We start from the raw sequence: 54,678 nt of genomic DNA on the forward strand, positions 1-54,678 counted from the left end.
TTCCTGGATGCCGGCGTCGATGTCCTGGTCGGCGTCGAGTCCGAAGGTGTGCGCCGGGTTCCAGTGCAGGACGACCTCGGCGCCGGCCACGAGCCGGTCGTCGCGGTCGATGTTCTGGGCGTAGACCTCGAACTCGGGGCAGACGGGGCTGTCGATGACGTACTGCGTGGAGACGCCGATGAAGGAGGAGTCGGCGATCCTTCCGGTGATCCGGTTGCGGCCTTCCGGGATCTCCCCGGCCTGGTCGGCGTGGGTGAGGGAGATCTTCTCCGGCCGGACACCGACCAGCACCTTGCCGCCGGTCGTGGCCGGTCCGGCGTACCGCGCCTCGGGCAGCACCAGCTTGCCGCCGCCCGCCTTCAGGACGATCTCGCCGCCGCTCGTGGCGTCGACCTCGGCCTCGATGAGGTTGGAGGTGCCGAGGAAGTTGGCGACGAAGGTGGTGTTCGGGTTCTCGTACAGGTCGGTCGGCGAGCCGAGCTGCTCGACGCGGCCCGCGTTCATCACGGCGACCGTGTCGGCCATGGTCATGGCCTCCTCCTGGTCGTGCGTGACGTGCACGAAGGTGATGCCGACCTCGGTCTGGATCCGCTTGAGCTCCAGCTGCATCTGGCGGCGCAGCTTGAGGTCGAGCGCGCCGAGCGGCTCGTCGAGGAGCAGCACCTTGGGGGTGTTGATCAGCGCACGCGCCACCGCCACGCGCTGCTGCTGGCCACCGGAGAGCTGGTGCGGCTTCTTCCGCGCCTGCTCTCCCAGCTGTACGAGCTCCAGCATGTCCTCGACCTGCTTCTTCACCGACTTGATGCCACGGCGGCGCAGACCGAAGGCGACGTTCTCGAAGATGTCCAGGTGCGGGAAGAGCGCGTACGACTGGAAGACGGTGTTCACCGGCCGCTTGTAGGGCGGCAGCCGGGTGACCTCCTGGTCGCCGAGGTGCACGGTGCCCGTGGTGGGCTCCTCGAGACCGGCGATCATGCGCAGGGTGGTGGTCTTGCCGCAGCCGGAGGCGCCGAGCAGGGCGAAGAAGGAGCCCTGGGGCACGGTCAGGTCGAGCGGCTGCACGGCGGTGAAGCCGTTGTCGTACGTCTTGCTGATGCCGGAGAGGCGGACGTCTCCGCTGTTGTCTGTGCTCTTGTTCGTCACGGTGATCACGCCCCAGTCAGCTTCGCGAACTTCTCTTCAAAGGCCGTCTCTTCCTTCGAGCTCAGGGAGCGGAAGGCGTGGGACTTCGCGGCCATGGCCTTGTCGGGGATGATCAGCGGGTTGTTCGCCGCATCCGGGTCGAGCTTGGCCAGCTCGGGCTTCACACCGTCGACGGGAGACACGTAGTTGATGTACGCGGCGAGTTCGGCGGCGGGCCCCGGCTGGTAGTAGAAGTCGATGAGCCGCTCGGCGTTCGTCTTGTGACGCGCCTTGTTGGGGATCAGCATGTTGTCGGTCGACGTCATGTATCCGCTGTCCGGGATGATGAAGTCGATGTCCGGGCTGTCCGCCTTCAGCTGGACGACGTCCCCGGCCCAGGCGACGCAGGCCGCGAAGTCGCCGCTGGTGAGGTCGGAGGTGTAGTCGTTGCCGGTGAAGCGGCGGATCTGCCCCTTGTCGACGGCCTTCTGGAGCCGTGCGATGGCCGCGTCGTAGTCGTCGGCGGTGAAGTTCGCCGGGTCCTTGCCCATGTCGAGCAGGGTCATGCCGATGCTGTCGCGCATCTCCGAGAGGAAGCCGACCCGGCCCTTGAGCTTGGTGTTGTCGAGCAGGTCGGAGATCGACTTGACCTCCTGGCCGTCGAGGGCCTTCTTGTTGTAGGCGATGACGGTCGAGATGCCTTGCCACACATAGGAGTACGCCCGTCCCGGATCCCAGTCGGGGTCACGGAACTGCGCGGACAGGTTGGCGTACGCGTGGGGCAGGTTGGAGGCGTCCAGTTTCTGGACCCACCCGAGCCGGATGAGCCGGGCGGCGAGCCAGTCCGTGAGCACGATGATGTCGCGCCCGGTGTCCTGCCCCGCCGCCAACTGGGGCTTGATCTTCCCGAAGAACTCGACGTTGTCGTTGATGTCCTCGGTGTACTTGACCGAGATGCCGGTCTGCTTCTTGAACTGGTCGAGCGTGGGGTGGTGCTTCTCGCTCTCGTCCACGTCGATGTACTCGGTCCAGTTGGAGAAGTTGACGGTCTTCTCCTTGGCCGAGTGGTCCTCCGCGGAGACGCCGCCCTGGGTGTTGCCGGCCGCGGGGATGCCACAGGCGCTCAGCGCCCCGAGGCCGCCGACCGCGAGGGCGCCGCCCGTGGAGGCACGCAACAGGGACCGCCGGGTCATGGCGGCCCGGCCGCCTCGGAAGCTGCGCCGCATGGCGGCCACTTGGGCCGGCGACAGGCGGTCGGGCTCGTACTGCTCCATGCGCTGGTGCCCTTTCGGGAAAGTGGGCGGCCGCGGGTCGGGCGGCCTGAATACGTCACCCGGCGGTAGCCGGAAATCGGTTACAGCCGGTCCCCGAAGATCGTGCGGTGCCAGTCCTTCCTGACGACCGCCTTATTGTCGAACATAACGTGCTTGATCTGGGTGTACTCCTCGAACGAGTACGAGGACATGTCCTTGCCGAAGCCGGACGCCTTGTATCCGCCGTGCGGCATCTCGCTGATGATCGGGATGTGGTCGTTGACCCACACGCACCCGGCCTTGATCTCCCGCGTGGCCCGGTTCGCCCGGTAGACGTCCCGGCTCCAGGCGGAGGCGGCGAGCCCGTAAGGGGTGTCGTTGGCGAGCCGGATGCCCTCGTCGTCGCTGTCGAAGGGCAGGATGACCAGAACCGGTCCGAAGATCTCCGACTGCACGATCTCGCTGTCCTGTGCGGCGTCGGCGACGAGAGTGGGCTTGTAGTACGCCCCCTTCGCGAGTCCCCCGCCCGGCGCCTCGCCGCCCGCCACCACGCGCGCGTAGGCACGCGCACGGTCGACGAACCCGGCGACCCGGTCTCGCTGGGCATGCGAGATGAGCGGCCCGAGATCGGTGCCGGCGGCGAACGGGTCACCGAGCCGGACGGTCTCCATCAGGGCCGCGGTCTTCTCTACGAACGCCTCGTACAGCGGCCGCTGTACGTACGCGCGCGTGGCGGCCGTGCAGTCCTGCCCGGAGTTGATGAGCGCGCCCGCGACGGCCCCGTTGACGGCAGCCTCCAGGTCGGCGTCGTCGAAGACGAGGAAGGGGGCCTTGCCGCCGAGCTCCAGATGCAGCCGCTTGACGGTGGCGGTGGCGATCTCCGCGACACGCTTGCCGACGGCCGTCGACCCGGTGAACGAGGTCATGGCCACGTCGGGATGCCCGACCAGACGCTCTCCCGCCTCCTTGCCGGTCCCGGTGACGATGTTGACGACACCGTCGGGAATCCCGGCGTCGGTGGCGGCCTGGGCGAAGAGAAGGGAGGTGAGCGGGGTGATCTCGGCGGGCTTCAGAACGATGGTGTTGCCGGCCGCGATCGCAGGGAGGATCTTCCAGGCGGCCATCTGCAGCGGATAGTTCCAGGGCGCGATGGACCCGACGACACCGATGGGCTCGCGCCGCACGTAGGACGTGTGATCCCCGGAGTACTCACCGGCGGACTGCCCCTGAAGGTGCCGGGCGGCACCGGCGAAGAAGGCGGTGTTGTCGATCGTCCCCGGGACGTCGAACTCCCGGGTCAGCTTCAGCGGCTTCCCGCACTGGAGCGACTCCGCGCGGGCGAAGTCCTCGGCACGGTCGGCGAGCACGGCGGCGAACCGGTGCAGGGCGTCGGACCGCTCACCGGGAGTGGTGGCCGCCCAGCCCGGAAAGGCCGCGCGAGCCGCGGCGACCGCGGCATCGACGTCCTCGACGCCCGCGAGCTCATAGGTGAAGACCTCCTCACCACTCGCGGGATCCACGACCGCGTGCGTACGGCCGGAGGTCCCCTTGGTGAGACGCCCTCCGATGAACTGCGCGCCTTCGGCGAACCGCTCCTGCGCCGCGAACCGGTCCGGGATGGCAGTGCCCGGGTTGTGCATGTCGCTCTCCTCCGCCGTCATCCCGCGGGTACCGCGGGTGGGTGGCGTAGCTCCAGCTCGATTTGAGTGCCGATCCTGACAGAGCAATGACGCTCCTACAAGTGATTCCGTTGTTGCCTTTCGGTTACGCGACGGAATCTGTCGACCAGGTGTCGAGCCGCCCCCGAAAAGGAAGGACGGACTGTCAGTGGTTCCTGTCAGACTCGCGTGCATGGGGAAGATCACGGGGAAGATCGATTCACAGGATGCCCTGGTCAAGCAGGTCCGGGCCGGAGCGAAGATCAAGTATCTGCATTTCTGGGGCCACCGCCCACGTGCGGACGGCCGGGTCGGCGCGAGCTGTCTGAGCCAGTGGTGGCCCTCACCGTTCGTCGTGGACGGGGTCGGCTATGCGACCGCCGAGCACTGGATGATGGCGGGCAAGGCGCGGCTCTTCGAAGATCAGGAGGCGGAGCGCCGGATCCTGGCGGCCGGATCTCCGGCGCAGGCCAAGAACATGGGGCGGCTGGTCAGAGGCTTCGACGAGCAGATCTGGCGTCGTGAGCGCTTCGGGATCGTCGTGGAGGGCAGCGTCCACAAGTTCGCGGCCCACGAGGACCTGCGGCTGTTCCTCCTGAACACCGGCGACCGGGTGCTGGTCGAGGCCAGCCCGGTGGACCGGGTGTGGGGCATCGGCCTCGCCGCGGACGACGAAACGGCGGGCGACCCGGAGCGCTGGCGAGGCCCGAACCTCCTGGGCTTCGCGCTGATGGAGGCGAGGGACCGCCTCACAAACGCGTGAAGGGGACCACCGGATCCGGTGGTCCCCTTGTGTCCGCCGCGAACTACCCCACCTGGGCGGCCGCCACGACGGCGAGGGAGCCGTCGTAGTAGTCGGAGTCGTCCTCCGAGTTGATGGCGGCGGTGATGCCGATGGCGAGCAGGACGATCACGGCGATGCCGAGGATCGTCCCGATGATCCCCATGATGAACCCGGCCTGCGCCTGCCCGTGGTTGGTGGCCTCCCCCCGCTCGGCCCGCTTGCGCCCCTTGATCCCGAACACGATGGCGAGGACCCCGAGCACCAGCGAGAGGATGCCGTACATGCAGAACAGGGCGCAGGACAGGATGCCCAGCACCATCGCGGCGACACCCATGCCGTTCTGCGGGGGCATGGGCGGGGCCCAGCCGCCGTATCCCTGCGGGCTCTGCGGATAACCGGGGTAGCCGTAGCCGACGGGAGCGCCGGGGCCCTCGGGTCCGATGGGCGGAGGCGGCACGGGGGCGGGCCCACCGGGTGTGCCGGGTCCGGGTCCACCGACGGGCACACCCTGCTCCGGGGCGGGGTAGCCGTAACCCGGGGTGGGCGCGGCTCCGGGAGGCGGGAAGCCGTAACCAGGGGTGGGCGCGGACGTCACGGTGTCCTGATCATGCACGGAGGGCGACGGCGGCTGACCGGCACCGGGCGACGGGCTCTTCTCCAACGAAGGCCCACTCTCCGGTGGCGCCCACGGATCCCGGTCCCCGTTCGACTGCGTTCCGTCCGTCATGCTCACGTCCCCCTAGATCGTACGTGCGGGCCATGCTACGGGAGCCGTTGGCTGCGCTGGGCTTGGGCCGGGTGCCCATGGGGGTGCCGATCAGGTGGTAGGGCGGGCGCGGGATCGTGGGAGCTGATCGCGCAGTTCCTCGCGCCCCCGGGGAGTTGGACCGTCCACCATCCTCGCGCACCACGGCGGACCGTGCAGGGAGCCGAGGCCGCCGCAGGCATTCGGGGGCGCGGGGAACTGCGCACGACGCCCGCCCCCACCGGCCCGCAGACACCCCACAACCCCGCCCGCCTAACATGTTCCGCATCGATCAGCCGATCACCGCGCCGCACGGCAGGCACCGCACCGCACTACCGTGCCAGGCGCCCAGCAAGGGGAGGCCCCCATGACGACGCCCGACCACCTGCACGCCTTCATCGCCGAGCTGCCCAAGGCCGAACTCCACGTCCACCACGTCGGCTCGGCCTCCCCACGCATCGTCTCCGAACTGGCCGCCCGCCACCCCGACTCCAAGGTCCCCACGGACCCCGAGGCACTCGTCGACTACTTCACCTTCACGGACTTCGCCCACTTCATCGACGTCTACCTCAGCGTCGTGGACCTGATCCGCACCCCGGAGGACGTGCGGCTGCTCACCTACGAGGTCGCACGGGACCTCGCCCGCCAGCAGGTCCGCTACGCCGAACTCACCATCACCCCGTTCTCCTCGACCCGCCGCGGCATCGACGAGCGCGCGTTCATGGAGGCGATCGAGGACGCCCGCAAGGCGGCGGAGTCGGAGTTCGGCACGGTGCTGCGCTGGTGCTTCGACATCCCGGGCGAGGCCGGCCTGGAAGCCGCCGAGGAGACGACCCGCCTCGCCACCGACGACCGCCTCCGCCCGGAGGGCCTTGTCAGTTTCGGTCTCGGCGGTCCCGAGATCGGCGTCCCCCGCCCCCAGTTCAAGCCGTACTTCGACAGGGCGATCGCCGCCGGCCTGCACTCGGTGCCGCACGCCGGCGAGACGACCGGTCCGGAGACGGTGTGGGACGCCCTCACCCACCTGCGCGCCGAACGCATCGGCCATGGCACGAGCTCCTTCCGGGATCCGGCGCTCCTGACCCACCTCGCCGAGCACCGCATCCCGCTGGAGGTGTGCCCCACCTCCAACATCGCCACCCGAGCCGTCCGCACCCTCGACGAGCACCCGCTCAAGAAGTTCGTGCAGGCGGGGATCGTCGTCACGATCAACTCCGACGACCCCCCGATGTTCGGCACGGACCTGAACAGCGAGTACGCGGTGGCGGCGAGGCTCCTGAACCTCGACGAACAGGGCCTGGCCGAACTCGCGAAGAACGCGGTCGACGCGTCGTTCCTCGACGAACCCGGCAAGAACAGGATCAAGGACGAGATCGACACCCGCACCACCACGTGGCTCGCCCCGTGACCCCGCCACAACCGGCTCGGTGAGCCCACCACAATGGGCGCATGCAGAAGCTGACGGCCGTGGCACACCGCGGCGACCCCTATCGCGTCCGTGAGAATACGATCGACTCCCTGCGTGCCGCGCTCGACCGGGGCGCGGACGCGGTGGAGATCGACGTACGGCTCACCAGGGACGGCGTACCGGTGCTGCTCCACGACGAGACGCTGAAGCGGTTGTGGGAGCACGACCGCCCCCTGCTGTCCCTGTCGGCGGACGAGGTGCGGGGTCTGACGGACGGCGAGGTGCCGACGCTCGCGGAGGCGCTCGAAGCCACCGACGGCCACCGCATGATGCTCGATCTGCCCGGCACGAGAGAGGTACGAGTCGCCCGTCGCGTGGTCGACGTGGTGCGCGAGTGCGGTGCCCAGGACCGCGTCTACTACTGCGCCGGCGCCACCGCCATGCTCGCCGTCCGCGAGGCCGACCCGTCCGCGGAGATCGCCCTCACCTGGACGAGCCTCGCGCCCCCGCGCCCCGCTCTCCTGAACGCGGTGAAGCCCCGCTGGCTCAACTACCGTTTCGGCCTGATGGACCGGGACCTCGCCGAGCGCATCCACACCGACGGCTACCTGATCTCCGTCTGGACTCCCGACACCCACCGCTCGATGCGCCGCCTCGCCGCCCTGGGCGTCGACTCGATCACGACGAACCGGGTGGACGTGCTCTGCGCACTGCGCGCGGCCGGCGACGCGGGCTAGACCCGGCCGGCCACCCGGTTCGGCGTGACAGCGCTACAGCCGGGACTCCTGGGCAACGGTCGCCGGGTCGGCGGGAGTCGACCGGGTGACGTACTGCGGTACGGGGGTGTCGTCCCGGCCGGTGTCGCGGACCAGGCCGTAGCGCTTGGCCCCCTGGGCTGGGCCGGTGGTGATGTCCTTCTTGACGGCGTCCCAGGTGGAGGGGAAGACGCTGAGGCCGTAGTCGGCGCCGCGTTCGTTGACCGTGAGGGTGACACTGCCGTCGAGGTAGAAGTACTCGTTCTGCCACATCTGCTGGGTGCCGGCGGGCAGGACGGCGTAGCCGACGGTGGAGTTGCCCATGCCGGTGGCGGCGGTGTCCGTGGCGCTGACGGGGTCGTCCATACGGCGGCCGCCGCCCGAGGCGACGTGGAAGAGCTCGCCCTTGAGGCCGGTCCAGGCCGGCATGACCAGGCTGCCGGCCCGGTACTGGGGCGAGAGCTGCCAGCGGACCAGGACATAGCCCTCGCCGGTGAGCGTGACGCTGTCCCCGCGGTGGTTCATGACGGCGTGCGCGCCGCCGGTGCTGGTGACGCCGGTCTCGGGCCGGTGCGGCAGGGCGCCGGGCCGGGTGTCGGGGTCCGGCGCCCGGTCGACGGCGTCGACGACACTGCCGTAGAGGACGGTCTTCGTCGGTGTCGCCGACGGGGACGGGGACGGCGAGGACGACGGTGTGTTCCGCGCGGAGGGCGCCCGGTACGTGCTCGCCGCCGTGGGCGAGACCGCCACCCGCGGCGCCGGGGCGTCCGGGGTCTGCGTGACGACGTACGCGCCGCCCGCGACGATCGTGGCCCCCGCGGTGGCCGCGACGACGGGCTGGGTGAGCGCGCTCAGCACCTTGGCGGACCAGCTCACGGAGGCGACCGTGGCGGTGGCGGCCGCGGCCGTCTTGCCGCCGAGGGCCAGCGAGAGGGTGAACCCGACCGGGACCGGCACCAGCGCGATCCCGACGAGCAGCCGCTCCGCCGGTACGACCGCCTCGCGGGTGTCTCCGCAGTAGCCGCAGCGGCGGATGTGCCGGGCCAGCCGCTTGCGCCAGACCGAGTCGGGGCGGCCGTTGAAGCGGGCGGTCAGTTCGCGCAGGTCGGGGCAGGCGCCGTCGAGGGCGCGGACGATGCCGCGGGAGGTCTCCAGGCGCTCCTTCATCCGCTGGACGCGCACGGCGGCGTGCTGCCGGCTGATGCCGACAGCGGCGGCCAGCTCACGCCGGGTGAGTTCGCCCGCGACCTCCAGCCACCACAGCGACAGCAGTTGCCGGTCCTCGTCGTCGAGCCAGCGCACGGCCTCCGCGACCTCGCGTCGCTGCCCCTCCAACTGGAGTCGCAGGACGGTGAGTTCGGCGAAGTCGGCGGCCTCGCGCGCGGCCGACTCGTCCAGCGGGGCCGGGGTCCTGCGGCGGGCCCGGTCGCGGATCTGGCGCATGGCGATGGCGACCAGCCAGGACCGGAAGCTGTCCGGATCGCGGAGGCTGCCGAGGTTGTCGACGGCCCGCAGCATGGTCTCCTGGACGACGTCGTCGACGTCGGCGTGGCCGTTCAGGGCGCGGCCCACGATGTTGTACACCAGCGGCAGCCAGCCCGCGACGAGCTCGTCCAGCGCGCGCCGGTCGCCGTCCTGCGCCGCCGCGATGGTGTCGCGCCACTGCCGCGTGTCCACATCGTCCTTTCCGGCCGGTGCCCCCTGCGTGCATGGTCGTGCGTGGAGACGGAGTGAAGGGCTCCGCGATAACACTTTTTCGCCCCCTAGGGGACCTCCCCCACAACTCGCCTCAAGGAAGCCGGAGTTGCTCAGGGTTCCACCAGGGGCCGGGCCCTTCTCGGCGACGATCCCGCCGCCTCGACAGCCCCGCAGGATGATCACACACATCCCACATCCTCAGGAGCCGACTCATGCGTGACATTCGTCGCAGAAGCATCCTCGCCGGCGCCCTCGCCGTGCCCCTGACCGCCGGCTTGCCGACCTCCTCCGCGTCCGCGACCCCGGCCGTGCACAGCACCTCCGCACCGGACGTCAAGGCGTTACGCGCCGCGATCGCCGGGCTCCCCGACGCGAGCGCCACCGCGGCCCTGGTCCGGGTCGGCGGCACCGGCGGCCGTTGGCACGGCAGCTCGGGCGTGCGCGATCTGGAGAGCGGACGGCCCGCCGATCCGGACGCGCGGTTCCGGGCCGGTTCGACGACGAAGGTGGTCACGGCGGCGGCCGTACTGCGACTGGCGCACGAGGGGCGGATCGGCCTGGACACGCCGGTCCAGCACTACCTGCCCGGCCTCCTCGGCAGGCGGTTCCGGCCGGTCGCCGTGCGGCAACTGCTCGACCACACCAGCGGTATCCCGGCGGGCGACGGTCTCGGCACCACCTTCGAGGAGGTGTACGCCCACCGCTTCGACACGCTCAGCCCCCAGCGGGTCGCCGCGTCCGCGGGTGCGAAGGAGCCGGAGTTCTGCCCGGGCAGGCAGCAGCACTACCTCAACATCAACTACACGTTCCTCGGCCTGCTGATCGAGCGGGTGACCGGGCGGTCGTACGCCTCCGAGGTCAGCCGGCTGGTGCTCCGGCCGGCCGGGATGCGGGACACGTACTTCCCGGGCACCGATCCGCGCATCCTCGGCCCGCACAACCGCGGCTACCAGGTGGTGAAGAGGCCCGACGGGACGACGGAGTTCCTGGACGTCACGGACTGGAACCAGGCGGACCGGTTCGCGGCCGGGGACATGATCTCCACGACCGCGGACCTGGAGCGACTGCTCACCGGCCTCCTGCGGGGCCGGATCGTCCCGCGGCCGCAGCTGAAGGAAGTGTTCCGGGTTCCGCCGGGCATCACCGGCGCGAGTTACAGCGCGGGCGGCCTCCAGCGTTTCGAGTCCGACGGGAAGGTCTACTGGGTCAAGTCCGGCGGCCGGTACGGCTACAACTCGGCGATCGCCGCCACCCGGAACCTGAGCCGCACGGTCGTGTACTCGGTGAACTCCACCGACGCTAAGAGCGAGGACGCGAACCCGGTCGTCGGCCGGATCATCACGGCGGCGCTCAAGTAACGGGCACGACAGGGGCGCTGGTCCCGGAGTCGTACGGGGTGAGCGCCTCCAGCCGCTTGATCTTCCGCCGTACGACGTACAGCGGGAGCACTCCGAACACCCCGAACGCCATGTCGATCACGCTCCACCAGAACGGGATGCCCCGGATCGGTCCGCAGATCAGGGCGAGCGGGATGATCCCGGCACAGGCGATCATGGCGAACTCGACGACCCAGATGTTGCGGACCGGGTCGCGGTAGGGGCCGTAGAAGGCGACCGCGATGACCAGGTGGGCGAAGGCCAGCCAGTCCGTGCCGTAGAGGAGGAAGGGGTAGTCGGAGTCGGCGGTGTCGAGCCCGCGCCGGACGCGCGCGATCCAGTCGGTCAGGGCGTCCGGCGCGGGAAGGTGCCGCAACACGTCCTCGGTCCAGCGCAGTTCGTGGACCAGCGGGAAGGCCGTGGCCCCGCTGAGCACCAGGCAGACGACGAAGAAGACCAGCCATGCGCGGATGCCCTTGAGTTGGGCGGCTCTGTCGCTCATGGCAGCAGCGTACGCCTGTAATTGAACACGTTCAAAAGTGATGTCCGTACGAGGTCAGGACGCCGCCGCCGTCTCGGCCAGTTTCTGGAACTCGCCGAGGTCGTAGTTGGCGAGTGTCGAGTCCAGGTTGGTCAGCGCGCCGAGGTGCTCCAGGAACCCCTGCGGGTCGTACTCGATCTGCAGCGTCACCCGGCTCGTGGTCTCACCGAGCCGGTGGAAGGTGACCACGCCCGCGTGGTGCACCCCCTCCACCGTGCGCCAGGCGATGCGGTCCTCGGGGACGACCTCGGTGAGTTCGGCGACGAAGTTCTTGTCGGCGCCGGGCAGTTGGAGCTGCCAGGCGAAACGGCGCTCGTCCAGCCGTTCCACCAGGCGTACGTGGCTCAGAAAGGTCGGCCACCGGGTCACATCGCTCCACAGTGCCCAGGCGACAGCGACGGGAGCCTCGATATCGACCGTTTCCACGAGGGACGCGGACATGCGGTACCTCTCCTTCCGGTTGGCCGGGGCCGGCCCGGCGGTTGCGGTGCGGAGCGGATACCCCCGTCGGGACGGCACACGCTCATCTCCTCCTGCGGGACATTCCGTACGCCGCGAGCGCGACAAGGACGATCACGAGGACATCCGCACCCAGCCGGGGAGCGGTGGACCCGACGCACCGCGGGCTTCCATGAGGCCTACCGCCCGTCGCCCCTGCGGGCCTTGACCCGCATCGCCACGAGAACGAAGCCGGTGTAGAGCACGGCCAACCCGACGCAGATCCAGCCCTTCGGGATGCCCTTGCCGATCATCATGATCCCGGCGATCAGCATCACGGCCGAGAGCCCGTAGGTCAGCAGCCCGTTCCTGCGCATCGCGGAATCCGAACCGTAGGCCGTCCTTGCGAACCTGCTCATCGTCACGTCCTCCGCGTTGCCGCACAGGTCGGACCGGTGTGAAGCCGACGTGCCCGAGGGTTCACGGATGAAACCGGCGCCGGACGCGGGGCCGAGGGCTCGCTTTCCCGCCGGCGTTCACCACCCCACGATCACGTTCCACCGCTTCGCGTACTCCCCCCGCTCACCGGACGTGATGTCCCGCGCGATCACCAGCCGCTCGCGCATCTGCGCGTCCGGGAAGATCAGGGGGTTCTCGGCGAGGGCGGCGGTGTCCTCGTCCTTCGACGCGGCCAGGACGTCCTGGGCGGCGGGGACGGGGCAGACGTAGTTGACCCAGGCGGCGAGTTCCGCGGCGACGTCGGGGCGTAGTAGTAGCCGACGAGGCGCTCCGCGTTGATCTTGTGCAGGGCGCGGTCGGGAATCATCAGGGAGTCCGACCAGAACGCCGCGCCCTCCTCGGGGACGAGGAAGCGGATGTCGGGGTGGTCGGCCTGGAGCTGGATCACGCAGGGCGGGGTACGGCGGACACCCTGTCGAGCGGACACCGCCGCCGCTCACCGATCCGACGGGAACAGCGACGCCGCCACAACTCCCCCAGGGGCGCGGGGAACTGCGCGACCAGCCCCCACGCGCCCGCGGCCGGAGAACCCCGCACCCCCGCGGCCGAAGAACCTACGCGTCCAACGACGTCATCACGTGCTTGATCCGCGTGTAGTCCTCGAACCCGTAGCCCGAAAGGTCCTTGCCGTATCCCGACTTCTTGAAGCCGCCGTGCGGCATCTCGGCGACCAGCGGAATGTGCGTGTTGATCCACACGCACCCGAAGTCCAGCTTCTTGGACATCCGCATCGCACGGCCGTGGTCCTTGGTCCACACCGAGGACGCCAGCGCGTACTCGACGCCGTTGGCCCACGACACGGCCTGCTCCTCGTCCGTGAAGGACTGGACGGTGATGACCGGCCCGAAGACCTCCTTCTGGATGATCTCGTCGTCCTGCTTCAGCCCGGACACGACCGTCGGCGCGTAGAAGTACCCCTTCTCACCGACCTGGTGACCGCCGGCCTCGACCTTGGCGTGCGCGGGCAGCCGCTCGATGAACCCGGAGACCTGCTTGAGCTGGTTCGGGTTGTTCAAGGGACCGAACAGCACGTCCTCGTCGTCCGGCTGCCCGGTCTTCGTGTCGGCGGCGGCCTTCGCCAGCGCCGCGACGAACTCGTCGTGGATGGAGGACTGCACCAGCACGCGCGTGGCCGCCGTACAGTCCTGCCCGGCGTTGAAGAAGCCCGCCACCGAGATGTCCTCGACGGCCTTGGCGATGTCGGTGTCCTCGAAGACGACGACCGGGGCCTTGCCGCCCAGCTCCAGGTGCACCCGCTTCAGGTCCCTCGACGCGGACTCGGCGACCGACATACCGGCCCGCACCGAGCCGGTGATCGACGCCATCGCCGGCGTCGGGTGCTCGACCATCAGCCGGCCGGTGTCACGGTCACCGGTGATGACGTTGAAGACGCCCTTGGGCAGGATCCCGCCGATGATCTCCGCGATCAGCACGGTCGACGCCGGGGTCGTGTCCGACGGCTTCAGCACCACCGTGTTGCCGGCCGCGATCGCCGGCGCGAACTTCCATACGGCCATCATCATCGGGTAGTTCCACGGCGCGACCTGCGCGCAGACCCCGACCGGCTCGCGCCGCACGATGGAGGTCAGGCCCTCCATGTACTCACCGGCGGAGCGCCCCTCCAGCATCCGCGCCGCACCGGCGAAGAAGCGGATCTGGTCGACCATCGGCGGGATCTCCTCGGACCGGGTGAGCCCGATCGGCTTGCCGGTGTTCTCCACCTCCGCCGCGATGAGCTCCTCGGCGCGCTCCTCGAAGGCGTCCGCGATCTTCAGCAGGGCCTTCTGCCGCTCGGCGGGGGTGACGTCACGCCAGCCCGGGAAGGCCGCTGCGGCGGCGGCCATCGCCGCGTCCACGTCGGCCTGTCCGGACAGCGGGGCGGTCGCGTACGCCTCACCGGTCGCGGGGTTGACCACGTCCGTGGTCCGCCCGTCGGCGGCGTCCCGGAACTCACCGTCGATGTAGTTGCGCAGACGACGCAGCTCGGTGCTCACTGCCGACCTCCTGAGGGGGGTTGAAACTGTCCACTGACTGAGACACCCACCCTAATCGTCAGGCCCACGTTTTCAACACCCCCGATCCGGCCAAGACTGCGAAATCCGCAGGTCTCCGTCACGTAAACAACGAATTTCATCGCCCCGACCTTGCGAAACCGACGAGACGTCGTGCACAGTGAGCCCGTGGCCAGTCGAAGCGCAGACCCCAGGGACTCCCGCGAGTCCAGGAGCGAGTACAGGAACGGCAGCAGCCCCAACCTGGACGCCGTCTCCCTCGCCATCATCGAGCAGCTCCAGGAGGACGGCCGCCGTCCGTACGCCGCGATCGGCAAGGCCGTCGGCCTGTCCGAGGCGGCCGTACGCCAGCGCGTCCAGAAGCTGCTCGACCAGGGCGTGATGCAGATCGTCGCCGTCACGGACCCGCTCACCGTGGGCTTCCGGCGCCAGGCGATGGTCGGCATTCATGTCGAGGGCGATGTCGAGTCCGTGGCCGACGCGCTGACCGCCATGTCCGAGTGCGAGTACGTGGTGATGACGGCCGGCTCCTTCGACCTGATGGTGGAGATCGTCTGCGAGGACGACGACCACCTCCTGGAGGTCATCAACCGCCGCATCCGGGCCATCCCCGGAGTGCGCTCCACCGAGAGCTTCGTCTATCTGAAGCTCAAGAAGCAGACCTACATGTGGGGAACCCGATAACCGTGAGGACCCGATAACCGTGAGCTCCAAGGACCTCAGCCGCACCGCGTACGACCACCTGTGGATGCACTTCACCCGCATGTCCTCGTACGAGAACTCCCCGGTCCCGACCATCGTCCGGGGCGAGGGCACCTACATCTACGACGACAAGGGCAAGCGCTACCTGGACGGCCTCGCGGGCCTGTTCGTGGTCCAGGCCGGCCACGGGCGCGTGGAGCTCGCCGAAGCGGCCTTCAAGCAGGCGCAGGAGCTGGCGTTCTTCCCGGTGTGGTCCTACGCCCACCCGAAGGCCGTCGAACTCGCGGAGCGCCTCGCGCAGCACGCGCCCGGCGACCTGAACAAGGTCTTCTTCACCACCGGTGGCGGCGAGGCGGTCGAGACCGCCTGGAAGCTCGCCAAGCAGTACTTCAAGCTCACCGGCAAGCCCACCAAGTACAAGGTCATCTCCCGCGCGGTCGCCTACCACGGCACCCCGCAGGGCGCCCTGTCCATCACCGGCCTGCCGGCCCTGAAGGCCCCCTTCGAACCGCTGGTCCCGGGCGCGCACAAGGTCCCGAACACCAACATCTACCGCGCCCCGATCCACGGCGACGACCCCGAGGCCTACGGCCGCTGGGCCGCCGACCAGATCGAGCAGGAGATCCTCTTCGAGGGCCCGGACACGGTCGCCGCGGTCTTCCTGGAGCCCGTGCAGAACGCGGGCGGCTGCTTCCCGCCCCCGCCCGGCTACTTCCAGCGCGTCCGCGAGATCTGCGACCAGTACGACGTACTCCTGGTCTCCGACGAGGTCATCTGCGCCTTCGGCCGCCTGGGCACCATGTTCGCCTGCGACAAGTTCGACTACGTCCCGGACATGATCACCTGCGCCAAGGGCATGACCTCGGGCTACTCCCCGATCGGCGCCTGCATCATCTCGGACCGCCTGGCCGAGCCGTTCTACAAGGGCGACAACACCTTCCTGCACGGCTACACCTTCGGCGGCCACCCGGTGTCCGCGGCCGTGGGCCTCGCCAACCTCGACCTGTTCGAGCGCGAGAACCTCAACCAGCACGTCCTCGACAACGAGGGCGCCTTCCGCTCGACGCTGGAGAAGCTGCACGACCTGCCGATCGTCGGCGACGTCCGCGGCAACGGCTTCTTCTACGGCATCGAGCTGGTCAAGGACAAGACGACGAAGGAGTCCTTCAACGACGAGGAGACCGAGCGCGTCCTGTACGGCTTCCTCTCCAAGGCCCTCTTCGACAACGGCCTGTACTGCCGTGCCGACGACCGCGGCGACCCGGTCGTCCAGCTCGCCCCGCCGCTGATCTCGAACCAGGAGACCTTCGACGAGATCGAGCAGATCCTGCGCGCGACCCTCACCGAGGCCTGGACCAAGCTCTAGAAGCCCCCGCATCCGGCGACTCAGCGGCTCATACGGCCCGGAGTGCACCCGTCCGAGTGACAGGCGTGCACCCCGGGCCGTGTGCTGTACGGCGTCCCGCCCCCGCCTCCTTAGCGTGCCTGGTAACCGATCGGCCCTGCTTTCGTTCCCCCGCTCGGGGGATTGCAAGGCACAACGGACCAGAACGAGGTGTACGCCCATGGAGGCCCCGCCGGACAACGATGTGCTCTGGGCACGCTCCCTGCACTTCACCCACCACGACGGCTCGCCCGCGCTCCAGGGTGTCTCCCTCGGAGTGCGCGAAGGAGAGATCCTCGCCGTCAGCGGGCCCCGCGGCAGCGGCAAGACCGCACTGCTCAGATGCCTGTCGGGACTCACCCCGGCCCAGCGCGGCGAGGTCTGGTTCAACAGCGTGCCCGTGCACACCATGGGCCCGCTGACCCGCGAGCGCCTGCGCCGGGACCGTTTCGGCTGGATCGACCCGGCCCCGGTGCTCGTCCCCGAGCTCAACGCCTGGGAGAACGCCGCCCTCCCCCTCATGCTGCGCGGCACCGGTCGCCGACGCGCCAGGACGACCGCCCTGGAGTGGCTGGAGCGCCTCGACATCGGGGACCGGACCCGCAGCCGCCCGCACGAGCTGACCCAGTCCGAACGCCAGCGCGTCTGCGTCGCCCGCGCCCTCGCCCCGGCCCCGTCGGTCCTGTTCGCGGACGAACCGACGGCTCCCCTGCACCGGGCGGAACGCGCGCACGTCCTGCGCACGCTCACCACGGCCGCCCGCTCCCACGGCATCACCGTGGTCCTGGCCACGCACGACCCCGACACCGCAGCCCTGGCGGACCGCACGGTCACCCTCCTGGACGGGCGCCGGGTGAACACCGTGCACCTGCCCCCGATGGCCGACTCGGAAGGCCGTACCGCGTGCTCGCTCTCCGTCTGACCCGGGGCGCCCGTCCCGCCGTACAGCTGCGCCGCCTCCTGGTGGCGCTCGCCTCGGCGGGCACGGGCTTCCTCCTCCTGTGCAGTCTCGGCCACGCGATCAGCCACCCCGAGGACGCGTCGGGCGCGGTCCTGCGCCTGGCGTGGTGCCTGACCCCGCTGGCTGCGACGGTCCACTTCGCCCTGGCGGTCGCCCGTACCGACCCCGGCACCCGTCCCCGCCCCGGTCTCGCGGCGATCGGCCTCGGCCCGGCCCGCCTGATGGCCGTCACGGCCACGACGACGGCCCTGTCCTGCACGCTCGGTTCGATGCTGGCGCTGCTGGTCTTCCTCCACCTGCGGGGCGACCTGACGGGCATGCCCTTCGACGGGGCGGCGGCGGACTTCCTGGCGGCGGACGTCCCCCTCCCGTTGCCGGCGGCCCTGACCCTGCTGGGCCTGGTGCCGGCGATCGCGTCGGTGACGGTGGCACTCGTCCTGCGGCCACCGGACGACAGACCGGCCTCGGCGAGGAGGGAGGCACGGTCGTACGGCCGCTTCGGGGCGTCCGGCAGGACGACGACCAGGGAGCCCTTCGGGGCGTACGGCCGCTTCCGCGCGCGCCGGAACCCGGGTGAGCCGGCCGCCGACCGGGCGGCGGGCAGTCGCACCGCCGAGGCGGTTCCCGACCCGAAGCCGGACGGCACCCCGCCGGCACAGGCGGGCGACGACATCCCCACCGAGGACAACCGGAGCGGGGACCCCGGCCCGGCAGTCCTGCCCGCCCCCCGAGAAGCACCCAAGGGCCTCCCCTGGGGCATCGCGGTCCTCGCCGCGGGCCTGGCCGTGGAGGCCTACGCCAACCGTCAGGGCACCGTCCCCGCCACCCCGCTCCCCGGCGGCCTCGCAGGCACCCCCTCCGTCCTCGTCGGCTGGCTCCTGACCGCCGTCGGCCTGGCGATCGCCGGACCCGGTCTCACCCACCTCTGCGGCCGTCTCCTGCAGTCCACCCGGCCCGGCGCCCTCCGTCTCCTCGCCGGAAGAGTCCTCATGGCGGAAGCCGGCCGGATCGGGCGCCCCTTGGGCATCGTCTGCGCGGTGGCCTCCGGCGCCTACGCCATGACCACCCTGTACGACCCCACGGGCCCCCAAGTGGGTCCCCTCACCACCCTGGGCCTGCTCCTCGTGACGAGCTGCACGATCGCCACACTCCTCACCGCCGCGGTGGAGGCGAAGCACGCGAGGTCGGACACCACGGCCGCACTGGTCCGCCTCGGCGCCCCCGCGACGATGCTGCGCAGCGCGGCGGCCCTCCGCGCCGGCGCCCTGCTGGCCCTCTTCGGCCCGCTCACCCTGGTCGTGGCCGAGTTGGCGGCCCTGCCCCTGACCTCCTGAGCTCCGTACGGGAACCCGTACGAAAAAAAATCACGGCCCGCCGATGAGTTCCGCCGAGCCCGCCCGTCTACCCACCGAACAGCACGCACCCGATGGGAGAGACTCCGATGACCTCGCCGACCTACCAGCAGATGATCTTCGTGAACCTGGCCGTGAACGACCTCGACGCCTCCAAGAAGTTCTTCACGGAGCTCGGCTACTCGATCAACCCGCAGTTCAGCGACGACAACGCCGCGTCCGTGGTGATCAGCGACACCATCGTCGCGATGCTGATGACGAAGGCGTTCTACTCGACCTTCACCAAGAAGGAGATCGCGGACGCGACCAGGACCAGCGAGGTCCTGATCGCGCTGAGCGCCGAGAGCCGCGCGCAGGTCGACGAGTTGGTCGACAAGGCACTCGCCGCGGGCGGCACCCTGTCCGGCGAGACCCAGGACCACGGCTTCATGTACGGCCGCTCCTTCGACGACCTCGACGGCCACAGCTGGGAGGTCGTCTGGATGGACCCGGCGACGATCCAGGGCTGACCCACGGGCCTCGATCCGGCGTGCGAGCATGGGCGGGTGCAGACGAGCCCCGCCCACGCGGCACACCATGACGACCGTGAGATCGAGACGCTGGAGGAGTTCGACGCGGTCGTACCGGCCCGCGGCACCCTCGGCGGTTACCGGGTCCAGTCCGTCGATCTGACGGACCGGACAAGGGAGTTGCTCGCCACCGACACCGCGGGCGCCGTCTTCCTCGGCTGCCCGATGCGGGAGAGCGCCGCGGAGAAGCTCCGCGCGGACGGTGCCCTCGTCTTCCCGCCCGTCCCGAACCTGCCGTTCGACCCGTACCGCGGACTGCTCTACTCCCCCGACGAGTTGTTCGACGGACTGGAGAAGGGGTACGAGCAGACCCCCGACGCCCTCGCCTACGCCTGGTTCCAGCGCACCAAGGCCGACGGTGACATATACGCGTCGATGCTGCGCTCCGTCCACGACGACGCCGTCTCCGACGCCCTCGACGAACTCCTGCGCGGCGCACGGGTCGTGGGGGTGATGGGCGGCCACGCGATGGCCCGCGGCACCGAGGAGTACGCCGGTGCGGCCCGTCTCGGCCGTGAACTGACCCGAGCCGGGTTCACCGTGGCCACCGGTGGCGGCCCGGGCGCGATGGAGGCGGCCAACCTCGGCGCCTACGCGGCCCCCTTCGAGGACACCATGCTCGACGAGGCCTGCGAACTCCTCGCCAAGGCACCGTCGTTCACGCCCTCGATCACCGACTGGGCGCGCGTCGCCTTCGAGATCCGTGCCCGCCGGCCCCGGGGCGGCCACTCCGTCGGCATCCCGACCTGGTTCTACGGGCACGAGCCGCCGAACGCCTTCGCCTCGCACATCGCCAAGTACTTCGCCAACGCCACCCGCGAGGACGGCCTGCTGGCCCGCTCCACCGCGGGCGTGGTCTTCCTTCCGGGCGCCGCCGGCACCGTGCAGGAGATCTTCGACAACGCGACGCCCAACTACTACGAGTCGCGCGGCGAACCCACGCCGATGGTGCTCGTGAACCGCGCCCACTGGACGGAGAGGCTGCCCACCTGGCCGCTGCTCCAGGCGCTGGCGCGGGAGCGGTCAATGGAGGCCCGAATCGCCCTTGTTGACCGGATCGAGGAGGCTCCGGCGGCACTGAAACGTCTCACACGGTAATAAGAACGCAAAGTCAACGGTTGTAGGGGGCCTACACGTTGACACTGCTTATGCAGCGCTTATAGACCTGTGAGACTCGTGGGGATGGTGATGACACATCACCCTCCCTTCAACCCCCCGCATTTGCGCACCCCGTGAAGGACGAACGTGGCATTTACGCCCATATCCCGCCGCACCTCCCGCGCCGCGCGCTTCCTCGGCGTCGCCGCCGCCACGACCGCGATCGTGCTCGGCGCCTCCGGCAACGCCCTTGCCTGCAACATCAAGGAGTTCTCCGCCGAAGCCAAGTGTGACGGCACTCAGGGCGTCATCACCGTCACCGACGTGGACAAGTCCGGCGTCGAGGCGACCGTCTCCGTGTACCTGCAGAGCAACGGTGCCGACGAGAAGAAGGTCGGCGAGCAGACGGTGAAGGGCTCCAAGGAGGGCACCACCATCACCTTCAAGGAGGACTGGGCGCCCAACGCCGAGTACCGCATCCACGTCGAAGCCCTGCCCTACATCAAGGGCGAGGACATCACGCCCAACCTGACCACCCCGGCGACCGCCTGCAAGACCGAGGACACGCCGACCCCGACGCCCACGCCCACGCCGTCGGACTCCGCCAGCACCCCGGCAGAGGAGTCCCCGACCCCGACCTCGACCCCGTCGGCCTCCGAGGGCACCACCGCTCCGGCGCCCGCCGAGAGCAACGCCCCGTCGCCCGCGGCCGGCGACTCCAACCTCGCCGAGACCGGTGCGAACTCCAACACCGGCCTGATCGCCGGCATCGCGATCGCCCTGGTCGCCCTCGGCGGCGGCGCGGTGTTCTTCGGCCTGCGCCGTCGTGGCGCCGGCAGCCGCTGACGCCGTACCTGAACGACCGTTGTGGCCCGTCCCCGGTGTGGGGGCGGGCCACAGCCACGACATCACCCGAACGTGGTCCGCTCCAGCCAGAACTCCAGCAGCTCCCGCTCCCCGAGCACCTGCAACTCCGGGCTGTCCAGGGGCAGTCGACGGTAGAAGGCGAGCAGGACGGCGGTCAGCGGGCCGCGCAGCGCGACGGTCGCCTTCTCGTGTCCGCGACGCCAGACGATGACGTCCTCGGTGAGCTCGACCACCCAGTCGGCACTGAGCTCGGCAGTCACGTCGGTGGCGTGCAGATGGATGCTGCGCCCCGGCCCCCGCAACTGCGTCGCCTCGTCGTGGGGCATGGTCCGCTGCACGAACTCCACGATCCGCGGCCACTCGTCGATCGCGTCGGCGGCGATCTCCGGTGCGACCTCGTACGGCTGCCCGGCGGCGAGCGCGGCGTCGGCGCGGTGGATCGTGAGTTCGTGGGCCATACGGCGAGCCCAGAAGCCCGAGGTGGGGATCCCGGCCCAGGACCACACCTGGGCGTCCGGGCCGGCCTCCCGGAGCGTGGCCACGAGCAGGTCGCCGGTCTCGGCGAGCCACGCGTCGAGATCAGCGGCGTTCCCGGGCCCCTCCCCCAAGGGCACCCGCTTCTCGGGCACTGCTTCCCGCGCCCGGGTCCGCACCATCGCCTCGGCCCAGCGCAGGGCGCCCCCGGTGTGCCGCACCAGCCGCTCCAGCGACCAGTCCGGGCAGGTCGGCACTGTCGCGGACAGATCAGCCCCGGAGGTCACCACGGTCCTCAGCAGGCCGACTTGGTGGGCGATCTCGTCGCAATAACGGTCGTGTGAGAGCGGGTACATGCCCCGCACCTCAGGTCCGCCCCGTCAGCCCAGCACCACAATTTCGGCCGCGTCGAACTCCACCCCGACCACGTCTCCGACCTCCGGCGCCGCACGCAGCGCACACGCGGCCTCCAACCGCGGCCCGTCACCTTCCGAAGGGTGCAGATGTACGGCGACATGCGTGCCCCTGAAGGTGCGCGCGGCGACCGTGCAGCGCAGTCCCTCCTCGGCGATCACGAGTCGCACTCCCGCGGGCCGCACCAGCACGCTCCGGGCTCCCTGGGCCGCTCCCGGAGGCACCGGCACCTTGCCCCACGCGGTGTCCGCCGCCTCCCCCGTCACCGTCCCCTCGACCACGTTCTCGAAGCCGAGGAAACGGGCCACGAACTCGTCGGCCGGCCGCTGCCACACCTCCAGCGGCGTACCGGACTGGGCGATCCGCCCGTCCCGCATCACCACGACCCGGTCGGCGAGCGCGAAGGCCTCGCCCTGGTCGTGGGTGACCGCGAGCACGGTGGTGCCCAACCGACCGAACAGCTCCCGCAGTTCGACGACCAGCCGCTCCCGCAGTGACCGGTCCAGCTGCCCGAGCGGCTCGTCGAGCATCAGCAGCCGGGGCCGGGGGGCGAGCGCCCGGGCCAGCGCGACCCGCTGCTGCTCACCGCCGGAGAGCCCGGCGACAGCCCTGCGCGCGGCGCCCGGAAGCCCGACAAGGTCGAGCAACTCCCTTACCCGCTCGTGCTGTTGCGCCTTGCCAGCCCCGTGCATGCGCAGCCCGAAGGCCACGTTGGCACCCGCGTCCCGCTGCGGGAACAGCTGATGGTCCTGGAACATCAGCCCGACCCCGCGCTTGTGCGCGGGCACGGCGTCCTGGTCGCGTCCGTCGAGCAACACCCGCCCGTCGTCCAGCGGTTGGAGCCCGGCCACCGCCCGCAGCAGTGTCGACTTGCCGCTCCCACTGGGGCCGAGCACGCATACGATCTCGTGCTCGGCGACATCGAGGCCCACCCCGTCGAGCACGGCTCGCCCACCGAACCGCACGGTCGCGTCCTGAAGGCTCAGCAGCATCTAGAACTCCCCGGTCCGGTCGGTCCGCAGCCGTTCAAGGACCAGCAGCGCCACCGCGCACACCACCATCAGGATCGTCGAAAGGGCCATCGCCTGGCCGTAGTTGAGGTCCCCGGCCCGCCCGAGCAGCCGGGCCACGGCGACCGGCAGCGTCGGGTTGTCGGGCCGTGCGATGAACACGGTCGCCCCGAACTCGCCCAGCGACACGGCAAAGGCGAAGCCCGCCGCGATCAGCAACGCCCGCCGCACCATGGGCAGATCGACCTCCCGCCACACCCGCCACGGCGAGGCCCCGAGCACGGCCGCGGCCTCCCGCAGCCGGTGGTCCACGGCCCGCAGCACGGGCAGCATGGTCCGGACGACGAACGGCACCCCGACCAGCGCCTGCGCGAGCGGCACCAAAATCCAGGACTGCCTGAGGTCCAGCGGCGGCTCGTCGAGGGAGATCAGGAAGCCGAAGCCCACGGTCACCGCGGACACCCCGAGCGGCAGCATCAGCAGCGCGTCGAAGCCCCGTACGAACCGCCCCGCGTCCCGCCGCGTCAACGCGGCCGCCGCGAGACCCCCGACCAGCACCGCGATGACGGTCGCGGCGAGGGCGTACTCCAGCGAGTTCCCGACCGCCTCGATGGGCGCGACCAGGAAGACCCCGCCGTCGCTGTGGGTCAGTGCCCGGTAGTAGCCGAAGTCGGGGGTGTCGAGCGACCGTTGGACGAGGACGGCGAGCGGCAGCACAAGGAGTACGGCGATGGTGCCCACGACGCCGGCCAGCAGTCCCCACTCTCCCGCGCCGCGCGGCCGCCGGGCGCTGACGGACTCGGCCACGAGCCGCAGCGCGGTCTCCCGGCGCCGTACGGTCCACGCGTGCAGGGCGAGGACCGCGCCCACCGCGACGAACTGGATCAGCGTCAGCACGGCGGCCGTGGACAGGTCGAAGATCTCGGAGGTCTGCCGGTAGATCTCCACTTCGAGGGTCGAGAACGTCGGCCCGCCGAGGATCTGCACCACGCCGAAGGAGGTGAAGGTGAAGAGGAAGACCATCAGCGCGGCGGCTGCCACGGCGGGCGCGAGCGCGGGGAGCGTGACCGTCCGCCAGGCCCGGAGCCGGGACGCGCCCAGCATCCGCGCGGCCTCCTCCTGACGCGGGTCCAGCTGGGCCCAGAGTCCGCCGACGGTCCGTACGACGACCGCGTAGTTGAAGAAGACGTGCGCGAGCAGGATCGCCCACACGGTGGTGTCCAGCCGGACGCCCCACACGTCGTCCGTGAGGCCGCCGCTTCCGACGAGCGCCAGGAAGGCCGTACCGACGACGACGGTCGGCAGCACGAAGGGGACGGTGACCACGGCCCGCAGGACCTGCTTGCCGGGGAAGTCGAAGCGCGCGAAGACGTACGCGCCGGGGAGCGCGATCAGGAGCGTGAGCGCGGTGGAGGTGAGCGCCTGCCAGGTGGTGAACCACAGGACGTGCCGGATGTCCGGCTGGGCCAGGACGTCGGCGATCCGGCCGAACTGCCAGGCACCATCGACCTTGAGCCCGCGCCTGACAATGGCGCCGACGGGATAGACGAAGAAGACGGCGAAGAACGCGACGGGCACGGCCATGAGCCCGAGCCGCGCCGCCGCGTTGCCGTAAGGCTTGCGGGGCCTTACTTCAGTACGAGCGAGGTCCATGACTTGACCCAGTCGTCACGGTTGTCGGCGATCTTCGCCGGGTCCATGGTCTCGGGATCCTTGGCCTGCGGACCGTACTGGGTGAACTCGGCCGGCACCCGGGCGCCCTCGACGACCGGGTACACGAACATGTTGAGCGGCATGTCCTGCTGGAACTCCTTGGTGAGCAGGAAGTCCAGGAACGCCTTGCCCCCCTTGGTGTTCTTGGCGTTGCTCAGCAGTCCGGCGTACTCGATCTGCCGGAAGCAGGTGCCCTGCGCGACCCCGGTGGGCGCGGTCGTCGGCTTCGGGTCGGCGTAGATCACCTCGGCGGGCGGCGAGGAGGCGTACGAGACGACGAGCGGCCGGTCGGCCTTGGCCTTCTTGCCTCCGGCCGACCCGGAGAACTCCTCGTTGTAGGCCTGCTCCCAGCCGTCGACGACCTTGAGGCCGTTGGCCTTGAGCTTCTTCCAGTAGTCCTGCCAGCTGTCGTCGCCGTACTTCGCGGCACTCCCGAGCAGGAACCCGAGACCCGGCGAGGAGGTGGCGGCGTTCTCGGTGACGAGGAGGTTCTTGTAGGCGGGCTTGATCAGATCGTCGTACGACGTCGGCGGGGCCAGCTTGTGTTCGCTGAACCAGGCCTTGTCGTAGTTGACGCAGATGTCGCCGGTGTCGATGGGAGTGACCCGGTGCTTGTCCTGGTCGACCCGGTACTCCGCCTTGATCCCGTCGGCGCCCTTCGCCTCGTACGACTGGAAGAGCCCGTTGTCGAGCGCGCGGGACAGCAGGGTGTTGTCGACCCCGAAGAAGACGTCTCCCTGCGGGTTGTCCTTGGTGAGGATGGCCTTGTTGACGGCCTGCCCGGCGTCGCCGTCCTCCAGGACCTTGACCTTGTAGCCGGACTTCTTCTCGAAGTCAGCGAGGACGTTCTTGGAGACGGCCCACGAGTCGTGGCTGACGAGGGTGACGGTCTTGGAGCCGTTTCCCTCGGAAGCGGAGGAGGAGGACGACCCGCACGCGGACAGTGTGACCATGCCGAGGCCTACGACGGCAGCAAGGAACTTCTTGTTGTTCACGGTGATGACCGAACTTCCTACCCAGAATGACCTGGGCGAGGTTCAGAGGGTCTGCGGCCCGATTGCCGCACTCTCAGCGCTGTGGCGCTCCCCTGTCGGATATGAAGATGTACGTACGTCCGTCAGACTACCGCTCGGTGGCCGCGAGCTGACCACAGGCCCCGTCGATCTCCTGCCCACGGGTGTCCCGGACGGTCACCGGCACGCCATGGGCGGCGATGGCCTCGACGAACGCCTTCTCGTCCTCGGGCCGGGAGGCGGTCCACTTGGACCCGGGGGTTGGGTTCAGCGGGATGAGGTTGACGTGCACGGGCTTGCCCCTGAGCAGTCGCCCGAGCCGGTCACCGCGCCACGCCTGGTCATTGATGTCCCGGATGAGCGCGTACTCGATGCTGAGCCGCCGCCCGGACTTCTCGACGTACTCGAACCCGGCGTCGAGCACCTCGCGCACCTTCCACCGTGTGTTCACGGGGACGAGGGTGTCGCGCAGCTCGTCGTCGGGGGCGTGCAGGGAGATCGCGAGCCGGCACTTGAAGCCCTCGTCGGCGAACCGGTGAATGGCGGGCACGAGCCCGACGGTCGACACGGTGATGCCGCGCTGAGAGAGCCCGAGTCCGTCGGGGGCGGGATCGGTGAGCGCGCGAATGGAGCCGACGACCCGCTTGTAGTTGGCGAGCGGCTCACCCATGCCCATGAAGACGATGTTGGAGAGCCGCGCGGGCCCGCCCGGCACCTCCCCGTCCCGCAGCGCCCGCATCCCGTCCACGATCTGGTGGACGATCTCGGCGGTGGACAGATTGCGGTCCAGTCCCGCCTGCCCGGTGGCACAGAAGGGACAGTTCATTCCACAGCCCGCCTGCGAGCTGATGCACATGGTCACCCGGTCCGGGTACCGCATCAGCACCGACTCCACGAGCGTCCCGTCGAACAGCCGCCACAGCGTCTTGCGCGTGGTCCCCTGGTCGGTCGACAGATGCCGTACGACGGTCATGAGCTCGGGAAGCAACGCCTCCTGGAGCTTCCCGCGCGCGCCGGCCGGGATGTCCGTCCACTCCGCCGGGTCGTGCGCGTACCGCGCGAAGTAATGCTGCGAGAGCTGCTTGGCGCGAAACGGCTTCTCCCCGATCCCGGCCACGACCTCCTTGCGCTCGGCGGGCGTGAGGTCGGCGAGGTGCCGCGGCGGCTTCTGGGCTCCGCGGGGGGCGACGAAAGTGAGTTCTCCGGGCTTCGGCATAACTCTTCCAGTGTCGCAGATCAACTCGGGGGGCCCAGGCCAGAGCGGGGTGGGGGTGGTCACCCGTGGGTGCCATCTGTCAGCGTTGGTTGGCTTCGGACGGCCCAGGGACGGCCCAGAGATGCGTGCCACTGAGATGGGATGGACGACCCCCGACCAGGCGAAACTACCCGGGGCCTTCGTGGTCCTCTATGCCCGGTCGTTTCCGTGGTTCCCCGTGACTTGCCGGTCGATCGGGCAGGGTTGGGGCACGGCCGCCTTCTGATCCGTAGCTCTATGCGGGTCGGTCAGTGTGGGGCCAACAGGCCGCATGCTGCTGGGGTGCGAGTGCCGGAGCCGGGTTCTATTAGTCGTCGTATTCCTCGTAGTCGTAGTCGTAATCCCAGTAAGAGTATTGACGCTTACGTTCTACCTGGATGACCGTTGCTTTAGCGAGGCGTTGGCGGACGGCCTGCCGTGATATTCCGCAGGTGCGCCCAATCTCTGCCTGCGACACCTGGAATTGGCATGCATAATACGTGGCGGTCAGGATGTTCGTTTCGATCCCCGCCGAGAAGTCAGCCAACGCCGCAATAAGCGCCAAGTGCTCTTTCTTTGTCACCGGTCCTGCTGGGCTCTGCGGTGGCTCGGCGAGTCGTTCAATGGCCTTCTCCCATGCGAGCCCATAGAGGTAGTTGACGATGGGGTCGTCCAACGGCAGCGACATGATGACAAGCATAGTTGTCACTGCTGGTGATCGGGTAGGGCCGGACACGTGCACTCGCGGAGCTCTGACCTGCCATGACTGATTGACCATTGACTTGCGTTGGCAGATGTCGCATAGTCAGTGCCAGCCCCGGCATGCCCGGAGGCTTCTGGCGGAGGCTTGACGCTCCGCCTTTTTTGTTGCCCGAACGCATTGTTCGGGCTTTTTTGTTGCCCTTTCTCCTCGTGAGACTGGTGCTGTCTGCGCGGCTCGGCCGTCCACTGGCCGGCCGAGTCGCTATTCAACCCAGGAGACCCAGGTGCAAATCCTTGGTGAACTGGCGTCGGTGGGATCTCTTCCCGGAGTGGCATGGGTGCTGCGTTGCATTATCCGCGACATCCTCGACTACCGGAGCAAGCGGGCGGAGTTCGAGCTGAAGCGGCAGATGATTCAGCGGATCCCCGACGACCAGGTGGCCTCAGTTATTCGCGAGCTTGGCGCTGAACCAGGCGCAGCTCAGGAATAACTGAAACGGCTATTTAAACCAATGATCTCCTGGTATGGAGTCGTGTAGGTTACGCTGCAGTCTTAAAACTGCGGCCACGGAGTCCCGCGGAGGGTCGAGTGAACAACCGGAGCGTGACGCTTGCTGAGCAGCATCAAGCACTCGTTGAGGCTTTGATCGAAGCCAGGTCGGTCCCGGCCGGACGCCTACTCGGCTTGCCAGAGCTGCCCGACGACGATGTCTGGGTCGACACCGCCGGAGCGGCGGCGCTTGTGCGGGTGGCCCCGAAGACCATCACGGGTTGGCTGGCGCGCGGCGGGCCGAAGAAGCAACCATTTCCGTCGCCTCACAGGTTGCTCTATCGCCTGTATTGGAGGCGGAGCGCCATCGAGGCGTGGCTTCAGGGAGAAAGTCGCAGCTAGGCCTACGCCGAATAGAGGCAGCAGCAAGCGCCTTGTCTCGCCCACCACCTTCCCCAGCTCTCATCCCGTCCGCCGTCGACCCACACACCGTGGAGCGGGCGTGGTCCATGGCGTCCAGGTGGAGCGCGCCACTGTACGAACGACCTGGACGCCATGGGCCGCGTCTGCTCGGCTCTGCCTGGGTCGGCGGCGGACGGGATGAGAGCTCCCCGCGCTCGCCACCTCGGACCCGCGGCCGCGTATGGCGCCCCCTCCATCCCGGTGCCGGCCGATCCCCCGCCGGAGGCATCGTTCTGACCGTGGCCTGCCCGTCTAGGGCTCTACCACCTGGGCCGTAACATGCTTGCGGCCCCAGGGGCCAGGCCCGGCGCCGAAGGCGCAGAGGGCCAGGCCCAAGGGGCCAGCCCGCGCTTTGCGCGGGCCCTTGATGAGGTAGAGAAACCTGTAACAGGTCCCAGGAGCGATCAAAGATCAATTGCCGAGTAGCGGTGTCAGATCGCGGCCGTGATGCGTTCGGATGGGCGGCGCCTCGTCGCTCAAGGGGTCTGTGGTGAGCACCGCACGGAACGCACTCATCGCCGCTTCTCGTTCTTCCGAGGCCGAGCCACGCAACGGGGGCATCATGCGGAGTGCTGGTCAGTAGCGAGAAGTCGGCTGGTGAAACCCGCGTGGCACAGCCGCTCGTACGCCTCACGCACGTCATCCGGTACCGGCTGGCTGATCATGTACCCCTGTTCCGGGTAGACCAAGAGACGCTGCAACGCCCCCACCAGCATGTCGATGACCAACCGAGCATCCTGAATCGAGTCCGCATACTCCTCAAGCGTCATCGGCGTGGACGCGCTGACGAACTCGACCTCGGGCCACAGCTTGCGTGCTGTGGCATACGCGCGTCGCTCCTCGTAGGGCTTGCTGATGAGAAGCACCGAGGAGACCTCAACCCCGGCATCCTCAAGCACCGCCCTGGAGAACCGGATGTTCTCGCCGGTGTTGCGGGCCTGGGGCTCCACGAGCACGGCTGAGCTGGGAACGCCGAGTTCGAGGGCCCGTTCGCGGTAGTGGACGGCTTCTCCCCGCGGCATGCGTTCCCGCGTCGTCGGACTGGTGGCTCCCGTGAACAGAAGTAGGGGAGCCAGGCCACGCTTGTAGAGGTCTACGGCCGTATCGGCCACACCCAGGTCATGGCTACCCAACCCGATCGCGACCGAGCACGGACGCAAGGCATGCCCCATCTGGTGGTAGTCCCACAGACGCCGCGCGTCGGCCCATGCCTGAGTGGAGATCATTCCTACCCCTTCTCGCCCTTCGCCGAGTCCGGCACCTGGAAGTCGTACTCCCAGGCGAAGCGCGAAGCCGCGTGTACACCAATGGCGAACTCCACCACTGTGCCAGAGGCCGTGTAGGTCGTCCGATGCAGCTCGACGACGGGTTCCCCCGGCGGCAACTGCAAGAGCTTCACCTCGTCGGCTGTGGCGGCCCTGGCGAAGATCTCCTCTTTCATGTGGTCGATCTCGTAACCGGCGTCGTACAGCACCCTGAATCCTCCGCCGCGGCCGGCCGGTCCCGGGGCCGGGTCCACCAGCCGGGTTCCCTCGACGTGTTCGGGCCGGTAGTAACTGGTGAGGGTGTGGGTCGGCTGGTCGCCTTCCTTCACCAGTCGTGCTCGCGCGTACACCTCCGCCCCTTCGGGGAGGCCGTGTGCAGCGGCGACCGCTGGCGGGGCTTCGACGCGACTGACGGACTGGGTCTGCTCGTTCCGGCGGTAGCTGCGTCCAGAAGCCACGCGGTCGGCGATGAAAGCCACCTCGTCGCCGTCGCGCCACTTCGCCTTGTCGTACCGGTTAATGCCGAGTCGCTTAAGCGGAACCCGCTGTCGTACGACGGTGCCGTGCCCACGGGACGACGTCACCAGGCCCTCTGCTTCCAGAGCCTTGTAGGCCTGATGGACGGTGGACTTGGAGCCTTCACCTTCCGCAACTAGTTCCCTGATCTGCGGAAGCTGCTGGCCCGGCGCGTACTCACCCCTCTTGATCTGATCAGCCAGCTTGTCAGCTAGCTCCCGCCACTTCGGCGCCATTTCGCGCTCCTCTCGACTAGGCAAGTCAACCACAGTCCCAGGACTGTTGACAGTCCTAGGACTGCGTGCCACAGTCTCCTTAAGTCGCCCGCAGTCCTAGGACAGCGGGCATGGAGGGCCTTCTTTGGGCTGCTCCAAAGCATCGACTCAGGGAGTACTTCATGCCGTCGTTCAAGATCGACGTTTCGACCGCTGTGGTGTTCGTGGCGACTGCCCCGGAGCCGAAGATGGTCAACAAGAAGACCGGTGAGCGGGCCGTGGACCGGGAGACCAACGCGAGCCTTTCGACCGTGGGCCTGCTGGTCTCGGACGACGGAGAGGGCAACCTCTACCAGGTAACCGTGCCGGAGACGGGCCTCCCCGAGGGCCTGGTGCCGGGCATGCCGGTCAAGGTCATCGGCCTGAAGGCCCGTGACTGGGAGAACGAGTTCAACGGCCAGAAGCGGCACGGGATCTCGTTCCGTGCGGTCGCGATCACCCCGGCGGCCTGATCATGGCTGACTGGACGGTGTGGCTGGAGGCCACAGGAGCCGCGTCGGCGGCTGGCGGACTCGGCTACGCGAAGGTCAGCGCGCCGCGCGTGTACTGGTCGCTGGTCGGTCTGCCCGCCACGTGGGGCCGGTTCTCCTACTCGTACCGCTCGACGATGGACGTGTGCGGTCTGACGGTGCAGCCGTCCGGGCTGCGGGCGTTCATGGCCCGCAACGTGGCCCGTCGTGAAGTGCAGCCGGTAGCGCCGAAGATCCGCCGGATACGGCCCACCTCGACCGGGCTTCGGGTGACGCTGCGGCTTCCGGCCGGTCTGGAGCCTGCCGACGTGATCGCTTCGACGGAGCGTCTTCGGCACGCCTGGGGTGTGCACGCGGTGCGCGTGGTGGTGACCAAGCCAGGGTTCGTCGAATTGCGGATGACGGGCTATGACGTGCTGCGTCGGGTGCGGATGCCGCGCAAGGCACAGCCCCACGGCATGGCCGTACCGGTCGCGCTGCGCGATGACGGGACCGCGTTCGAGCGGGACTACCTCAAGGCGCCGATGGCGCTGACCCTGGGCGCCAACTCCTCGGGCAAGTCGATGTATCAGCGCAACCTGATCAACGGGCTGGCCCAACTGCCGGTGGCGCTGGTGGGGATGGACTGCAAGCGCGGAGTGGAACAGTCCCCGTTCGCCCCCCGCCTCTCCGCGTTGGCGACCAACCCGGATGATGCCGCGTCACTCGCGGATGTGCTGGTCACGGAGATGGAAGACCGCTTCGACCTGCTGAACCTGCACGGCGCCTCGGATATCTGGGAACTACCGGAGGATCTACGGCCTGCGCCGATCGTGGTGCTGGTCGACGAGATCGCCGAACTCTTCCTGATCTCCCGCAAGGAAGACGAGGACCGCCGCACCCGGATCGTCACGGCGTTGATCCGCCTCGCGCAGATGGCCCGCGCGGTCGGCATCTACCTGGAGATCTGCGGGCAGCGCTTCGGTTCTGACCTCGGCAAGGGCGCCACCATGCTCCGTGCCCAGCTCACTGGCCGGGTCGTGCACCGCGTGAACGACAAGGAAACTGCCGAGATGGGGCTCAAGGACGTCGCCCAGACTGCGGTGCCGGCCGCGTGTGCGATCCCTGCGAACCGGCCTGGTACGGCCGTGGCCACTGACGCGTCCGGTGGCTGGTGCAAGATCCGCACCCCGGAGATCTCCCGCGACAAGGTCGCTGCAACCTGCCGAGACTTCGAGCACCTGGTGCCGGATCTGCCGTTCCTTTTCGCCTTCAGGCCCAACGTGCCCGCTCCGACCGTCGACGCTCCATCGCTGGTCAAGTGAAGGGAGGCACAGATCATGACCCGATCGCTCCGTCTGGATGCCGTGCTGATCCAGGCTGTGATCGCTGGCGCGCTGTCCTTCGCCCATCTGCACGATCTCGCCGACGCGGCCGGGCAATCCGGCTGGAAGGCCTGGGCCTACCCGATCTCGGTTGATTTGCTGCTGGTCGCCGCCTGGCGTCGGCTGCGCACCGCCCGCCGGGACCGCTCGGCCTGGACATGGTTCACGATCGCCTTGTTCGCCTCGCTCGGCGCGAACATCGCCACCGCTGGACTCCTCGACCTGGAACACGTGCCCGCGTGGCTGCGCATCCTCGTCGCTGGCTGGCCCGCGCTCGCCTTCCTCGGCGGCACCCTCCTCGTGCACTCGCCGACCGAACCGGCCGCTCCTACGCAGGATGTGGACGAGGTGGCCGTGCTGGACGTCGACATGCACCGCGCCGACGACCCCGCCCCGGCTCCAGAACTGGCACCGGCTACCCCCGAGGCGCCCCCGGCCGATGTCCCCGCGGTTCCGTCCGCGTTGCTGGATCACGCACGGAAGATCGCCGACGCACACCGTGCTTCCACCGGATACCCGCTGCCCGCCGACGCTCTGTCCGCCCGGCTCCAACTGCCCGCCCCCATGGCCAACGCGATCGCCGCACATCTTCAACTCACCTGATCTGAAGGGACGTTCGCTCGTGACCGCTCATCGCCGCTTCCGTGACCGGCGCCGCTTCGGCCCCGTGCAGGTCGGCACGTACTACGACGGCCGTGGCCGCGACAAGCACATCGCCGCGTGCACCGCGCCGGGCTGCGGCTTCTCCGCCGACTACACCGACCGCGCCGCCGCCGAACTCGCCGCCCAGACCCACCGCTGCAAGGCCTGAAAGGGAGATCACCGTCATGGACGTTCCGCTCTGGCTCGCCGTGATCGTCGTCGGCTACCTCGGCATCAAGCTCACTCGCCCGCCGATCTGGCTGGTGGTCCTGCTCCTGCTCGGCGGCTACCTCGTCGCAGGAAGCTTCCTCGGCCCCACCGTCGACTCGCTCGTCAAGTAACCCCGGCCCGAAGGGACATCACCCGTGTTCACCCCGAAGTACCCGCCCCCGGACACCGCCCCGCCGGCCACCACGATCCCGGTTCCGGCCTCCAACCTCCCCACCCCGGCGGCCCCCGTCGCTCCGGCCCCAGTCGCCTCGAATCGGCCGGTCGTCCAGCTCACCCCCGGTAGCGCGCTCGCCCTCGCGGCGGGCGGTGGCGCCGTGGTCCTCGTCGTCGGCGCGGTGCTGGTCTCCATGCTCCTCGCGGTCGCCATCACCGGCATGTCGGTGGCCGTGTGCGCGCTCGTCGTCCGCTCGATCCTCAACGCCGAAAGGAACCGCTGACATGGGCTTCTTCAGCCGCAGGAACGACGACACCCCGTCCAACGCGGAGATGGCCGAACTGGGCCGCGAGTACGCCATCGCCAAGCGCCACGGCGACCGCAAGACCGTCACCCGTATCAACCGGCAGATCGGTACGTCCGGCCTGAGCGACAGCGACCGCACCTCGTTCGAGCAGGGCCGCGAGTCCTACGACTCCATCCGGCCCATTCCGCGCGGACGCAACCGCCGCAAGTAACGCCCGTCCAGGGCGGCCTCTACTGCCAGGTATCCGCCGCCCCGGACGGCTCCGCCCATCCAGATCCAAAGGACCCGAAAGGGAAGTCTCATCATGCCCCAGCACGCCCTCAACACGCCCGTCTGCCGCGACTGCGACGGCTTCCCCGTCGTCGCCATCACCACCGGCACCCGCAGCGCGGACGGCACTCGTACCACCCTCCGAGTCACCTGCCTCGCCTGCAAGGGCACCGGTCGCCGCACCTCCGCCGCGCTCACCCGGGCCGGAAGGTGATCGTGTGACCGACACCGCCACCATGGCGGGCCTGGACCCGGCCACCCTCGCCGACGTGCTGAGGCTGGCCGGGTCCACCGGCTTCGACCGCATCCAAGACCAGATCCGCCGTACCGGCGGCTGCTCCGACCCCATCCACCTGCAAGGTTCCACGGTCACCCGCGACGCTGCCTCTGGACAGATCCTGCACTCCTACTCGACCGACACGGAGCCGGGCGGGCGGCTTCGGATCGCGTGCGGCAACCGGCGGGCCTCCCGTTGCCCCTCGTGCGCCTGGACCTACGCCGGAGACACCTACCACCTCATCCGCGCCGGACTCGTCGGCGACCCTGCCAAGGGGACTCCGCACACGATCCGGGATCACCCGAGGGTCTTCGCCACCCTCACCGCGCCCTCGTTCGGCCGGGTCCACAACCGGCCCGATACCGGCCGCTGCCGCTGCGGCGTGCGGCACTCCGAGGATGCTGCCGAGCTGGGCACCCCGCTGGACCCGGCGACCTACGACTACGCGGGCGCGGTGCTGTGGAACAACCATGCCTCCGAGCTGTGGCGCTACTTCACGATCTACCTCCGCCGCGAGGTCGCCAAGCGGGCCGGACTCACACAGAAGGATGCCCGCGAACAGTCCCGGGTCTCCTTCGGCAAGGTCGCCGAATACCAAAAGCGAGGCGCCGTGCACTTCCACGCCGTGATCCGCTTCGACGGCCCGGACGGGCCCGACTCCCCGCCCCCGGCCTGGGCCACCCTCGAACTCCTCACCGAGGCGATCCGCGGCGCCCGCAAGCGCGTTGCCGTCGACGTCCCCCCTGCTGGTGACCAGCCTGCCCGCACGCTGCGCTGGGGCGTCAAGCTCGACGTCCAGCCGATCAAAGCCTTCGGGGGCGGAGAAGACATCACCGAACAGAAGGTCGCCGCCTACGTCGCCAAGTACGCCACCAAGGCCGCTGAGACCACCGGCACGGTTGATCGTCGGATCGGCAACAAGGAAGCCCTGGTCCTGCTCGACGTGCCCGACCACCCCGCCCGACTGATCGCTGCTTGCCTCGACCTCCACGCGCTGTACCCGGACCGAAAGCTGCGGGACTGGGCCCACATGCTCGGCTTCCGCGGCCACTTCTCCACCAAGTCCCGCCGCTACTCCACCACCCTCGGCGCCCTCCGACAGACCCGCGCCGACTACCGCGCCACCCAACAACGCCAAGCCCTCAGCCTGCCCGACCCCGACGACGAAGAGGCAACCACTCTGACCCTCGCCCACTGGTCCTACGCCGGACACGGCCACACCCCCGGCGAATCCTGGATCGCCGCCAACATCCGCCGCGACCTACAACACAACCGCGAGACCGCCCGCGAGGAACTGCCGTACCTGTTGGCCGACGAAAGGGAGTGGTGACATGTCCTCCGAGCTGCCGAGCCGCTTCCTGACCCCCGACGACCTGGTCGACATGTTCGAGCTGCCCAGCGTCGAGACGGTCTACCAGTGGCGCCGCAAGCGCACCGGTCCCCGTGGCTTCCGCGTCGGCCGGCACCTGCGCTTCGACCCGAACGACGTACGGGCCTGGGTGGACTCCCAGCTTGGGGAGGCTGCCTGATGGCCGGTCACATCCAAGACCGCTGGTACAAGACAGAACCAGGTCCGGACGGCAAGCCCATGAGAGTCAAGGCCGAGCGCTACGGCAACGGTCTCCGCTACCGGGCCCGGTACGTCGGACCGGACGGCACCGAGAAGAGCAAGTCCTTCCCCGACCGTCAGAAGCGCCGGGCGGAAGAGTGGTTGTCCGAGACCGCTGCCGACATGTCCCGTGGTCAGTACGTCGATCCCAGGGCTGCCCGGACGACCTTCCAGCAGTACGCGGAACGCTGGATCGCCGGGCAGACGACCGACCTGAACACCCGCATCGGAGCGGAGACCCGGCTGCGGCTGCACGCGTTCCCTCGGATCGGGGCGCGTCCGCTCGGGTCCTTCCGCCCGGTCCACATTCGCGAGTTCGTGCGCGACCTGGAGAACGACTCGATAGGCGGCACGTACGCCCGCAACATCTACGCCAACGTCCGCGCGGTGCTGTCGGCCGCCGTGGATGACGGTCACCTCGCCCGGAACCCGTGCTCGGCTGCGTCGGTCCGCCCGCCCGCCGTCTCCACCGCCCGGGTGGTGCCCTGGCTCCCGTCCCAGGTGCGTGCGGTCCGCGACGCGCTGCCCGAGCGTTACCGAGCCATGGTCGACGTAGGTAGCGGCTGCGGTCTCCGACAAGGCGAGATCATCGGCCTGGCCGAGGACGCCATGCAGCCCGACGGCATCACGCTTCGTGTCACCACTCAGGTCAAGTTGATCCGTGGCGTCGCCGTCTTCGCTCCGCCCAAGGGCAACAAGGAGCGGGACGTACCTCTGCCTTCCTCGGTCGCCACTGCCTTGCGGCGGCACATGAAGAGTCACCCGCCCGTGGACATCAAGCTGCCGTGGGGCAGGCCGGACGGCCCTCTCACCGAGCGGCGCCTGATCTTCACGAACACAGTCGGCGGGATCGTCTGGCGGAGCAACTTCAACGTCCATGAGTGGAAGCGCGCTCTTGCCGTGGCCGGCCTCATCCCGACGCCGGAATCCGGGAAGCCGTACGCCTCCGCCCGGCAGCACGGGATGCACGCGCTTCGCCACTTCTACGCCTCGGTCCTCCTGGATGCGGGCGAGAGCATCAAGGCCGTGAGCGAGTACCTCGGCCACGCCGATCCGGCGATGACGCTGCGGGTGTACGCCCATCTGATGCCCAGCAGCAGCGAGCGGGCTCGCCGGGCCCTGGACGTCGTCTTCGGCACGGCCCAGGAGCCCTGACGGCCCAGGGACGGCCCAGCGGGCACAAGAGAGCCCCCTACTGGCGACAACATCGCTGGTAGGGGGCTTCTTCGTGCCCGGATCACATCAGTTCTCCGGGCTTAGGCATAGCTGTACCAGTGTCGCAGATCCAAATGAGTGACCTGGGGCTGTGGCTCTCTACGACTGTCGTTACGTAGTCGCAACGCCGACACCGACACCGACGGTGCGGCCGACGGCGGTGACCAGGGCCAGCGGGCGGGCGGCGGACGGGATTCGGCCGAGGAGGCGGGCTTGTCTGGGCATCACCAAGGGCAAGTGGGGCACACTCCTCGACGCCCTGACGGATCTCAAGGCCCTCTACGACGCGGACGCGCCCCTCGACCGCGGCTGCCCGCGCTGGTCGGCGAGCATCCGAGGCGCCACACCGGCCGGACCCTGCGTGGACTGTGCCAGGACATGCACGACCACCTGCGTTCGTCCGGTCTCGTCGAGCTGCTGGAAACCGTCTTCCGGCAGTTACCGGAGCCGGTCGCCCCGCCGCTGGTGTGCGCTACCAGCAGCTGATCTGCGGCGGCACGCCCCGCGTCCGGTCGCGCACCGCAAGGCCCGCCCGGAGCCAATCGGAAGGTTTCCTACCTGTAACGATATCCGGATTGTGCAATTCCGGACAACCAATGTTCAGAACCGGTTGTCTCGTTGTTTGATGAATAGCCAACCTGAGCCCGACGTCACGGTAATCGTCGGCGCATATCAAGCCATGCCCTATCTCGTTCGCTGTCTGGAATCGGTCGAGCGTCAGTCACTGGGCGCTGACCGAATGGAGATCGTCGCCATCGACGACGGGTCGAGCGACGGCACGGGGGAATACCTGGAGGAATTCGCCGCCGCGTCGAAGATGCCCACCAGGGTGGTGCGGCAGGCCAACTCCGGCGGCCCCAGTGGTCCGCGCAATGTCGGCCTGGAGCTGGCCCGCGGCCGCTATGTGTTCTTTCTGGACGCCGATGACTACCTCGGGGACGAAGCCCTGGAGCGGCTGGTCGCGATGGCCGACCGGGCCGGCACGGATGTGGTGCTCGGCAAGATGGAGGGCGTCAACCGCGGCGTCCCGCGGTCGATGTTCGGCCGCACGCTGGAGCACGCCGATGTCGCCACGTCGATGGTCATCTTCACGCTGAGCGCCCAGAAGCTGTTCCGGCGGGAACTGATCCAGCGGCTGGGACTCAGGTTCGACGAGAGCCTCACCACCGGCGAGGACGCGCTCTTCACCATGGAGGCGTATCTGCGCGGCAACGGCGTGTCCGTCGTCGCCGACTACGTCTGCTACTACCTCGTCAACCGCGACGACGGCAACCACGCGACCCGGAGAGGCGACTACACGGCCCGCTTCACCGCGATCCACGCGCTGATGGACCTGATCGCGAGACTCGTGCCGCCCGGCGCCAAGCGCGATCAGCTGATGGTCAGGCCCTTCACGGTCGGGCTCTTACAGCAATTCGGCCCCGCACTGCTGAGACAGCCGGAAAGCGAGCAGCTGCACAGAATGGAACTGGCCGCTCCGATGGCGGCGTACTGGACCCGGGGCCTGTCCGACCGAATAAAGGTCGGTGAACGGCTGATTCTCACCTGTGTCGCCACGGGCAAGCTGGATCCGTTGAAGAATATCCTGGAATTCGTCCGGGCCAAGACAGTGCCGGGAGTGGTCCGGCACGGCCGGGCCGGCCGGCTCCACCTCGTCTATCCGCATTTCCGTGACCGGCTGGTGGGTATTCCCGATCACGCGTACGCGGTGACCGTACCGGACTGGTCGGGCAGTCGGCGGGTCATGCCCTCGTCGAAGCCGCGCCCGTCGGCCGCCCGGCGGACCGCGCGGAAGGTCCGCAGACGCCTCCGGCGGATCCGCGCCCGCAGGTGATCCCTCCGGACCCGCATCGACGGCCCCGACGGACCAGACACCCCGCCCCCGGCCTGGGCCACCACGCAGCTGCTCGACGACGCGATACGCGCCGCCGCCGCACACGCCTACACCTCGGTCGCGGCCCCGGCCGGGCCGACCACCCCGCCCGCACCTCCCGCCATCAAGGCCTTCGGCGACGGCTCCGACATCACTGCATCACTGAGCAAGCCGTCGCCTCCCACGTCGCCAAATACGCCACCAAAGCGGCCGAGAACACCGGAACCCTCGATCGCCGCATCGGCGAACTCCCCGAACTCGACCGCCTCGGCGTGCCCGACCACGCCCGTCGCCTCATCGAGGCATGCAAGACCCTCGACCCGCTCTACCCGGACCGCCGCCAGTGGACCTGGGCGCACATGCTGCGTAGTGGGTGGCATTCAGCCGCAGCCGGTCGCTGTCGCTCCTGAGCACGTCCGGAAGGTGCCCGAGCGCCTTGACGGTGTTGTCCTGCAGCTGCCGGTACTTCTCCGTCGCCCCTCACAGATTCCCAGCAGCCCGAACGCCTGCCCGATCTCCGCCGCGCTTCCCGAGAACGACCCGATGGGCCCGGCAAGCCCCGTCGCCTCCCGGTCGAACCTGCCCGCCAGATCCGTCGACGTCTCGGGGTCCACCCCGAACTGCTCGCTCATCCCGCTCCCCCGTTCGAAAGCCGACGCGACGGTCAGCATCCCGGACGAGGTCCCGCGGAAACGGCTCCTTCTACGTCTGCGAAGCAAGGCCTGACACACAATGTGCGCCCACCCGGTCTGCACCGTGCCCGCCTTGGCGCAGTGCAAAGAGCTCCTGTGCCCTCAACGACCCGGCCCCCGCCCTGAGAACAGGACGGGGGCCGAAAAGCCGTACAGGAAGAGCCGTACGCAGGAACCGCGCGATCAGCCGGACCCCACGAACAGCACCAGCAACAGCCACACCACTGGCGCCGTCGGCAGCAGGGAGTCCAGGCGGTCCATGATGCCGCCGTGGCCCGGCAGGAGCGTACCCATGTCCTTGATGCCGAGGTCCCGCTTGATCATCGACTCGCCGAGGTCACCCAGCGTCGCGCTGGCCGCGACCGCGAGCCCGAGCAGCAGACCCTGCCACCAGGCACCGTCGTCGATCAGGAACTCCATGCACAGCGCGCCCGCCGCCATCGCGAACGCCACCGCTCCGACCAGGCCCTCCCGGGTCTTGCCGGGGCTGATGCGCGGCGCGAGCTTGTGGGTGCCGAAGCGCCAGCCGACCGCGTAGGCGCCGGTGTCGCTGACGACGGTCAGGAGCAGGAAGGTCAGGACGCGTGCCGCCCCGTCCTCGGCCGTCAGCATCATGGCGACGAACGTGGCCAGGAACGGGACGTAGAACGCCGCGAAGACAGCCGCCGTGACGTCCTTGAGATAGCCCTCCGGCGGTTCCGTCATCCGCCAGACGAGGACGGCGAGCGCCGTGAGCGCCATGGCGACCCAGGCGCCCTCGGCGCCGCGGACGTACCCGGCGACGACCATCGCGGCCCCGCCGAGCGCCAGCGGGACCAGAGGTGCCTTAATGCCCTTGCGCTCCTGCAGCCTGCTGGTCAGCTCCCACAGACCGACCACCACGGCGACCGCTATCACGCCGACGAACGCGGCTTTGACAAAGAACAGCGACGCGACGATCACCACGCCGAGTCCGACCCCGACCCCTATGGCCGCGCCCAGGTCCCGCCCCGCGCTCTTCTTCTGCGGCGCGGGTGCCGGCTGCGGGGCGTCGGGCATGGGCTCCGGATTCTGCTTCTGCGGCGCCGCCGCGTAGGGCTGCGCCGATGCGGTCTCTTCACGGAACGTCTCGCTCCGGAACGCCTCGTCCCGGAACGCCTCGTCCCGGAACAAGGGACCGCTCAGCCGAGCGGTCCCCCGGTCGTCATCCTGGTCGTCGTCGCCATAGCGAGGTACAGCCGGTCCGTCGGGCACGGTGGGCATGGGGCGAGTGTGCTGCGCGTCATGCGCATCGTACGCGGAACCCGCCGGGGCAGCCCCCTGGACAGGCCCCTGGTCGGACGGCCCCCAGTACCCGGTGTGTGGCGGCGTCGCCCAGGAAGAGTCGTTCATCAGACCTCGAGAAGCTCCGCTTCCTTGTGCTTGAGGAGCTCGTCCACCTGAGCGACGTACTTGTGCGTCGCGTCGTCGAGCTCCTTCTCCGCACGACGGCCCTCGTCCTCGCCGACCTCGCCGTCCTTGACGAGCTTGTCGATCGCGTCCTTGGCCTTGCGGCGGACCGAGCGGATGGACACGCGCGAGTCCTCGGCCTTGCTCCTGGCCACCTTGATGTAGTCGCGGCGGCGCTCCTCGGTCAGCTCGGGGAACACCACTCGGATGATGTTGCCGTCGTTGCTCGGGTTGACGCCCAGGTCGGAATCGCGGATCGCCTGTTCGATGTTGCGCAGGGCGGTCTTGTCGAACGGGGTCACCACGGCCATGCGCGGCTCCGGCACGGAGAACGAAGCCAGCTGGTTGATCGGCGTCGGCGCACCGTAATAGTCGGCCACGATCTTGTTGAACATCGCCGGGTGCGCACGCCCGGTGCGAATCGCGGCGAAGTCCTCCTTGGCGACCACGACGGCCTTCTCCATCTTCTCCTCGGCCTCGAGGAGGGTCTCTTCGATCACCACTTGCTCCTGCGTGTCTTGAGTAGGCCCGGCTGCTGTTCCAAGTGCCTGGGGGCGGCGGCCGGCTGCGTCGCGTCTTCTTCCTGCACGGTTCCCGACCGGCAGGACATTGTCCATCCCCCGGTCAGGGACCGGGTGTATCCCCGGGTCAGTCCCGGCTGCCCTGCTCACCCACCAGCGTGCCGATCTTCTCACCCTTGACGGCTCGCGCGATATTTCCCTCCGTCAGGAGCTCGAAGACCACGATCGGGAGCTTGTTGTCGCGGCACAGCGTGACGGCCGTGGCGTCGGCGACCTTCAGGTCGCGGGTGATGACCTCGCCGTATCCGAGGGAGTCGAACTTGACCGCGTCGGGGTTGGTCTTCGGGTCGGAGTCGTAGACCCCGTCCACGCCGTTCTTGCCCATGAGCAGCGCCTCGGCGTCGATCTCCAGGGCGCGCTGCGCGGCGGTGGTGTCGGTGGAGAAGTACGGCATGCCCATACCGGCGCCGAAGATGACCACACGGCCCTTCTCCAGGTGGCGCACGGCACGCAGCGGGATGTACGGCTCGGCGACCTGGCCCATGGTGATGGCGGTCTGCACCCGGCTGTCGATGCCCTCCTTCTCCAGGAAGTCCTGGAGGGCGAGGCAGTTCATCACGGTGCCGAGCATGCCCATGTAGTCCGAGCGGGCGCGGTCCATGCCGCGCTGCTGGAGTTCCGCACCACGGAAGAAGTTGCCGCCGCCGATGACGACGGCGATCTCGGCGCCGTCCCGGACGACGGCGGCCATCTCACGAGCGATCTTGTGCACCACGTCGGGGTCCACACCCAGGCCCCCGCCACCGGCGAACGCCTCTCCGGACAGCTTCAGCAGAAACCGGCCGCGTACTTTGCCGTCGTCGCTCTTCTGGGCCTTGGTGGTCATGGGATCCCGCCTCTTTCACCTGTTGCACATACGAAGAAGGCCACTGCCGGTGGGAACTGGTTCGCATCCCATGCGCGGCAATGGCCTCCTCGTCAGATCTGCTGTCGTCCGCCACGCGCGTGCGTGGCGGCGTACCGGACGACTGCTGACGACCCTATAGGGCCCGCGCGTCGCTCGCGGTACGGACTCAGATGCCGACCTTGATACGCGTGAAGCGCTTCAGGGTGACACCGGCCTCGTCCAGGACCTTCTGGACCGACTTCTTGGGGTCGAGCGCGTACGGCTGACCGAGCAGCGTGGCGTCCTTGAAGAAGCCGCCCACGCGACCCTCGACGATCTTGGCGATCGCGGCCTCGGGCTTGCCCTCGGCGCGGGTGGTCTCCTCGGCGATACGGCGCTCGGACTCGACGACCTCGGCCGGCACGTCCTCCTTGGAGAGGTACTTCGGCGCGAAGGCCGCGATGTGCTGGGCGACACCGCGAGCGGTCTCCGCGTCCGGCTTGTCCAGCTCGACGAGGACACCGATCTGCGGGGGCAGGTCGGGCATCGTGCGGTGCATGTACGCGGACACGTAACCGTCGGCGAACTGCGCGAAGCGGTCCAGGACGATCTTCTCGCCGAGGTTGGCGTTGGCCTCGTCCACGAACGCCTGAACGGTCTTGCCGGCCTCGATCTCGGAGGCGAGCAGGGCCTCCAGGTCGGCCGGGGAGGTCGCGGCGACGTGCTGCGCGATCTTGTCGGCGACGGCCTGGAACTTCTCGCCCTTGGCGACGAAGTCCGTCTCGCACTTCAGCTCGACCAGGACACCGGAGGAGTTGTCGTCGGCGATGATCGAGACCACGGCGCCGTTCTCGGCGGAGCGGCCCTCGCGCTTGGCGACGCCCTTCTGGCCCTTGATGCGGAGCGCCTCTACGGCCTTCTCGACGTCGCCCTCGGCCTCGTCCAGCGCCTTCTTGCAGTCCATCATTCCGGCGCCCGTGAGCTCACGGAGCTTCTTGACGTCGCCGGCGGTGTAGTTCGCCATGAGTCTGTGAATCTTTCTCGAAGTCTGGAAGATCGAAGATCTACGGGGTCTGCGGCCCCCCATACAGCCAGGGGCCGCCGACTCTCCGCTGACCTACGGGTGAACGGCGGGAGCGGAGTTCATACCCCCGCTCCCGCCGTCACCTTCTGACGCTGACGGGTCAGGCCTGCTCGGCGTCCGCGGCCGGAGCGGCCTCGGCGGGAGCCTCGGCAGCAGGAGCCTCAGCCTCGGTGGCCTCGGCGGCCGGAGCCTCGGCCTCGGCCTCGGCGGCGGGGGCCTCAGCAGCAGGGGCCTCGGCCGCCTCCGCGGCGGGAGCCTCCTCGGCCTTCTTCTCGCCGCCCTCGAGCAGGTCGCGCTCCCACTCGGCGAGCGGCTCGCCCGCGGCCTTCTCGCCCTTGTCACCGGTGGCGACGCGCGAGCGGGAGATGAGGCCCTCGGCGACGGCGTCGGCGATCACGCGGGTGAGCAGCGTGACGGAGCGGATCGCGTCGTCGTTGCCGGGGATCTTGTAGTCGACCTCGTCGGGGTCGCAGTTGGTGTCGAGGATGGCGACGACCGGGATGTTGAGCTTCCGGGCCTCGCCGACCGCGATGTGCTCCTTCTTGGTGTCCACGATCCAGACGGCGCTGGGCACCTTGGACATCTCGCGGATACCACCGAGGGTCTTCTCCAGCTTGGCCTTCTCGCGCGAGAGCACGAGAAGCTCCTTCTTGGTCAGACCGGAGGCGGCGACGTCCTCGAAGTCGATCTGCTCGAGCTCCTTGAGGCGCTGCAGACGCTTGTAGACGGTCGAGAAGTTGGTGAGCATGCCGCCCAGCCAGCGCTGGTTGACGTAGGGCATGCCGACGCGGGTGGCCTGCTCGGCGATGGCCTCCTGCGCCTGCTTCTTCGTGCCGACGAACATGACCGTGCCGCCGTGGGCGACGGTCTCCTTGACGAACTCGTAGGCGCGGTCGATGTACGACAGCGACTGGAGCAGGTCGATGATGTAGATGCCGTTGCGCTCCGTGAAGATGAAGCGCTTCATCTTCGGGTTCCAACGACGGGTCTGGTGACCGAAGTGGACGCCGCTTTCCAGCAGCTCCCGCATCGTGACGACGGCCATGGCCGTTCTCCTTGGTGTTCTCGGTTGTACCGCGGGTACCGGAGGGCACTCGCGCCTGACGCCCGCGACGCGCCTTGCCGCAAAGGACCGAGAGGCGCTGACACCGACCGCGTGACGGCCAGATGTCGGGGCGTGCGAAGTCGACCCGGTGACCCGGATCGCCAGAAGAAGTGTACGGGACCGCCGGGGTACCGGTTGACGCCGCTGTCCACAACCGGGGAGTAATCCACAGGTGCCGGCCGTGACACGGCCGGGTGCGGCACGGTTCGGGGATGCGAGCGAAACGATGTGCGGGTACGGCGCTGGGGTTGCTGCTGCCGGCCCTGGCAGCTCTGCCGCTTCACCCACCGACCCCACCGACCCCTCTGAAGCCGACGGGCACGGACGTCTCGGTACCGGTGGTGGGCCGCACCTGGCCCGTGGGCACCCGCCCGGCGGTCCTACGCGGCTGGGAGCCCCCGGCGACGACGTACGGCCCCGGCCACCGCGGTGTGGACCTGGCGGCCCCTCCGGGCACCCCGGTACGAGCGGTGGCACCGGGCCGGGTGTCCTTCGCGGGCCGGGTGGCGGGAAAGGGCGTGATCTCGGTGGAACTGACAGGAACGGACCTGCGGACGACCTACGAGCCGGTGACGGCGTCGGTACGGAAGGGCGACGAGGTGGAGGCGGGCGAGACGGTGGGAACAGTGGACGCCACGGTCTCCCACTGCACGGCTGTGTGCGTGCACTGGGGCCTACGCAGAGGCGAGACCTACCTCGACCCGCTCTCCCTGCTCCCGCCGTGGCTCCTGCGCAGGGGCCCGTCGAGACTGCTCCCCGTACTCGATGTGCCCCTGCCCTGACCGCGGGCACCCCGCGAGCGCGGCCGCCCCCGCCGGCCCGGCGAGCGCAGGCCTCAGCCCCGGACACCCCGCAGCGCCATGGAAACCGCGACCTCGATGATGACCGACGGCTCCTCCGCCGCCCCCAGCTCGATCCGCCGCACCGCCGCGTCCACCACCCCCTGCACCAGCATCGCCGCCAGCCGAGGCTGCTCGTGCCCCATCTCTGCGAGCGCCTCGACGATCATCGCGACCAGTCCGCCGTGCGCCGCCCGGATCTTCTCCCGGGCCCCTGCGTCCAGCTCGCTCGCGGAGATGGCGACGACGGCCCGGTGCCACCGGTCCCCCACCAGCGTCAGCTGCCGGCGCACATACGCCTCGACCTTGGCCTCCGCCCCCTGCGCCGAGGCCATCGCCGCCGAGACCTCCGCGGCCCACACCGGGAAGTCGACCTGGCACAGCTCCTCGACCACGGCGGCCCTCGACCGGAAGTACTCGTACACGGACGACCGCGCGAGCCCCGTCCGTTCGGCGAGAGCCGGGAAGGTCAGCGCCTCCGTCCCGCCCTCGGACAGCAAAGAGCGAGCCGCGTCCAGCAGGGCGGCTCGCTGCATCGACCGGTGCTCGGCCACGGAGGCCGCTCGAATCCTTGGCACGTCAACCACTGTACGGACGCGCCACTCCGGGCGGGAGTCACTCCGCCCGACCGGCCGCGACGGGCAGGCGGTCCGGCCAGGTCAGCGACCGAAACTGGCCAGCTTGGCCCGTAGCTGCAGCACGGATTTGGTGTGGATCTGACTGACCCGGCTCTCGGTCACTCCCAGCACGTTCCCGATCTCGGCGAGCGTGAGCCCCTCGTAGTAGTACAGGGTCACGACGGTCTTCTCCCGCTCGGGCAGCGTGTTGATGGCCCGCGCGAGGAACCGTCTGAGCTCCCGGTCCTCGGCGACCTCCACGGGGTTGTCCGCGGCGGTGTCCTCCAGCGTGTCCATGAGGCTCAGCCGGTTGCCGCCCTCGCCGCCGACGTGCAGCAGTTCCTCCAGCGCCACCACGTTGGCCAGCGACAACTGGCTGAAGACCGCGTGAAGATCGTCCACCGCGATCCCCAGCTCGCCGGCGACCTCCCCCTCGGTCGGCGTACGTCGCAGCCGCGCCTCCAGCGTCGCGTAAGCCCGCTCGACGTTGCGCGCCTTCTGCCGCACGGACCGCGGGATCCAGTCCAGCGCCCGCAGTTCGTCGATCATCGCGCCCCGGATCCGGGTGATCGCGTACGTCTCGAACTTGATCTCCCGGTCGATGTCGAACTTCTCGATCGCATCGATGAGCCCGAAGACCCCCGAGGAGACGAAGTCCGCCTGCTCGACGTTGGGCGGCAGCCCGACGCTCACCCGCCCGGCCACGTACTTCACGAGCGGGGAGTAGTGCAGGATCAGCTGCTCTCGCAGCCGTTCGTCCCCCGTCGTCTTGTACGACCGCCACAGCTCGTCGAGCGTCGAGGGAGCCGGCGGCCGCACGCCGCCACCGTCACGGGCGGCTGGGGGGATGGCCGCCCGGTCGGACCCGGAAGTGTGCTGGGGCATTCGTCGCCTTGTGCCGTTCTGCCTGAAGTACGCGATGTACGTGGAGTGCGTCGGAAACCCCGTGAGCGTAGCGTGACTGAAGAGTCGCAGTGCGCAAACAGCGTGTCCGGGTTCACGCCCGGACACGTTTCGCGGGCCGCTCCCGTGAGGCAAGGTCGTCGCGCTGTGTGATCAACGAAAATCCCCAACTGCGGGAATTCCCCAGGTCCTTCGGGGTTCCCCCGGACGGCCGAACACGCTCGGTCAGCACGGGCCACGGCCGCCCCGGACGGAGATCATCGCCTGGCGTGTCAACTTCCAGCCGTCGCCGTGTCGTTCGACGTAACCAAGTGAACGGAGTTCGTACAGTCTCGCGACGGCGTCGTCCCGGGTCGTCTGCGCACCGCGCGCGATCTCGTCCACGCCGGCCTCCCGCCGCGCGGGCAGTGCGGACAGGACCCTCCGTGCCTCCGGGTCCAGCAGATCGCGCGGCAGCACGGGTCCGCGCCGGTCGGGGGCCAGCTCCCCCATGTCGCCGACCAGCTCCACGACTTCCGCGGGGTCGGTGACCAACGTGGCGTCCCCGCGCAGCAGCTCGTGCACCCCCGCGGACAAGCTGCTGGTGGCCGGCCCGGGCACCCCCATCGTGTGACGGCCCAACCGCTGTGCCGCACGGGCGGTGACCAGTGAGCCGCTGCGGTGGGCGGCCTCGACGACCACGGTGCCCCGGGTGAGGGCGGCGATCACCCTGTTGCGCAGCACGAATCTGCTGGGCGTCGGATGATCGCCGGGTGGCAACTCCCCGATCACCAGACCCTGTTCGGCGATCCTGGTGATCAACTGGGTGTGTCCGCGCGGATAGGGCCGGTCGACCCCGCAGGCCAGGACGGCGACGGTGGCGCCGCCTGCGCCGAGGGCACCGCGGTGGGCGGCACCGTCGACCCCGTAGGCCCCGCCGGACACGACAACCCACCCGAGCTCGGCGAGCCCGGTGGCGAGGGTGGCCGCCATGTGGGCTCCGTACTCGGTACAGGCGCGGGCCCCGACGAGGGCGACGGACCTGAGCGCCCACATCCGCAGGCTGGGCCGCCCCCGCACCCACAGTCCGAGCGGCCGCGCGTCCCCGAGGTCGTCGAGCTGTCCCGGCCACTCGGCGCTCCCGGGAACGACGAACCGCGCCCCGGCCTCGTACGCGACGGCGAGATCCCGGCGCGGCTCGGCCACCTGGGCCCGGGCCCGCATTCCACCCCAGCGCTTCTCGCCGACCCCCGGCAACGGCTCCCCGTACCCGCGCAACCGCGAGGCCACCTCCGCCACACCCCGCTCCCGGACCCAGCGCCCCGCGGTCTCGTCGCCGGGCTCGACGACCCGGGCGAGGAAGACGCGGTCGAGCAGCTCCGCGTCGGGTTCGTCGCCGCTCATGTCAGCGCCCCGATGGCCATGGGCACGCCCCGGGGCACTCCGGTGCGCAGTTGCAGCGCCAGGGCGACGTCCGCCGCGTCCGGGCGGTCGTGTCCGACGAGGTCCGCGACGGTCCAGGCGACGCGCAGGACGCGGTCGAGCCCCCGGGCGGTCAGGACACCCCGCTCCAGATTGCGCTCGGCCTCGTCCATCGCCCCGGACACGGCGTGCCAGCGGCTGCGCAGCTCGCGTCCGGGCACCTCGCTGTTGGTCCGCCACGGGTTACCGGCGAAGCGCATCGCCGCCCGTTCCCTGGCGGCCCGGACCCGGTCGGCGACCACGGCGGTCGACTCGCCCCGGGCACCGCGTCCGGCAAGCTGGTCACGCGTGACACGGTCCACCTGCACGCGCAGGTCGACCCGGTCGAGCAGCGGGCCGGAGAGCCTGGCCTGGTAGCGGCGGACGGCCGAGGGCGGGCACTCGCAGAAGTCGTCCGTCTGCGAGAAACGACCGCAGGGGCACGGGTTGGCCGCGAGCACCATCAGGAACTTCGCCGGGAACCGTACGACACCCGCACTGCGCGCGATCACCACGTGCCCCGCCTCCAGCGGCTGCCGCAGCGCGTCGAGGGCCCGGGTGTTGAACTCGGGGGTCTCGTCCAGAAAGAGAACGCCTCGATGAGACAGCGACACCGCCCCGGGACGGGCGATACCGGGTCCGCCGCCGACGAGGGCCTGCATGGTGGCCGAGTGGTGCGGGGCGCAGTAGGGGGCGACGTCGATCAGGGGCTTGCCCGGTGGCAGCAGCCCCGCCACCGAGTGCACCGCCGTCACCTCGAGCGACTCCTCCCGGGCCAGCCGGGGCAGCACCGCGGGCAGCCGCTCGGCGAGCATCGTCTTGCCAGCGCCGGGCGGCCCCTCCAGGAACAGGTGATGGCCTCCGGCCGCCGCGACCTCCACGGCCGTCCGCGCCGAGGTCTGACCGACGACGTCGGCCAGATCGTGTCCATGGTCCTGCTGAGCGGCTCCGGAGCTGTGCATGCCGGTGGCCGCCCCCGTGCCCGGCACGCGCAGGCCGGCCAGCAGCGGATCGGGGCGGCCGGGCTCGTGCGGCTCCTCGTCGGGCACCGGTTCGTCCGCGAGGACCGCGATCAGTTGCCGCAGACTGCGTACGCCCAGCACGGAGACCCCGGGCACCAGCGAGGCCTCGGCCGCGGCGCACTCCGGCACGACGACCTGTACGTAACCGGCGTCCGCGGCGGCCAGCACCGCGGGCAGGATGCCCCGGACCGGACGCACCCTGCCGTCCAGGCCCAGCTCTCCGATCATCACGATGTCGGCGAGCACACGCGGGTCGATCCGCTCCGAGGCGCCCAGCACGGCGCATGCGACAGCCAGGTCGAATCCCGAACCCGCTTTCGGAACCGACGCCGGGCTGAGCCCCACCGTGAGCTTCTTCTGGGGCCATTCGCCCCCCGAGTTCACGACGGCCGCCCGGACCCGGTCCCGGCTCTCCGTCAGGCTCTTGTCCGGCAGCCCCACCAGTGTGAAGGCCGCGACCCCGGGCTCCAGGTCGGCCTGGACCTCGACCACGACCCCTTCGACGCCGACCAGCGCCACCGAGCACGTACGAGCGAAACCCATCTCAGGCCACCCCCCGCGCGTGCTCGACCACGGGCGCGCCGCGCCGGGGCAGGACGACGCCCACCAGGTCGATGCGGACGCCTCCCGGTGGCGCTCCTCCATGGGCGTGGATCCAGCAGGCGGCGAGGCCCCGCAGGCGCTCCGCCTTCTCGGGCGTCACCGCGGCCATCGGATGCTCGAAGGCACCCGTCCGGCGTGTCTTGACCTCGCAGACGACGAGGACCTCGCCGTCCCGCGCCACGATGTCGATCTCGCCGGTCCTGCCACAGCGCCAGTTGCGCTCCAGGACCGTCATCCCGGCCTCGGTCAGCCGCCGCGCGGCCAGACTCTCGCCGTACTTGCCGAGTGCACTGCGTGCGTTCATGTCGGCACCACCTCCGGCGCCAACGATCACGCAACCCCGCCCACCGAGTTGATCTTGGTGGACTACTCAGCGGTTGTGGAAAACCCCGTCACCCACACGAGTCACAGGACCGGGCCGGTCTCACCCGCCCGGCAGCTCCAGATCGCTCTTGTTCAGCTCCTCAATGTTCACGTCCTTGAACGTCAACACCCGAACCTGTTTCACGAAGCGAGCCGGCCGATACATGTCCCACACCCACGCATCCGCCATGGACACCTCGAAGAACACCTCACCCTGGACCGAGTGCACCTGCATCTCGTAGTCGTTGGTCAGGTAGAAGCGTCGCTCGGTCTCGATCACGTATTTGAACAGACCGACGACATCGCGGTACTCCCGGTAGAGCTTGAGCTCCATCTCGGTCTCGTACTTCTCGAGGTCCTCGGCGCTCATGGCATGTTCCCCTTCAGCCGTGCGATCCCACCATTGTGCGCCAGTCCCGTCAGCACCTAGACGATTTCGGTGTCGAGGGTCACGGGCCCGGCCGGAGGACCTTCGTCGAGCAGCCTGCGCAGCAGCTCGGCGAGTCTGGTCGGATACACCGTCTCATGTGCCTGGGTCAGTTCCCGACACGTCCACCAGCGCGCTCCGGCGACGCTGCGTCGCTCCAGCTCGGTCAGGGCCGTGGCCCGGGTGGCCGTCACCGTCGTACGGGCCAGGTAGTACCACTCGTCCTGGTCCCAGCGACGGCCCGCGAAGGGGAACGAGCACGTCCGCCGCCAGAGCACCGGCCCGAGTTCCACCTCGGTGATGCCGGTCTCCTCGGCGAGTTCCCGCAGAGCGGCCTCTTCACGGGTCTCGTCGCCCTCCAGTCCGCCGCCGGGCGTGAACCACCAGTCGTCGGAGGGATCGTCCGGCTCGTGCCCGTGCAGCAGCAGGATGCGGTCCTCGGGATCGAGCAGCACCACCCGGGCCACCTTGCGCAGCCCGCCTTCGGACGAGTCCCCGTACCCGGCCGACGCCTCAGCGGGCACCGACGGGCTCCGTCCGGACACGGGAGCGCCCGCCGAACAGCTTGGCCACGGGCCCGTACGCCCCGCCGCCCATGACCAGCACCCCGCCGGCGACGATCAGGAGGAAGATCGTACGCAGCGGGCCGGGCGAGGACGGGGCGCCGAGCGGTTCGAAGGCGGTGGGGCGCTCCAGCATGCCCTTCATGGGCCAGACGACGGCGTCCACACGAGCGGTCACGGCCGAGCGCGCCACGGTTCCCTGGGCCGCGTCGGTGAGGTGGGCGGAGGAGTCCAGCGAGCCCTGGCGCTCGTCGCCGAGCAGGAACAGGCGGCCCTTGGGCACCTTCACGGTCGGGATGGACTTGTCCTCCACCACGCTGCCCTTGAGATAGGTCTCGTCGATCTTCTTGCCGTTGACGGTCAGCTTCCCGTCCGTGCAGCACGAGACCGTGTCACCGCCGACCGCGACGACCCGCTTGACCACGGGCGCGTTGGACACCCAGGTCTTGTCGGTGAAGACGACGACATCGCCCCGGCGTACCTCGTCGCCGTCGACGCGCTGGGCCAGCACCCGGTCGCCGGCGTCGATCGTGGGCGTCATCGAACCGGTGGGCACGGTGTACGGCCGGTACAGCACCGCTCCCCAGGCGAATCCCCCGAGAAACAGCACCAGGCCCAGCACGACGGCCAGTCCGGACAGTCGCTGTCCGGTCCGGCTGCCCACTGGGCCCGTGCTGGTGCCTCCGCCGTGCGGGGCCGTACGTGTAGTGCTCTCGCCACCCATGGATCCGCACCCTACCCGGCGGTACCTGAGCGGGTCAGCCCCTCCTGCCCGGCCGGAGCGCCAAGCTCCGCAAAGCTTTCACCAGGCCCGTGGCAGTCCGGTGCCAGCCCGGTCGGCCGGGCGGTGCTCAGCGGGTCCGCTCGACGGCGGCCTTCCTGCGCCGCCACAGCGCCACCGGCACCACACCGACGAGGGCGATCCCCTGCGGCGCGACCGTCAGGGCGGCGGAGGCCGACGACTTGTCGTTGATGCCGGCCTGGTCGAAGGTGTCCGGCTTCGGCAGCGTGCCCCAGCGGTTGATCGGCCAGGCCTTGACGATGGCGCGGCCCACGACGTCGTCGACCGGGACCATGCCGTGGTGCTTGTCCGACTGGTTGTAGCGCGAGTCACGGGAGTTCTGCCGGTGGTCGCCCATCACCCAGATGTAGCCCTTGGGGACCTTCACGGTGAACTGGCCGCCCTGGTCGTCCTGGCTGCAGGGGGTGTTGCCGGCGTAGACGTACGACGCCTCGTCCAGCGCCTTGCCGTTGACCTTCAGCGGGCCGGTGCCCGAGCAGGAGACCGTGTCACCGCCCACGCCGATGACGCGCTTGATGAGGTCCTTCTCCTCCGCGGAGGGCATCAGACCGATCCAGGACAGGAACGTCTGTACGGCGTTCGGGTCGGCCGTGGGCTCGCCCGCCAGCCAGCTGTCGGGGTCGTGGAAGACGACGACCTCGCCGCGCTCGGGCTCCGAGCCGAACCACGGGGTGAGCTTGTCGACCAGCACGCGGTCACCCTGCTGGAGGGTGTTCTGCATCGAGTCGGAGGGAATCGAGAAGGCCTGCACCAGGAACGTCTTGATCAGCAGCGCCAGCACCAGCGCGATGCCGATCAGGATGGGTAGCTCCTTCCAGAAGGAGCGCTGCTTCTTCACCCCGGGGGCCGAATCGCCGGGCCCCCCTCCCCTGACCTCCGTCGCCGTACCGTCCTCGGTCGCCCCGGAGTCACTCCCGGAGGTCACGGCGCTGTCCGCGGCCGGGTCGGCTGCTTCCACGGGGCGTCCGCGGTGCTCCTCGCCGTCGTGCCCGGACCGTGCGCCAACCGCCACATCCCCCACGCCAACTCCTTACTCTGTGCCGCCGCCTGCCCCAAGTACGGCGCAGGCCCACCACTCCCATAACGAGCGGGAGTTCCGCAGGGCTCGGGAGTTGGATCGCTTCGTTCGGATCCTCGGGAGCAACCCTAAGCGACGCCTGGGAAGCTGCGGTCGCCCCGGACGCCGAGTCGGCAATGGAAGAGTAAGTTTTCGGTTCGTCCAGCATGTTCCAGTGGCCGAAAGGCCATGCGATGACCCTGGCCCGCCCCACCACCGAGTCCAGGGACACGGTGCCGCCGTAGTCGGTGTCCTGGTGCGAGCGGGAGTCCGCGGAGTTGGCGCGGTGGTCCCCCATCACCCACAGCCGCCCCTGGGGGACGGTGATGTCGAACTGCTGGGTGGACGGGGCGTTCCCGGGATACAGGTAGTCGCTCTCGCTCAGGGGGACGCCGTTGACGGTGATGCGGCCCTGCGGGTCACAGCACTTGACGCGGTCGCCGCCGACCCCGACGACCCGCTTGATCAGGTCTTTCTCGTTGTCGGACGGCAGCAGACCGATGAAGGTGAGCCCTTCCTTGACCTGCTTGACGACGACGGGGTCGTCCTTCTTCGTCGTGGTCTGCTCGTCCTGGAGCCAGCCGCCGGGGTCCTTGAAGACGACGACGTCCCCGCGCTTCGGCTCCGAGCCGAACCACGGGGTGAACTTGTCGACCAGGACGCGGTCGCCGATCTGGATCGTCTGCTCCATGGAGCCGGACGGGATGACGAACGCCTGGACGAGAAATGTCTTGAGGACCAGGGCGATCAGGACGGCCACGCCGACCAGGAGGGGTATCTCCTTGACCGCTCCGCGCCTTCTGCGCCGCTTGACCTTGCGCTGGAGCTTGCGTCGCTCCGCGCGCGAGCGGCCGCCCGCGGGGCTGGCGGAACGCCTCACGCCGGTGGGCAGCAGATTGTCGGCGGCGGTGCTCGACACACCGCGCGGTTTCCCGCGGTTACCCATGCGCGCCCTCCGCTGCGGGCACGCGCGCGTAGGCGGCGGAACGGGGCAGGCGGGTGGCGTGGCCGGCGGGCCAGATGATCCAGTCGGCCCGCCCGAGGACGTCGTCCACGGGGATCATGCCGCCGCCCGGTGAGCCCAGATGGTCCCGGGAATCGCTG

59 protein-coding genes, 2 pseudogenes and 1 riboswitch (2 of these 62 only partly in view) are annotated in these 54,678 nt (G+C 69.5%); of the genes and pseudogenes, 27 read left to right on the forward strand and 34 right to left on the reverse strand.

Annotated elements, in window-relative coordinates:
* The 3 genes from ABZT02_RS29680 to ABZT02_RS29690 form a co-directional block, all read right to left on the reverse strand.
* Positions 1–1,152: the 5' portion of an ABC transporter ATP-binding protein gene (locus ABZT02_RS29680; protein WP_356022749.1), read on the reverse strand. Its footprint begins 15 nt before the window's first position; only the first 1,152 of its 1,167 coding nucleotides appear in the window; its start codon is at positions 1,150–1,152; its stop codon lies off the left edge, out of view.
* Positions 1,149–2,396, reverse strand: a complete 1,248-nt coding sequence (locus ABZT02_RS29685) for a spermidine/putrescine ABC transporter substrate-binding protein (RefSeq protein WP_356022751.1) — start codon at positions 2,394–2,396, stop codon at positions 1,149–1,151. Before ABZT02_RS29685 ends, ABZT02_RS29680 begins: the two co-directional genes overlap by 4 nt.
* 80 nt (positions 2,397–2,476) lie before the next feature.
* On the reverse strand, positions 2,477–4,015 hold the full coding sequence (locus ABZT02_RS29690) for a gamma-aminobutyraldehyde dehydrogenase (RefSeq protein WP_356022754.1): 1,539 nt from the start codon (positions 4,013–4,015) through the stop codon (positions 2,477–2,479).
* Between the two features lie 211 nt (positions 4,016–4,226).
* Here ABZT02_RS29690 and ABZT02_RS29695 point away from each other — a divergent pair, with 211 nt between their 5' ends.
* Positions 4,227–4,796, forward strand: coding sequence for an NADAR family protein (locus ABZT02_RS29695; RefSeq protein WP_356022756.1), 570 nt, complete (start codon positions 4,227–4,229; stop codon positions 4,794–4,796).
* A 43-nt stretch (positions 4,797–4,839) separates the two neighbouring features.
* Here the strand turns inward: ABZT02_RS29695 and ABZT02_RS29700 are convergent, their stop codons facing one another.
* Positions 4,840–5,544, reverse strand: coding sequence for a DUF4190 domain-containing protein (locus tag ABZT02_RS29700; RefSeq protein ID WP_356022759.1), 705 nt, complete (start codon positions 5,542–5,544; stop codon positions 4,840–4,842).
* Positions 5,545–5,929: 385 nt separating this feature from the next.
* Between ABZT02_RS29700 and ABZT02_RS29705 the strand changes: the two genes are divergently transcribed.
* Together ABZT02_RS29705 and ABZT02_RS29710 are read left to right on the forward strand one after the other, a co-directional pair.
* Positions 5,930–6,970, forward strand: a complete 1,041-nt coding sequence (locus ABZT02_RS29705; protein WP_356022761.1) for an adenosine deaminase — start codon at positions 5,930–5,932, stop codon at positions 6,968–6,970.
* Between the two features lie 41 nt (positions 6,971–7,011).
* A complete protein-coding gene (locus ABZT02_RS29710) occupies positions 7,012–7,707 on the forward strand; it encodes a glycerophosphodiester phosphodiesterase (RefSeq protein WP_356022763.1) in 696 nt (231 codons plus the stop codon).
* A gap of 33 nt (positions 7,708–7,740) precedes the next feature.
* On the opposite strand, the gene ABZT02_RS29715 is transcribed toward ABZT02_RS29710, so the two are convergent.
* Positions 7,741–9,402: a sigma-70 family RNA polymerase sigma factor gene (locus tag ABZT02_RS29715; RefSeq protein ID WP_356022765.1), complete on the reverse strand. Its 1,662-nt coding sequence runs from the start codon at positions 9,400–9,402 to the stop codon at positions 7,741–7,743.
* 233 nt (positions 9,403–9,635) lie between these two features.
* Here ABZT02_RS29715 and ABZT02_RS29720 point away from each other — a divergent pair, with 233 nt between their 5' ends.
* The gene (locus ABZT02_RS29720) at positions 9,636–10,781 is read left to right on the forward strand and encodes a serine hydrolase domain-containing protein (RefSeq protein WP_356022768.1); all 1,146 of its coding nucleotides are present in this window, start codon (positions 9,636–9,638) and stop codon (positions 10,779–10,781) included.
* Here the strand turns inward: ABZT02_RS29720 and ABZT02_RS29725 are convergent.
* From ABZT02_RS29725 to ABZT02_RS29745, 5 genes and pseudogenes are all read right to left on the reverse strand, one after another.
* Positions 10,774–11,301 (reverse strand): hypothetical protein, encoded by a 528-nt coding sequence (locus ABZT02_RS29725; RefSeq protein ID WP_356022770.1) that lies wholly within the window; start codon positions 11,299–11,301, stop codon positions 10,774–10,776. The two genes, ABZT02_RS29720 and ABZT02_RS29725, sit on opposite strands and share 8 nt — an antisense overlap.
* A 54-nt stretch (positions 11,302–11,355) precedes the next feature.
* Positions 11,356–11,781, reverse strand: a complete 426-nt coding sequence (locus tag ABZT02_RS29730) for an SRPBCC family protein (RefSeq protein WP_356022773.1) — start codon at positions 11,779–11,781, stop codon at positions 11,356–11,358.
* Positions 11,782–11,978: 197 nt separating this feature from the next.
* Positions 11,979–12,197 carry a hypothetical protein gene (locus ABZT02_RS29735; RefSeq protein WP_356022775.1) on the reverse strand — a complete coding sequence of 73 codons (219 nt, stop codon included), beginning with the start codon at positions 12,195–12,197 and terminating at the stop codon, positions 11,979–11,981.
* 117 nt (positions 12,198–12,314) lie between these two features.
* Positions 12,315–12,685, reverse strand: a pseudogene (locus ABZT02_RS29740) (spermidine/putrescine ABC transporter substrate-binding protein); the annotation flags it as partial.
* 166 nt (positions 12,686–12,851) lie between these two features.
* Entirely contained in the window at positions 12,852–14,291 is a 1,440-nt protein-coding gene (locus ABZT02_RS29745) for a gamma-aminobutyraldehyde dehydrogenase (protein ID WP_356022778.1), read from the reverse strand.
* Positions 14,292–14,462: 171 nt separating this feature from the next.
* Between ABZT02_RS29745 and ABZT02_RS29750 the strand changes: the two genes are divergently transcribed.
* The 7 genes from ABZT02_RS29750 (at position 14,463) to ABZT02_RS29780 (ending at position 21,221) form a co-directional block, all read left to right on the forward strand.
* Entirely contained in the window at positions 14,463–14,993 is a 531-nt protein-coding gene (locus ABZT02_RS29750) for an Lrp/AsnC family transcriptional regulator (RefSeq protein WP_356022780.1), read from the forward strand.
* A 19-nt stretch (positions 14,994–15,012) separates the two neighbouring features.
* Complete coding sequence (locus ABZT02_RS29755) at positions 15,013–16,377, forward strand: aspartate aminotransferase family protein (protein ID WP_356022782.1); 1,365 nt, start codon at positions 15,013–15,015, stop codon at positions 16,375–16,377.
* Positions 16,378–16,576: 199 nt separating this feature from the next.
* Positions 16,577–17,317, forward strand: a complete 741-nt coding sequence (locus ABZT02_RS29760) for an ATP-binding cassette domain-containing protein (RefSeq protein ID WP_356022785.1) — start codon at positions 16,577–16,579, stop codon at positions 17,315–17,317.
* Entirely contained in the window at positions 17,299–18,690 is a 1,392-nt protein-coding gene (locus tag ABZT02_RS29765; RefSeq protein WP_356022787.1) for a hypothetical protein, read from the forward strand. The genes ABZT02_RS29760 and ABZT02_RS29765 overlap by 19 nt, the downstream gene beginning before the upstream one ends.
* 107 nt (positions 18,691–18,797) lie before the next feature.
* Positions 18,798–19,217 (forward strand): VOC family protein, encoded by a 420-nt coding sequence (locus tag ABZT02_RS29770; protein WP_356022790.1) that lies wholly within the window; start codon positions 18,798–18,800, stop codon positions 19,215–19,217.
* 36 nt (positions 19,218–19,253) lie between these two features.
* Positions 19,254–20,375, forward strand: a complete 1,122-nt coding sequence (locus ABZT02_RS29775) for an LOG family protein (RefSeq protein WP_356022792.1) — start codon at positions 19,254–19,256, stop codon at positions 20,373–20,375.
* 147 nt (positions 20,376–20,522) lie between these two features.
* Positions 20,523–21,221 (forward strand): LAETG motif-containing sortase-dependent surface protein, encoded by a 699-nt coding sequence (locus ABZT02_RS29780; RefSeq protein WP_356022795.1) that lies wholly within the window; start codon positions 20,523–20,525, stop codon positions 21,219–21,221.
* A gap of 62 nt (positions 21,222–21,283) precedes the next feature.
* Here the strand turns inward: ABZT02_RS29780 and ABZT02_RS29785 are convergent, their stop codons facing one another.
* The 6 genes from ABZT02_RS29785 to ABZT02_RS29810 form a co-directional block, all read right to left on the reverse strand.
* On the reverse strand, positions 21,284–22,072 hold the full coding sequence (locus ABZT02_RS29785) for a maleylpyruvate isomerase family mycothiol-dependent enzyme (RefSeq protein WP_356022797.1): 789 nt from the start codon (positions 22,070–22,072) through the stop codon (positions 21,284–21,286).
* A 24-nt stretch (positions 22,073–22,096) separates the two neighbouring features.
* Positions 22,097–23,122, reverse strand: coding sequence for an ABC transporter ATP-binding protein (locus ABZT02_RS29790; RefSeq protein ID WP_356022799.1), 1,026 nt, complete (start codon positions 23,120–23,122; stop codon positions 22,097–22,099).
* Positions 23,123–24,724 (reverse strand): iron ABC transporter permease, encoded by a 1,602-nt coding sequence (locus tag ABZT02_RS29795; RefSeq protein ID WP_356022972.1) that lies wholly within the window; start codon positions 24,722–24,724, stop codon positions 23,123–23,125.
* 44 nt (positions 24,725–24,768) lie between these two features.
* On the reverse strand, positions 24,769–25,848 hold the full coding sequence (locus ABZT02_RS29800) for a thiamine ABC transporter substrate-binding protein (protein WP_356022802.1): 1,080 nt from the start codon (positions 25,846–25,848) through the stop codon (positions 24,769–24,771).
* Positions 25,845–25,952: riboswitch (TPP riboswitch) on the reverse strand. Its footprint overlaps the gene before it by 4 nt.
* A gap of 23 nt (positions 25,953–25,975) precedes the next feature.
* Positions 25,976–27,082: a 23S rRNA (adenine(2503)-C(2))-methyltransferase RlmN gene (gene rlmN, locus ABZT02_RS29805; protein WP_356022804.1), complete on the reverse strand. Its 1,107-nt coding sequence runs from the start codon at positions 27,080–27,082 to the stop codon at positions 25,976–25,978.
* A gap of 346 nt (positions 27,083–27,428) precedes the next feature.
* Positions 27,429–27,788, reverse strand: a complete 360-nt coding sequence (locus ABZT02_RS29810; RefSeq protein ID WP_356022806.1) for a hypothetical protein — start codon at positions 27,786–27,788, stop codon at positions 27,429–27,431.
* Between the two features lie 298 nt (positions 27,789–28,086).
* On the opposite strand from ABZT02_RS29810, the gene ABZT02_RS29815 reads away from it, so the two are divergent.
* Positions 28,087–28,293 carry a hypothetical protein gene (locus tag ABZT02_RS29815; RefSeq protein WP_356022809.1) on the forward strand — a complete coding sequence of 69 codons (207 nt, stop codon included), beginning with the start codon at positions 28,087–28,089 and terminating at the stop codon, positions 28,291–28,293.
* Positions 28,294–29,314: 1,021 nt separating this feature from the next.
* Here the strand turns inward: ABZT02_RS29815 and ABZT02_RS29820 are convergent.
* Together ABZT02_RS29820 and ABZT02_RS29825 are read right to left on the reverse strand one after the other, a co-directional pair.
* Positions 29,315–29,980 (reverse strand): YdcF family protein, encoded by a 666-nt coding sequence (locus ABZT02_RS29820; protein WP_356022811.1) that lies wholly within the window; start codon positions 29,978–29,980, stop codon positions 29,315–29,317.
* A 2-nt stretch (positions 29,981–29,982) separates the two neighbouring features.
* A complete protein-coding gene (locus ABZT02_RS29825) occupies positions 29,983–30,771 on the reverse strand; it encodes a GntR family transcriptional regulator (RefSeq protein WP_356022814.1) in 789 nt (262 codons plus the stop codon).
* Positions 30,772–30,932: 161 nt separating this feature from the next.
* Between ABZT02_RS29825 and ABZT02_RS29830 the strand changes: the two genes are divergently transcribed.
* From ABZT02_RS29830 to ABZT02_RS29895, 14 genes and pseudogenes are all read left to right on the forward strand, one after another.
* On the forward strand, positions 30,933–31,262 hold the full coding sequence (locus ABZT02_RS29830; RefSeq protein ID WP_356022816.1) for a hypothetical protein: 330 nt from the start codon (positions 30,933–30,935) through the stop codon (positions 31,260–31,262).
* A gap of 2 nt (positions 31,263–31,264) precedes the next feature.
* Entirely contained in the window at positions 31,265–32,584 is a 1,320-nt protein-coding gene (locus ABZT02_RS29835; RefSeq protein ID WP_356022818.1) for an FtsK/SpoIIIE domain-containing protein, read from the forward strand.
* Positions 32,585–32,599: 15 nt separating this feature from the next.
* Positions 32,600–33,247 (forward strand): DUF2637 domain-containing protein, encoded by a 648-nt coding sequence (locus ABZT02_RS29840; RefSeq protein WP_356022820.1) that lies wholly within the window; start codon positions 32,600–32,602, stop codon positions 33,245–33,247.
* Between the two features lie 19 nt (positions 33,248–33,266).
* The gene (locus ABZT02_RS29845) at positions 33,267–33,455 is read left to right on the forward strand and encodes a mobile element transfer protein (RefSeq protein ID WP_356022823.1); all 189 of its coding nucleotides are present in this window, start codon (positions 33,267–33,269) and stop codon (positions 33,453–33,455) included.
* Positions 33,456–33,471: 16 nt separating this feature from the next.
* Positions 33,472–33,627 (forward strand): hypothetical protein, encoded by a 156-nt coding sequence (locus ABZT02_RS29850; RefSeq protein ID WP_169808255.1) that lies wholly within the window; start codon positions 33,472–33,474, stop codon positions 33,625–33,627.
* A gap of 24 nt (positions 33,628–33,651) precedes the next feature.
* Positions 33,652–33,954: a SpdD protein gene (locus ABZT02_RS29855; RefSeq protein ID WP_356022827.1), complete on the forward strand. Its 303-nt coding sequence runs from the start codon at positions 33,652–33,654 to the stop codon at positions 33,952–33,954.
* 1 nt (position 33,955) lies between these two features.
* Positions 33,956–34,189 carry a hypothetical protein gene (locus ABZT02_RS29860; RefSeq protein WP_356022829.1) on the forward strand — a complete coding sequence of 78 codons (234 nt, stop codon included), beginning with the start codon at positions 33,956–33,958 and terminating at the stop codon, positions 34,187–34,189.
* A gap of 93 nt (positions 34,190–34,282) precedes the next feature.
* A complete protein-coding gene (locus ABZT02_RS29865) occupies positions 34,283–34,462 on the forward strand; it encodes a hypothetical protein (RefSeq protein WP_356022831.1) in 180 nt (59 codons plus the stop codon).
* 4 nt (positions 34,463–34,466) lie between these two features.
* The gene (gene repSA / locus ABZT02_RS29870; protein ID WP_356022833.1) at positions 34,467–35,855 is read left to right on the forward strand and encodes a replication initiator protein RepSA; all 1,389 of its coding nucleotides are present in this window, start codon (positions 34,467–34,469) and stop codon (positions 35,853–35,855) included.
* Between the two features lies 1 nt (position 35,856).
* Positions 35,857–36,054, forward strand: a complete 198-nt coding sequence (locus tag ABZT02_RS29875; protein WP_351805131.1) for a helix-turn-helix domain-containing protein — start codon at positions 35,857–35,859, stop codon at positions 36,052–36,054.
* The gene (locus ABZT02_RS29880) at positions 36,054–37,289 is read left to right on the forward strand and encodes a site-specific integrase (RefSeq protein ID WP_356022837.1); all 1,236 of its coding nucleotides are present in this window, start codon (positions 36,054–36,056) and stop codon (positions 37,287–37,289) included. The genes ABZT02_RS29875 and ABZT02_RS29880 overlap by 1 nt, the downstream gene beginning before the upstream one ends.
* A gap of 297 nt (positions 37,290–37,586) precedes the next feature.
* Positions 37,587–37,835, forward strand: a complete 249-nt coding sequence (locus ABZT02_RS29885) for a hypothetical protein (RefSeq protein WP_356022839.1) — start codon at positions 37,587–37,589, stop codon at positions 37,833–37,835.
* 139 nt (positions 37,836–37,974) lie between these two features.
* Positions 37,975–39,183, forward strand: coding sequence for a glycosyltransferase family A protein (locus ABZT02_RS29890; protein ID WP_356022975.1), 1,209 nt, complete (start codon positions 37,975–37,977; stop codon positions 39,181–39,183).
* 12 nt (positions 39,184–39,195) lie between these two features.
* A pseudogene (locus ABZT02_RS29895) lies at positions 39,196–39,587 on the forward strand (replication initiator); the annotation flags it as partial.
* 510 nt (positions 39,588–40,097) lie between these two features.
* Here ABZT02_RS29895 and ABZT02_RS29900 read toward each other — a convergent pair.
* The 5 genes from ABZT02_RS29900 to rpsB all read right to left on the reverse strand — a co-directional run bounded on the left by ABZT02_RS29900 (position 40,098) and on the right by rpsB (position 44,878).
* Complete coding sequence (locus ABZT02_RS29900; protein ID WP_356022842.1) at positions 40,098–41,285, reverse strand: phosphatidate cytidylyltransferase; 1,188 nt, start codon at positions 41,283–41,285, stop codon at positions 40,098–40,100.
* Positions 41,285–41,842 (reverse strand): ribosome recycling factor, encoded by a 558-nt coding sequence (gene frr / locus ABZT02_RS29905; protein WP_356022844.1) that lies wholly within the window; start codon positions 41,840–41,842, stop codon positions 41,285–41,287. Before frr ends, ABZT02_RS29900 begins: the two co-directional genes overlap by 1 nt.
* A gap of 148 nt (positions 41,843–41,990) precedes the next feature.
* Positions 41,991–42,749, reverse strand: a complete 759-nt coding sequence (gene pyrH / locus ABZT02_RS29910; protein WP_356022846.1) for a UMP kinase — start codon at positions 42,747–42,749, stop codon at positions 41,991–41,993.
* A gap of 187 nt (positions 42,750–42,936) precedes the next feature.
* Positions 42,937–43,773 (reverse strand): translation elongation factor Ts, encoded by an 837-nt coding sequence (gene tsf, locus ABZT02_RS29915; RefSeq protein WP_356022849.1) that lies wholly within the window; start codon positions 43,771–43,773, stop codon positions 42,937–42,939.
* Positions 43,774–43,933: 160 nt separating this feature from the next.
* Positions 43,934–44,878, reverse strand: coding sequence for a 30S ribosomal protein S2 (rpsB, locus tag ABZT02_RS29920; protein WP_356022853.1), 945 nt, complete (start codon positions 44,876–44,878; stop codon positions 43,934–43,936).
* 272 nt (positions 44,879–45,150) lie between these two features.
* Here rpsB and ABZT02_RS29925 point away from each other — a divergent pair, with 272 nt between their 5' ends.
* Positions 45,151–45,720, forward strand: coding sequence for a M23 family metallopeptidase (locus tag ABZT02_RS29925; protein WP_356022855.1), 570 nt, complete (start codon positions 45,151–45,153; stop codon positions 45,718–45,720).
* 53 nt (positions 45,721–45,773) lie between these two features.
* Here the strand turns inward: ABZT02_RS29925 and ABZT02_RS29930 are convergent, their stop codons facing one another.
* The 11 genes from ABZT02_RS29930 to lepB (ABZT02_RS29980) form a co-directional block, all read right to left on the reverse strand.
* Complete coding sequence (locus tag ABZT02_RS29930) at positions 45,774–46,331, reverse strand: helix-turn-helix domain-containing protein (RefSeq protein ID WP_356022977.1); 558 nt, start codon at positions 46,329–46,331, stop codon at positions 45,774–45,776.
* A gap of 105 nt (positions 46,332–46,436) precedes the next feature.
* Positions 46,437–47,279 (reverse strand): RNA polymerase sigma factor WhiG, encoded by an 843-nt coding sequence (whiG, locus tag ABZT02_RS29935; RefSeq protein ID WP_356022858.1) that lies wholly within the window; start codon positions 47,277–47,279, stop codon positions 46,437–46,439.
* A 243-nt stretch (positions 47,280–47,522) separates the two neighbouring features.
* Positions 47,523–48,680, reverse strand: coding sequence for a DNA-processing protein DprA (gene dprA / locus ABZT02_RS29940; protein ID WP_356022860.1), 1,158 nt, complete (start codon positions 48,678–48,680; stop codon positions 47,523–47,525).
* Positions 48,677–50,302, reverse strand: a complete 1,626-nt coding sequence (locus ABZT02_RS29945) for a YifB family Mg chelatase-like AAA ATPase (protein WP_356022862.1) — start codon at positions 50,300–50,302, stop codon at positions 48,677–48,679. Before ABZT02_RS29945 ends, dprA begins: the two co-directional genes overlap by 4 nt.
* A 1-nt stretch (position 50,303) precedes the next feature.
* Positions 50,304–50,666 (reverse strand): YraN family protein, encoded by a 363-nt coding sequence (locus ABZT02_RS29950; RefSeq protein WP_020138762.1) that lies wholly within the window; start codon positions 50,664–50,666, stop codon positions 50,304–50,306.
* A gap of 120 nt (positions 50,667–50,786) precedes the next feature.
* Positions 50,787–51,095: a DUF2469 domain-containing protein gene (locus ABZT02_RS29955; protein ID WP_003965949.1), complete on the reverse strand. Its 309-nt coding sequence runs from the start codon at positions 51,093–51,095 to the stop codon at positions 50,787–50,789.
* A gap of 56 nt (positions 51,096–51,151) precedes the next feature.
* On the reverse strand, positions 51,152–51,676 hold the full coding sequence (locus ABZT02_RS29960) for an NUDIX hydrolase (protein WP_356022865.1): 525 nt from the start codon (positions 51,674–51,676) through the stop codon (positions 51,152–51,154).
* Entirely contained in the window at positions 51,666–52,439 is a 774-nt protein-coding gene (lepB, locus tag ABZT02_RS29965; protein ID WP_356022867.1) for a signal peptidase I, read from the reverse strand. Before lepB (ABZT02_RS29965) ends, ABZT02_RS29960 begins: the two co-directional genes overlap by 11 nt.
* Before the next feature lie 127 nt (positions 52,440–52,566).
* A complete protein-coding gene (lepB, locus tag ABZT02_RS29970) occupies positions 52,567–53,538 on the reverse strand; it encodes a signal peptidase I (RefSeq protein WP_356022870.1) in 972 nt (323 codons plus the stop codon).
* Positions 53,426–54,520, reverse strand: coding sequence for a signal peptidase I (gene lepB / locus ABZT02_RS29975; RefSeq protein ID WP_356022872.1), 1,095 nt, complete (start codon positions 54,518–54,520; stop codon positions 53,426–53,428). Before lepB (ABZT02_RS29975) ends, lepB (ABZT02_RS29970) begins: the two co-directional genes overlap by 113 nt.
* On the reverse strand, positions 54,513–54,678 hold the end of the coding sequence (gene lepB / locus ABZT02_RS29980) for a signal peptidase I (RefSeq protein ID WP_356022874.1). The gene runs 530 nt beyond the window's last position; 166 of the gene's 696 nt are visible here — the last part of the coding sequence; its start codon lies off the right edge, out of view — the gene reads right to left on this strand; the stop codon is at positions 54,513–54,515. The genes lepB (ABZT02_RS29975) and lepB (ABZT02_RS29980) overlap by 8 nt, the downstream gene beginning before the upstream one ends.

Source organism: Streptomyces sp. NPDC005402 (assembly GCF_040606575.1).
Lineage (GTDB): Bacteria > Actinomycetota > Actinomycetes > Streptomycetales > Streptomycetaceae > Streptomyces.

Bases quoted from the DNA above. Each gene is read 5' to 3' on its own strand.
- ABZT02_RS29685 (WP_356022751.1), bottom strand. From the start codon at position 2,396: ATGGAGCAGTACGAGCCCGACCGCCTGTCGCCGGCCCAAGTGGCCGCC.
- ABZT02_RS29690 (WP_356022754.1), bottom strand. From the start codon at position 4,015: ATGCACAACCCGGGCACTGCCATCCCGGACCGGTTCGCGGCGCAGGAG.
- ABZT02_RS29695 (WP_356022756.1), top strand. From the start codon at position 4,227: ATGGGGAAGATCACGGGGAAGATCGATTCACAGGATGCCCTGGTCAAG.
- ABZT02_RS29700 (WP_356022759.1), bottom strand. From the start codon at position 5,544: ATGACGGACGGAACGCAGTCGAACGGGGACCGGGATCCGTGGGCGCCA.
- ABZT02_RS29705 (WP_356022761.1), top strand. From the start codon at position 5,930: ATGACGACGCCCGACCACCTGCACGCCTTCATCGCCGAGCTGCCCAAG.
- ABZT02_RS29710 (WP_356022763.1), top strand. From the start codon at position 7,012: ATGCAGAAGCTGACGGCCGTGGCACACCGCGGCGACCCCTATCGCGTC.
- ABZT02_RS29720 (WP_356022768.1), top strand. From the start codon at position 9,636: ATGCGTGACATTCGTCGCAGAAGCATCCTCGCCGGCGCCCTCGCCGTG.
- ABZT02_RS29725 (WP_356022770.1), bottom strand. From the start codon at position 11,301: ATGAGCGACAGAGCCGCCCAACTCAAGGGCATCCGCGCATGGCTGGTC.
- ABZT02_RS29730 (WP_356022773.1), bottom strand. From the start codon at position 11,781: ATGTCCGCGTCCCTCGTGGAAACGGTCGATATCGAGGCTCCCGTCGCT.
- ABZT02_RS29735 (WP_356022775.1), bottom strand. From the start codon at position 12,197: ATGAGCAGGTTCGCAAGGACGGCCTACGGTTCGGATTCCGCGATGCGC.
- ABZT02_RS29760 (WP_356022785.1), top strand. From the start codon at position 16,577: ATGGAGGCCCCGCCGGACAACGATGTGCTCTGGGCACGCTCCCTGCAC.
- ABZT02_RS29770 (WP_356022790.1), top strand. From the start codon at position 18,798: ATGACCTCGCCGACCTACCAGCAGATGATCTTCGTGAACCTGGCCGTG.
- ABZT02_RS29785 (WP_356022797.1), bottom strand. From the start codon at position 22,072: ATGTACCCGCTCTCACACGACCGTTATTGCGACGAGATCGCCCACCAA.
- ABZT02_RS29790 (WP_356022799.1), bottom strand. From the start codon at position 23,122: ATGCTGCTGAGCCTTCAGGACGCGACCGTGCGGTTCGGTGGGCGAGCC.
- ABZT02_RS29795 (WP_356022972.1), bottom strand. From the start codon at position 24,724: ATGGCCGTGCCCGTCGCGTTCTTCGCCGTCTTCTTCGTCTATCCCGTC.
- rlmN (WP_356022804.1), bottom strand. From the start codon at position 27,082: ATGCCGAAGCCCGGAGAACTCACTTTCGTCGCCCCCCGCGGAGCCCAG.
- ABZT02_RS29810 (WP_356022806.1), bottom strand. From the start codon at position 27,788: ATGTCGCTGCCGTTGGACGACCCCATCGTCAACTACCTCTATGGGCTC.
- ABZT02_RS29820 (WP_356022811.1), bottom strand. From the start codon at position 29,980: ATGATCTCCACTCAGGCATGGGCCGACGCGCGGCGTCTGTGGGACTAC.
- ABZT02_RS29825 (WP_356022814.1), bottom strand. From the start codon at position 30,771: ATGGCGCCGAAGTGGCGGGAGCTAGCTGACAAGCTGGCTGATCAGATC.
- ABZT02_RS29830 (WP_356022816.1), top strand. From the start codon at position 30,933: ATGCCGTCGTTCAAGATCGACGTTTCGACCGCTGTGGTGTTCGTGGCG.
- ABZT02_RS29835 (WP_356022818.1), top strand. From the start codon at position 31,265: ATGGCTGACTGGACGGTGTGGCTGGAGGCCACAGGAGCCGCGTCGGCG.
- ABZT02_RS29840 (WP_356022820.1), top strand. From the start codon at position 32,600: ATGACCCGATCGCTCCGTCTGGATGCCGTGCTGATCCAGGCTGTGATC.
- ABZT02_RS29850 (WP_169808255.1), top strand. From the start codon at position 33,472: ATGGACGTTCCGCTCTGGCTCGCCGTGATCGTCGTCGGCTACCTCGGC.
- ABZT02_RS29860 (WP_356022829.1), top strand. From the start codon at position 33,956: ATGGGCTTCTTCAGCCGCAGGAACGACGACACCCCGTCCAACGCGGAG.
- ABZT02_RS29865 (WP_356022831.1), top strand. From the start codon at position 34,283: ATGCCCCAGCACGCCCTCAACACGCCCGTCTGCCGCGACTGCGACGGC.
- ABZT02_RS29875 (WP_351805131.1), top strand. From the start codon at position 35,857: ATGTCCTCCGAGCTGCCGAGCCGCTTCCTGACCCCCGACGACCTGGTC.
- ABZT02_RS29880 (WP_356022837.1), top strand. From the start codon at position 36,054: ATGGCCGGTCACATCCAAGACCGCTGGTACAAGACAGAACCAGGTCCG.
- ABZT02_RS29890 (WP_356022975.1), top strand. From the start codon at position 37,975: ATGAATAGCCAACCTGAGCCCGACGTCACGGTAATCGTCGGCGCATAT.
- ABZT02_RS29900 (WP_356022842.1), bottom strand. From the start codon at position 41,285: ATGAACGACTCTTCCTGGGCGACGCCGCCACACACCGGGTACTGGGGG.
- pyrH (WP_356022846.1), bottom strand. From the start codon at position 42,749: ATGACCACCAAGGCCCAGAAGAGCGACGACGGCAAAGTACGCGGCCGG.
- tsf (WP_356022849.1), bottom strand. From the start codon at position 43,773: ATGGCGAACTACACCGCCGGCGACGTCAAGAAGCTCCGTGAGCTCACG.
- rpsB (WP_356022853.1), bottom strand. From the start codon at position 44,878: ATGGCCGTCGTCACGATGCGGGAGCTGCTGGAAAGCGGCGTCCACTTC.
- ABZT02_RS29925 (WP_356022855.1), top strand. From the start codon at position 45,151: ATGCGAGCGAAACGATGTGCGGGTACGGCGCTGGGGTTGCTGCTGCCG.
- whiG (WP_356022858.1), bottom strand. From the start codon at position 47,279: ATGCCCCAGCACACTTCCGGGTCCGACCGGGCGGCCATCCCCCCAGCC.
- dprA (WP_356022860.1), bottom strand. From the start codon at position 48,680: ATGAGCGGCGACGAACCCGACGCGGAGCTGCTCGACCGCGTCTTCCTC.
- ABZT02_RS29945 (WP_356022862.1), bottom strand. From the start codon at position 50,302: ATGGGTTTCGCTCGTACGTGCTCGGTGGCGCTGGTCGGCGTCGAAGGG.
- ABZT02_RS29950 (WP_020138762.1), bottom strand. From the start codon at position 50,666: ATGAACGCACGCAGTGCACTCGGCAAGTACGGCGAGAGTCTGGCCGCG.
- ABZT02_RS29955 (WP_003965949.1), bottom strand. From the start codon at position 51,095: ATGAGCGCCGAGGACCTCGAGAAGTACGAGACCGAGATGGAGCTCAAG.
- lepB (WP_356022867.1), bottom strand. From the start codon at position 52,439: ATGGGTGGCGAGAGCACTACACGTACGGCCCCGCACGGCGGAGGCACC.
- lepB (WP_356022872.1), bottom strand. From the start codon at position 54,520: ATGGGTAACCGCGGGAAACCGCGCGGTGTGTCGAGCACCGCCGCCGAC.